Origin of the sequence: Mycobacterium sp. 236(2023), assembly GCF_029623955.1 — a bacterium.
Taxonomy (GTDB): domain Bacteria; phylum Actinomycetota; class Actinomycetes; order Mycobacteriales; family Mycobacteriaceae; genus Mycobacterium.
This window is the reverse complement of sequence record NZ_JARSBP010000002.1, coordinates 283,498-340,861: the sequence shown is the minus strand read 5'-3', so window position 1 is coordinate 340,861 and position 57,364 is coordinate 283,498. Positions and strand designations below refer to the sequence as shown.

At 66.5% G+C, this 57,364-nt stretch carries 57 protein-coding genes and 2 pseudogenes (2 of these 59 running past the window's edge); 38 read left to right on the top strand and 21 right to left on the bottom strand.

Translation table 11 applies throughout. The features are described from left to right. On the bottom strand, positions 1-205 hold the 5' portion of the coding sequence (locus P9A17_RS04170; protein WP_278037339.1) for a DUF87 domain-containing protein. 2,891 nt of this gene lie to the left of the window's left edge; 205 of the gene's 3,096 nt are visible here — the first part of the coding sequence; it begins with the start codon at positions 203-205; the stop codon falls past the left edge of the window. Next, positions 205-816, bottom strand: a complete 612-nt coding sequence (locus tag P9A17_RS04165) for a hypothetical protein (protein WP_278037338.1) — start codon at positions 814-816, stop codon at positions 205-207. Before P9A17_RS04165 ends, P9A17_RS04170 begins: the two co-directional genes overlap by 1 nt. 39 nt (positions 817-855) lie before the next feature. On the opposite strand from P9A17_RS04165, the gene P9A17_RS04160 reads away from it, so the two are divergent. The 13 genes from P9A17_RS04160 to P9A17_RS04100 all read left to right on the top strand — a co-directional run bounded on the left by P9A17_RS04160 (position 856) and on the right by P9A17_RS04100 (position 15,012). Beyond that, positions 856-1,548 carry a TVP38/TMEM64 family protein gene (locus tag P9A17_RS04160; RefSeq protein WP_278037337.1) on the top strand — a complete coding sequence of 231 codons (693 nt, stop codon included), beginning with the start codon at positions 856-858 and terminating at the stop codon, positions 1,546-1,548. Between the two features lie 68 nt (positions 1,549-1,616). Continuing rightward, positions 1,617-3,965 carry an AAA family ATPase gene (locus P9A17_RS04155; RefSeq protein WP_278037336.1) on the top strand — a complete coding sequence of 783 codons (2,349 nt, stop codon included), beginning with the start codon at positions 1,617-1,619 and terminating at the stop codon, positions 3,963-3,965. Between the two features lie 57 nt (positions 3,966-4,022). Further along, a complete protein-coding gene (locus P9A17_RS04150) occupies positions 4,023-5,051 on the top strand; it encodes a beta-eliminating lyase-related protein (RefSeq protein WP_278038598.1) in 1,029 nt (342 codons plus the stop codon). 160 nt (positions 5,052-5,211) lie between these two features. Next, positions 5,212-5,880 carry a cysteine hydrolase gene (locus P9A17_RS04145; protein WP_278037335.1) on the top strand — a complete coding sequence of 223 codons (669 nt, stop codon included), beginning with the start codon at positions 5,212-5,214 and terminating at the stop codon, positions 5,878-5,880. After that, the gene (locus tag P9A17_RS04140; protein WP_278037334.1) at positions 5,867-6,559 is read left to right on the top strand and encodes a GntR family transcriptional regulator; all 693 of its coding nucleotides are present in this window, start codon (positions 5,867-5,869) and stop codon (positions 6,557-6,559) included. Before P9A17_RS04145 ends, P9A17_RS04140 begins: the two co-directional genes overlap by 14 nt. Before the next feature lie 97 nt (positions 6,560-6,656). Beyond that, the gene (locus P9A17_RS04135) at positions 6,657-7,445 is read left to right on the top strand and encodes an ABC transporter ATP-binding protein (protein WP_278037333.1); all 789 of its coding nucleotides are present in this window, start codon (positions 6,657-6,659) and stop codon (positions 7,443-7,445) included. Positions 7,446-7,470: 25 nt separating this feature from the next. Further along, positions 7,471-8,283 (top strand): ABC transporter permease, encoded by an 813-nt coding sequence (locus P9A17_RS04130; RefSeq protein WP_278037332.1) that lies wholly within the window; start codon positions 7,471-7,473, stop codon positions 8,281-8,283. 29 nt (positions 8,284-8,312) lie between these two features. Then, entirely contained in the window at positions 8,313-9,302 is a 990-nt protein-coding gene (locus P9A17_RS04125) for an ABC transporter substrate-binding protein (protein WP_278037331.1), read from the top strand. Beyond that, positions 9,299-10,831 carry a gamma-glutamyltransferase family protein gene (locus P9A17_RS04120; RefSeq protein WP_278037330.1) on the top strand — a complete coding sequence of 511 codons (1,533 nt, stop codon included), beginning with the start codon at positions 9,299-9,301 and terminating at the stop codon, positions 10,829-10,831. Before P9A17_RS04125 ends, P9A17_RS04120 begins: the two co-directional genes overlap by 4 nt. Before the next feature lie 35 nt (positions 10,832-10,866). Continuing rightward, a complete protein-coding gene (locus P9A17_RS04115) occupies positions 10,867-11,874 on the top strand; it encodes an LLM class flavin-dependent oxidoreductase (protein WP_278037329.1) in 1,008 nt (335 codons plus the stop codon). Further along, entirely contained in the window at positions 11,874-12,995 is a 1,122-nt protein-coding gene (locus P9A17_RS04110; RefSeq protein WP_278037328.1) for a peptidase dimerization domain-containing protein, read from the top strand. The genes P9A17_RS04115 and P9A17_RS04110 overlap by 1 nt, the downstream gene beginning before the upstream one ends. Positions 12,996-12,998: 3 nt before the next feature. Next, a complete protein-coding gene (locus P9A17_RS04105; RefSeq protein WP_278037327.1) occupies positions 12,999-13,757 on the top strand; it encodes a sulfite exporter TauE/SafE family protein in 759 nt (252 codons plus the stop codon). Positions 13,758-13,887: 130 nt separating this feature from the next. Then, positions 13,888-15,012, top strand: coding sequence for a hypothetical protein (locus P9A17_RS04100; RefSeq protein ID WP_278037326.1), 1,125 nt, complete (start codon positions 13,888-13,890; stop codon positions 15,010-15,012). A 6-nt stretch (positions 15,013-15,018) separates the two neighbouring features. On the opposite strand, the gene P9A17_RS04095 is transcribed toward P9A17_RS04100, so the two are convergent. The 9 genes from P9A17_RS04095 to P9A17_RS04055 form a co-directional block, all read right to left on the bottom strand. Continuing rightward, entirely contained in the window at positions 15,019-15,999 is a 981-nt protein-coding gene (locus P9A17_RS04095) for an amidohydrolase family protein (RefSeq protein ID WP_278037325.1), read from the bottom strand. Then, entirely contained in the window at positions 15,987-16,985 is a 999-nt protein-coding gene (locus P9A17_RS04090; protein ID WP_278037324.1) for an amidohydrolase family protein, read from the bottom strand. The genes P9A17_RS04095 and P9A17_RS04090 overlap by 13 nt, the downstream gene beginning before the upstream one ends. Beyond that, a complete protein-coding gene (locus P9A17_RS04085; RefSeq protein WP_278037323.1) occupies positions 16,982-17,674 on the bottom strand; it encodes a Dabb family protein in 693 nt (230 codons plus the stop codon). Before P9A17_RS04085 ends, P9A17_RS04090 begins: the two co-directional genes overlap by 4 nt. Before the next feature lie 33 nt (positions 17,675-17,707). Continuing rightward, positions 17,708-18,466 carry an ABC transporter ATP-binding protein gene (locus tag P9A17_RS04080; RefSeq protein ID WP_278037322.1) on the bottom strand — a complete coding sequence of 253 codons (759 nt, stop codon included), beginning with the start codon at positions 18,464-18,466 and terminating at the stop codon, positions 17,708-17,710. 19 nt (positions 18,467-18,485) lie between these two features. Next, positions 18,486-19,277: an ABC transporter permease subunit gene (locus P9A17_RS04075; RefSeq protein WP_278037321.1), complete on the bottom strand. Its 792-nt coding sequence runs from the start codon at positions 19,275-19,277 to the stop codon at positions 18,486-18,488. After that, a complete protein-coding gene (locus tag P9A17_RS04070; protein ID WP_278037320.1) occupies positions 19,274-20,176 on the bottom strand; it encodes an ABC transporter permease in 903 nt (300 codons plus the stop codon). The genes P9A17_RS04075 and P9A17_RS04070 overlap by 4 nt, the downstream gene beginning before the upstream one ends. Then, the gene (locus P9A17_RS04065) at positions 20,173-21,204 is read right to left on the bottom strand and encodes an ABC transporter substrate-binding protein (protein WP_278037319.1); all 1,032 of its coding nucleotides are present in this window, start codon (positions 21,202-21,204) and stop codon (positions 20,173-20,175) included. The genes P9A17_RS04070 and P9A17_RS04065 overlap by 4 nt, the downstream gene beginning before the upstream one ends. A 322-nt stretch (positions 21,205-21,526) precedes the next feature. Continuing rightward, entirely contained in the window at positions 21,527-22,516 is a 990-nt protein-coding gene (locus P9A17_RS04060) for a Gfo/Idh/MocA family oxidoreductase (protein WP_278037318.1), read from the bottom strand. Between the two features lie 187 nt (positions 22,517-22,703). Beyond that, positions 22,704-23,438, bottom strand: coding sequence for a GntR family transcriptional regulator (locus P9A17_RS04055; RefSeq protein WP_278037317.1), 735 nt, complete (start codon positions 23,436-23,438; stop codon positions 22,704-22,706). On the opposite strand from P9A17_RS04055, the gene P9A17_RS04050 reads away from it, so the two are divergent. From P9A17_RS04050 to P9A17_RS04030, 5 genes are all read left to right on the top strand, one after another. Continuing rightward, positions 23,390-24,379 (top strand): DMT family transporter, encoded by a 990-nt coding sequence (locus P9A17_RS04050; RefSeq protein ID WP_278037316.1) that lies wholly within the window; start codon positions 23,390-23,392, stop codon positions 24,377-24,379. The genes P9A17_RS04055 and P9A17_RS04050 overlap by 49 nt on opposite strands. Before the next feature lie 102 nt (positions 24,380-24,481). Next, positions 24,482-25,846: a flavin monoamine oxidase family protein gene (locus tag P9A17_RS04045; protein WP_278037315.1), complete on the top strand. Its 1,365-nt coding sequence runs from the start codon at positions 24,482-24,484 to the stop codon at positions 25,844-25,846. A gap of 41 nt (positions 25,847-25,887) precedes the next feature. Then, entirely contained in the window at positions 25,888-26,052 is a 165-nt protein-coding gene (locus tag P9A17_RS04040; protein ID WP_278037314.1) for a hypothetical protein, read from the top strand. A 37-nt stretch (positions 26,053-26,089) separates the two neighbouring features. Continuing rightward, complete coding sequence (locus P9A17_RS04035; protein ID WP_347403826.1) at positions 26,090-27,268, top strand: FAD-dependent oxidoreductase; 1,179 nt, start codon at positions 26,090-26,092, stop codon at positions 27,266-27,268. A 22-nt stretch (positions 27,269-27,290) separates the two neighbouring features. Then, positions 27,291-28,160 (top strand): CHAD domain-containing protein, encoded by an 870-nt coding sequence (locus P9A17_RS04030; RefSeq protein WP_278037312.1) that lies wholly within the window; start codon positions 27,291-27,293, stop codon positions 28,158-28,160. Between the two features lie 839 nt (positions 28,161-28,999). Here the strand turns inward: P9A17_RS04030 and P9A17_RS04025 are convergent. Next, positions 29,000-29,881 (bottom strand): annotated as a pseudogene (locus P9A17_RS04025) (DUF4407 domain-containing protein); the annotation flags it as partial. A 281-nt stretch (positions 29,882-30,162) separates the two neighbouring features. Here P9A17_RS04025 and P9A17_RS04020 point away from each other — a divergent pair. Further along, positions 30,163-30,534 carry a DUF202 domain-containing protein gene (locus P9A17_RS04020; protein ID WP_278037311.1) on the top strand — a complete coding sequence of 124 codons (372 nt, stop codon included), beginning with the start codon at positions 30,163-30,165 and terminating at the stop codon, positions 30,532-30,534. 51 nt (positions 30,535-30,585) lie between these two features. Here P9A17_RS04020 and P9A17_RS04015 read toward each other — a convergent pair whose 3' ends face one another. Then, positions 30,586-31,332 (bottom strand): alpha/beta hydrolase, encoded by a 747-nt coding sequence (locus P9A17_RS04015; protein WP_278037310.1) that lies wholly within the window; start codon positions 31,330-31,332, stop codon positions 30,586-30,588. 33 nt (positions 31,333-31,365) lie between these two features. Between P9A17_RS04015 and P9A17_RS04010 the strand changes: the two genes are divergently transcribed. From P9A17_RS04010 to P9A17_RS03995, 4 genes are all read left to right on the top strand, one after another. Continuing rightward, complete coding sequence (locus P9A17_RS04010; protein ID WP_278037309.1) at positions 31,366-32,298, top strand: nitronate monooxygenase; 933 nt, start codon at positions 31,366-31,368, stop codon at positions 32,296-32,298. A gap of 192 nt (positions 32,299-32,490) precedes the next feature. After that, on the top strand, positions 32,491-33,945 hold the full coding sequence (locus tag P9A17_RS04005; protein ID WP_278037308.1) for a DUF3375 domain-containing protein: 1,455 nt from the start codon (positions 32,491-32,493) through the stop codon (positions 33,943-33,945). Next, on the top strand, positions 33,942-34,655 hold the full coding sequence (locus tag P9A17_RS04000) for a DUF4194 domain-containing protein (protein ID WP_278037307.1): 714 nt from the start codon (positions 33,942-33,944) through the stop codon (positions 34,653-34,655). The genes P9A17_RS04005 and P9A17_RS04000 overlap by 4 nt, the downstream gene beginning before the upstream one ends. Next, the gene (locus P9A17_RS03995; RefSeq protein ID WP_278037306.1) at positions 34,648-38,010 is read left to right on the top strand and encodes an SbcC/MukB-like Walker B domain-containing protein; all 3,363 of its coding nucleotides are present in this window, start codon (positions 34,648-34,650) and stop codon (positions 38,008-38,010) included. The genes P9A17_RS04000 and P9A17_RS03995 overlap by 8 nt, the downstream gene beginning before the upstream one ends. Here the strand turns inward: P9A17_RS03995 and P9A17_RS03990 are convergent. Together P9A17_RS03990 and P9A17_RS03985 are read right to left on the bottom strand one after the other, a co-directional pair. After that, positions 38,007-38,402, bottom strand: a complete 396-nt coding sequence (locus P9A17_RS03990; RefSeq protein WP_278037305.1) for a type II toxin-antitoxin system VapC family toxin — start codon at positions 38,400-38,402, stop codon at positions 38,007-38,009. The two genes, P9A17_RS03995 and P9A17_RS03990, sit on opposite strands and share 4 nt — an antisense overlap. Further along, positions 38,399-38,644: a type II toxin-antitoxin system VapB family antitoxin gene (locus tag P9A17_RS03985; RefSeq protein WP_278037304.1), complete on the bottom strand. Its 246-nt coding sequence runs from the start codon at positions 38,642-38,644 to the stop codon at positions 38,399-38,401. The genes P9A17_RS03990 and P9A17_RS03985 overlap by 4 nt, the downstream gene beginning before the upstream one ends. A 74-nt stretch (positions 38,645-38,718) precedes the next feature. Between P9A17_RS03985 and P9A17_RS03980 the strand changes: the two genes are divergently transcribed. Both P9A17_RS03980 and P9A17_RS03975 read left to right on the top strand, forming a co-directional pair. After that, positions 38,719-39,738, top strand: a complete 1,020-nt coding sequence (locus tag P9A17_RS03980) for a TIGR03617 family F420-dependent LLM class oxidoreductase (protein WP_278037303.1) — start codon at positions 38,719-38,721, stop codon at positions 39,736-39,738. Beyond that, entirely contained in the window at positions 39,735-41,315 is a 1,581-nt protein-coding gene (locus P9A17_RS03975; RefSeq protein WP_278037302.1) for an MFS transporter, read from the top strand. Before P9A17_RS03980 ends, P9A17_RS03975 begins: the two co-directional genes overlap by 4 nt. Here the strand turns inward: P9A17_RS03975 and P9A17_RS03970 are convergent. From P9A17_RS03970 to P9A17_RS03960, 3 genes are read right to left on the bottom strand one after another with little or no spacing between them, the layout of a single operon-like run. Beyond that, positions 41,312-41,995: an aspartate/glutamate racemase family protein gene (locus tag P9A17_RS03970; protein ID WP_278037301.1), complete on the bottom strand. Its 684-nt coding sequence runs from the start codon at positions 41,993-41,995 to the stop codon at positions 41,312-41,314. The genes P9A17_RS03975 and P9A17_RS03970 overlap by 4 nt on opposite strands. After that, positions 41,995-42,540: a YceI family protein gene (locus P9A17_RS03965; protein ID WP_278037300.1), complete on the bottom strand. Its 546-nt coding sequence runs from the start codon at positions 42,538-42,540 to the stop codon at positions 41,995-41,997. The genes P9A17_RS03970 and P9A17_RS03965 overlap by 1 nt, the downstream gene beginning before the upstream one ends. A 9-nt stretch (positions 42,541-42,549) precedes the next feature. After that, entirely contained in the window at positions 42,550-43,371 is an 822-nt protein-coding gene (locus P9A17_RS03960; protein WP_278037299.1) for an SDR family oxidoreductase, read from the bottom strand. Between the two features lie 96 nt (positions 43,372-43,467). On the opposite strand from P9A17_RS03960, the gene P9A17_RS03955 reads away from it, so the two are divergent. Together P9A17_RS03955 and P9A17_RS03950 are read left to right on the top strand one after the other, a co-directional pair. Next, complete coding sequence (locus P9A17_RS03955; protein ID WP_278037298.1) at positions 43,468-44,388, top strand: LysR substrate-binding domain-containing protein; 921 nt, start codon at positions 43,468-43,470, stop codon at positions 44,386-44,388. Positions 44,389-44,441: 53 nt separating this feature from the next. Continuing rightward, a complete protein-coding gene (locus P9A17_RS03950; protein WP_278037297.1) occupies positions 44,442-45,002 on the top strand; it encodes a TetR/AcrR family transcriptional regulator C-terminal ligand-binding domain-containing protein in 561 nt (186 codons plus the stop codon). Between the two features lie 17 nt (positions 45,003-45,019). On the opposite strand, the pseudogene P9A17_RS03945 reads toward P9A17_RS03950, so the two are convergent. After that, positions 45,020-45,124, bottom strand: a pseudogene (locus P9A17_RS03945) (NAD(P)/FAD-dependent oxidoreductase); the annotation flags it as partial. A gap of 23 nt (positions 45,125-45,147) precedes the next feature. Then, on the bottom strand, positions 45,148-45,294 hold the full coding sequence (locus tag P9A17_RS03940) for a hypothetical protein (protein ID WP_278038700.1): 147 nt from the start codon (positions 45,292-45,294) through the stop codon (positions 45,148-45,150). A 139-nt stretch (positions 45,295-45,433) separates the two neighbouring features. On the opposite strand from P9A17_RS03940, the gene P9A17_RS03935 reads away from it, so the two are divergent. From P9A17_RS03935 to P9A17_RS03915, 5 genes are all read left to right on the top strand, one after another. Next, positions 45,434-45,646 carry a sigma factor gene (locus P9A17_RS03935; RefSeq protein WP_278037296.1) on the top strand — a complete coding sequence of 71 codons (213 nt, stop codon included), beginning with the start codon at positions 45,434-45,436 and terminating at the stop codon, positions 45,644-45,646. Continuing rightward, positions 45,647-45,973, top strand: coding sequence for a sigma-70 family RNA polymerase sigma factor (locus tag P9A17_RS03930; RefSeq protein WP_347403833.1), 327 nt, complete (start codon positions 45,647-45,649; stop codon positions 45,971-45,973). It abuts the gene before it with no gap. Then, positions 45,970-46,407 carry a hypothetical protein gene (locus tag P9A17_RS03925; protein WP_278037295.1) on the top strand — a complete coding sequence of 146 codons (438 nt, stop codon included), beginning with the start codon at positions 45,970-45,972 and terminating at the stop codon, positions 46,405-46,407. The genes P9A17_RS03930 and P9A17_RS03925 overlap by 4 nt, the downstream gene beginning before the upstream one ends. 106 nt (positions 46,408-46,513) lie before the next feature. Further along, positions 46,514-46,684 (top strand): CsbD family protein, encoded by a 171-nt coding sequence (locus P9A17_RS03920; protein ID WP_278037294.1) that lies wholly within the window; start codon positions 46,514-46,516, stop codon positions 46,682-46,684. A 91-nt stretch (positions 46,685-46,775) separates the two neighbouring features. Further along, entirely contained in the window at positions 46,776-47,030 is a 255-nt protein-coding gene (locus P9A17_RS03915) for a lipopolysaccharide assembly protein LapA domain-containing protein (protein ID WP_278037293.1), read from the top strand. Here P9A17_RS03915 and P9A17_RS03910 read toward each other — a convergent pair. Continuing rightward, on the bottom strand, positions 47,027-47,854 hold the full coding sequence (locus P9A17_RS03910) for a helix-turn-helix transcriptional regulator (RefSeq protein ID WP_278037292.1): 828 nt from the start codon (positions 47,852-47,854) through the stop codon (positions 47,027-47,029). The genes P9A17_RS03915 and P9A17_RS03910 overlap by 4 nt on opposite strands. A gap of 78 nt (positions 47,855-47,932) precedes the next feature. On the opposite strand from P9A17_RS03910, the gene ilvD reads away from it, so the two are divergent. The 6 genes from ilvD to P9A17_RS03880 form a co-directional block, all read left to right on the top strand. Further along, positions 47,933-49,777, top strand: a complete 1,845-nt coding sequence (gene ilvD, locus P9A17_RS03905; protein ID WP_278037291.1) for a dihydroxy-acid dehydratase — start codon at positions 47,933-47,935, stop codon at positions 49,775-49,777. A gap of 25 nt (positions 49,778-49,802) precedes the next feature. Then, positions 49,803-50,504, top strand: a complete 702-nt coding sequence (locus P9A17_RS03900) for a haloacid dehalogenase type II (RefSeq protein WP_278037290.1) — start codon at positions 49,803-49,805, stop codon at positions 50,502-50,504. Positions 50,505-50,720: 216 nt separating this feature from the next. Continuing rightward, positions 50,721-51,326 (top strand): TetR/AcrR family transcriptional regulator, encoded by a 606-nt coding sequence (locus P9A17_RS03895; RefSeq protein WP_278037289.1) that lies wholly within the window; start codon positions 50,721-50,723, stop codon positions 51,324-51,326. 56 nt (positions 51,327-51,382) lie between these two features. Next, on the top strand, positions 51,383-51,979 hold the full coding sequence (locus P9A17_RS03890) for a TetR family transcriptional regulator (RefSeq protein ID WP_278038595.1): 597 nt from the start codon (positions 51,383-51,385) through the stop codon (positions 51,977-51,979). Positions 51,980-52,062: 83 nt separating this feature from the next. After that, on the top strand, positions 52,063-52,191 hold the full coding sequence (locus P9A17_RS03885) for a hypothetical protein (protein WP_278037288.1): 129 nt from the start codon (positions 52,063-52,065) through the stop codon (positions 52,189-52,191). Positions 52,192-52,337: 146 nt separating this feature from the next. Continuing rightward, positions 52,338-57,364 carry the 5' portion of a glutamate synthase-related protein gene (locus P9A17_RS03880; protein ID WP_278037287.1) on the top strand. It continues 448 nt past the right edge of the window, so only the first 5,027 of its 5,475 coding nucleotides appear in the window; the start codon lies at positions 52,338-52,340; the stop codon falls past the right edge of the window.

Below are 57,364 nucleotides of genomic sequence, written 5' to 3'. Positions count from 1 at the left end.
ATCCGGCCGGCCCGCGGATCACGACGCCGAGCGGGCTGGACGCCTCGTCGCGCAGCGCGTCACCGAATGCGGCCATCACGTCGTCGACGGCGTGCTCGTTGAGGCCGGTGACGTGGGTCGCGTCCTGGGGACGCCACAGGTCGTCGGATGTCGGCGCCCACGTCAGTCGCAGTGATGCGAGCGCATCCCGTTGCAGTGCGTCCATCACGCCTCCATCGCGATCAGATGTTTGGGCTTGTCGCCGATGACCACCGCCGAGGCCCGGTCCGCGTCGGTCAGCACCTTCTGGTCCTCCTGCGGGATGACGCTGACGCCGGGGGTGCGGTGCAGTTGCGCCAGGGCCGCGTCGACGTCGGCGCGGGGATCGGTGAGCTCGGCGCGCAGCTTGGTGAGCGACACCCAGCCGCCCGGCCGCGCCGTCAGGCGCCCGTAGGCGGCCCGGATCCGGTCCTCGGTGGTGGCGGGTGTCGTACCGAACACGTCGGCCAGGCTGAGGTCGGCGTGGTCCAGATAGCGGGCCACTCCACCGAGCACGGTGTAGAGCGTCTTTGCCGGTCCGGCGGACCTGGGCGGCGGTCCAGCATCGATGAGGTCTCGGCACAGTCGCCAGCCGCGATCGGTGAGCTCGTGCACGAATCTGTTTCCCACACGCTGGGATTCGATCAAGCCGAGCCTGTTGAGTTTGTCGCGGCCGGGTTTGTCCAGCGCAGGGCCCAGGGCGGCCAGCTGCATATTGGGCACGGGTCTCGACTCGACCATCAGCACCAGCAGCACCGCCCGCTCGGTCCCGGTCAGGTCCGTCGCCGTCACACTCACGGGTGCCAACTTAACGGTGTACGGCAGGATTGCGGTGGCATGGTTGACCCCGAAGACACTCCACCGACGTCCAGGCGGCCGCATATCGCGCGCCTGGTTTTGTTTGTGGCGTTGCTGTCGGTGTTGTTCTATCTGACCGCGATCGAGCGGGTCATCGACCTCCAGGCGGTGCGTGGCCTGATCGAGTCGACGGGCGCGCTCGCGCCGCTCGTGTATGTCGTCGTGTCGGCGGTTCTCGGGGCGTTGCTGGTGCCGGGACCGCTGTTAGCCGGCGGCAGCGGATTTCTTTTCGGGCCCGTGGTGGGAACTTTCGTCACGTTGGGGGCGACGATCGGTTCTGCCGTCATCACCGCGGCGGTGGGTAAGCGCGCGGGCCGCGCCAGCGCCCGCGGGGTGCTCGGCGACCAGCGCGCGGAGCGGATCGACTCGCTGATCCAGCGTGGCGGGCTCTGGGCGGTGGTCGGGCAGCGGTTCGTGCCGGGGATCAACGATGCTTTGGCGTCGTACGCGTTCGGCGCGTTCGGGGTGCCGCTCTGGCAGATGGCTGTCGGTGCATTCATCGGGTCGGCGCCGAAAGCATTCGCGTATACGGCACTGGGTTCGACGGTCGGCGAGTTCTCGGCGCCGCTGCTGGCTGCGGCGATCGCGGTGTGGTGCGTGACGGCGGTGGCCGGCGCGTTCGCGGCCCGCCGCGGCTGGCGCAGGTGGCGCTCGCCACCTCGCCGAGAGTGAGCTCAGGGTCGTGAATCCGGCCGGTCAACGACCGTGGGTGCACGTTCGGCGCAGTAATCTGGGCATCCATGGCGGGCATCGTCCTCACCGAGGAGTTCCGGGAGGCCTTGACCCTGCTCGCGGGCGGCAGGCATGTCTTTCTCACCGGTAAGGCGGGCACCGGCAAGTCGACGCTGATCCGCCGCTTCATGGCCGAGACGGATCGCAATGTGGTCGTGGTGGCGCCGACGGGGATCGCCGCGCTCAACGTCGACGGCTACACGATTCACCGGATGTTCGGTTTCCGGTCGACGACGACGCTCGACGACATCCGGGGCGGCGGCGAGTACCGGCCCGGCCGCTTCACGAAGACCCTGTCCTCGCTGCAGACGCTGATCATCGACGAGGCCTCGATGGTGCGGGCCGACGTCTTCGACATGATCGCGGCCGCGCTGGAACGTTTCGGGCCTGCGCCGGGCACGCCGTTCGGCGGTGTGCAGATCGTGCTCGTCGGGGATCTGTACCAGTTGCCGCCAGTGGTGCGCGAGGACGAGGCCGGCTTTTTCTCGACGACGTATGAGACGCCATACTTCTTCTCCGCCAGATCCTTTGACCGCGAAGACTTTCCGACGGTGTCGTTGACGACGGTGTTCCGCCAGCTCGGTGACGACCGGATGACGGCCATTCTCAATGAGATTCGCGAGGGTGTGTTACTCGGCCATGCCCAGGAGCAGCTGAATGCGCGTGCCGACAAGGAGTTCGTCCCGCCCGACGGCGAGTTCTGGCTGACGTTGGCGCCGACGAACCGCCTTGTGACGGCGCGTAATCGGCAACAGCTGGAGCGGCTGCCCGGCGACGAGATGGTGCATCACGCGAAGACCTCGGGCGACTTGTCGATGTTCGAGGCGCCGGTCGAGGAAACGCTGCGCTTCAAGGTTGGCGCGCAGGTGATGATGCTAAACAACGACCAGGGCAACCGCTGGGTCAACGGCACCGTCGCCCGCATCGCCGGCGTGGGGTACGACCGCTACGGGGCTGTTGTCGAGGTCGAGTTCCCTGACGGCACGTGCGCCGACGTCTCCCCGTTCACGTGGGAGGTGACGCGGCCGGTGATGTCGGGATCGTCACTGGGCCGCGAGGTCGTCGGCGCCTACACGCAGCTGCCGTTCAAATTGGCGTGGGCTATCACGATCCACAAGAGCCAAGGCCAGACGCTCGAGCGTGTCGTCGTCGACCTGACAGGCGGCATGTTCTCGACGGGCCAGCTGTATGTGGCGCTGAGCCGTTGCACGTCACTCGCGGGTCTGGTGCTGAAAAGGCCTGTGCTGCCGAAAGATTTGAAGACCGACCGGCGCATCGCGCGCTATCTACGGACGACGTCGGGCGACGCGGGTTCGCGCAGGTATTGCGCGATCGGCATGCTGACGGTCGGCGACGAGGGCCGGATGTCGCGGCCGCGGCCTGTCGAGTTGGCGGTCGCGTTCGACGACGGGACGGCCGTCACGACGCTGATCAATCCGCAGCGGGATCTGGCCGATGCGCGCGCGGCGTTCGGCATCACCGTCTCCGACGTGTTGATGGCGCCGACGTTGCGCGAGGCGTGGGCGGTGATCGCCCCGATGCTGGCGGGGCGCACACCGGTCGGCGTCGGTGTCGACGAGCAGCTGGGCCTGCTGGACTTCGAGCTCAAGCGGCTCGGCTTTGTGACGGCGATGCCGCTCGGTATCGAGTTGCGCGGGACGCGGATCCGTGGGGATACGGCGCTGGAGCGGGCACGCGCGGCACTCGACGCCCACCGCGACAGCGACGCGGAGAGTGGTTCGTCGGCGTTCGACGATCCGGACTCGGCGGAGACGTCGGGTCTGTTGGTCAGCCGGGACGCGGAGGTCCCGACGCCGGCGGCGGATCATCTGCCCGGGCTGTCGGCGCTGTTGCGGATCAGCCGCGACGTGGGGACGGTGCTGCTGGGCGGTCAGGCGCCGTCCGCAGGCGCGAGCACGGGATGGGAGGCGGGTGCGCGGCAGACGGTAGCTGATCAGCTGCGGGCCGCCGCCTCGCGGGTGCAGTTGACCGACGAGGTGCTGGGCCGGTTGCGCGCGGCCGAGGACATGCTGGGCGTCGAAATCCTCTCCGGCGCCGAACTCGTCGTGCAGCATGACGTCTCTGACATTCTGGTCCCCGGGACGCGGATCTGCTTCACGGGCACGGCGCAGGACTCGACGGGGCGGGTCGTCGAGCGCGACGAGATGGAACGCCTGGCGCTTGCGGCGGGCCTGGCTCCGGTGAAGACGGTGACGAAGACACGCTGCGACGTGCTGGTCACGGCCGAGGCGGGCACGCAGTCGGGCAAGGCACGCAAAGCGCTCGAGTACGGGAAGCCCGTGCTCAACGCGGACGACTTCTTCACCTGGCTCGCCACCCGCTCCCCCGCGGAATAGCATTCCTGGCAGCGATTCACACCCCGTCCACAGCCCTGGCTTCTCGCTCGGCGCATGATGGAGAGCGTGCCGTCTACCGCTTTCGCCTCGGACAACGCCGCTCCGGCGCACCCGTTGGTCCTGGAGGCCCTGCGCCGTGCCAATGAGGGCTCAGCCCCCGCCTACGGCAACGACGACATCACCGCGCATGCCGCCGACGGACTCAGGCAGGCGTTCGGCTCCCCCGACGCCGATGTGCTGTTCGCGTTCACCGGCACGGCGGCGAACATCATCTCGCTGGCGTCGGCAGCGCGGCCCTGGAGTGAGATCTTCTGCAGCGACGTCGCGCATGTCCTGGTCGACGAGGCCGGCGGGCCGGTGCGGCTGTCGGGGGCCCAGCTGACGCGGCTGCCGAGCGTCGACGGCCTGATCGCGCCAGACGAACTGGAACGCAAAGTACTGGGCCGCACGGCTGTGCACCATTCGCAGCCCCGCATCGTGTCGATCACGCAGTCGACGGAGAGCGGGCGCGTGTGGACAGCCGAAGCGCTCAAGGAGTTCGTCGACCGCGCCCACGCGCTTGGCCTGCTCGTACACATCGACGGCGCCCGTATCGCCAATGCCATTGCCGCACTCGCTGTCTCCCCTGCCGAAGCGATCGGCGACGCCGACATCATCAGCGTCGGCGGCACCAAGAACGGCACGATGTTCGGCGACGCAATCCTCGTTCGGCGACCTGAGCACTTCGACGGTATTCACTTCGTGCAGAAGCAGATCGGCCATTTGGCAAGCAAGCACCGGTTCATCGCGGCGCAGTTCGCGGCGCTCTTCGACGGTGGGCTGTGGCTCCACAACGCCGCGCACGCCAACGCGATGGCCCGCAGGCTCAGCGCCGGACTGGAGGCGCTGGGGTTGCAGCTGGCGTGCCCGGTAGAAGCCAACGAGGTGTTCGTCAAGCTCGACGCCGACGTTCACCGGGCACTGTCCGAGCACTACCTGGTCCATCAGCCCGACGCCGGCGAACCGGTGGTCCGCTTCGTGTGCTCGTGGGCCACCACCGAGGCAGAGGTCGACGACGTCCTGGACGTCCTCGCCTCCACCCTCTGAGACTTGCCACCCGCGCAAGTCCTGCCGCTCGGCCTCTGCCATCCAATACGATTGCCGCCCAGCCACTCTCGAACCAGGGACCCGGTCCCGGCCAGATCTCGCCCTGCAGATTCGGAACAGCCCTGCTACGGTCGTGTATACAGTACACGCGGGAGGAACAGTGGTTCGACTCTCCGAAAGCGACCGGCACCAGCCGGAGCATGCCGCGCTGGTCGTGGTCGACGTCCAGAACGACTTCTGCAGTCCGACCGGTTCGTTACCTGTCGGATATGGGTTCGACCTGCAGTTCGTCAACGCGATGGTGCCGACGCTGCAACGCCTGATCTCCGCCGCACGGCGCGCGGGCATGCCCGTGATCTTCGTGCGCACCGTGCACGACCCGTCCAACGACAGCCCTGCGTGGCTTGGCCGTCTCGGTGACGGGGACGGCAGCGAGCGCACCGGCGTCACCTGCCGCACGGGCACCTGGGGTGCCGAATTCTTCGGCGTCGCACCAGAGCCCGGCGATCATGTGGTGACCAAGCATCGATTCTCGGCGTTCGTGGGCACCAATCTCGCCATCGTCTTGCGGTCACTGGGTGCCCGGTCGGCGTTGTTTACCGGCGTCGCCACCGAGGTGTGCGTGGAGTCGAGCCTGCGCGACGGCCTGTTCAACGATTTCTATGTCACGCTGGTCCAAGACTGCGCCGCATCGTATTCTCGACAAGCCCACGACGCGTCGGTCCACGTCATCGGCAAGCACTTCGGGCTGGTCACGACGGCGGACGAGCTCATCACCCGGTGGACGTCGGTCAGCCGGATCGAGGAGGTCGGCCTTGGGAGCCAATGAGCCTGCATCGCAGTTGATTCCCACCATCCAGCAGGAACCAGTCCTGCGCGACCGGGTCTACTCCACGCTCGAAGATCTGATCGTGCGTCGGGTCCTGCAGCCCGGCGAGCGCCTGCTGGAAAACGAGTTGGCGGCGCAACTGGGTGTCAGCCGAAACCCTGTCCGCGAAGCGCTGACGATGCTCGCCCGGGCCGGCTGGGTCGATATCCACGCGCGCACCGGCGCCTACGTCCATGCACCTACGCGCGACGAAATCGACGATTTCTTCGATATGCGAACGCTACTGGAGTCCTACGCCGCTGAACGCGCCGCCACCAGGGTCAGCAGCGAACAGTTGGAGATCCTCGAAGAGATTTGGCGCGAAGGCGTTGCCGCGGTCGAGGCGGGCGACGTGCAGGGCATCGTGTCGGCCAATTCGACCTTTCACGACCGCATCAGCGAATGGTCGGGCAACGGCATGCTGCACTCGACCCTGTCGATGATGAAAAAGCGTGTCCGATGGTACTTCTCGTCGGTCGCCGACGTCCGTGGCATGACATCGTGGGATGAGCACCGGCGCATCATCGACGCACTTCGGGCCCGGGACGGCGCCCACGCCTCTACGCTGATGCGCGCTCACACGATCGCCACCGCCGACATGTACCGCAGTCTGGCCGCCTCCGACCCGGCAAGCGCGTGACCCGGCCAGATCGACGCATGCAGTAAACCAACAGGAAATAATCAGGAAACATGTTGATGGTCCACTCGGTGTATACAACATACCGAGAGGAGCCGGCATGGCAGCCGCCGCCGTGGAGTCGTCAGTCGCGACAGACGCCATCTCGATCGCGGGTCTCACCAAGGTCTACGAGCGGATCAGTGGTCGGGAGATCGTTCGCACCTTTGCGCTGAGCGGCGTCGACCTCACCGTGCGCCCAGAGGAATTCGTCTCTCTCGTCGGTCCCTCCGGGTGCGGAAAAACCACGGTACTCAAGGTGATCGCCGGCCTGCTGCCGCCAACCGCCGGTCGCGTCGACGTCAACGGCAACGCCGTCACCGGTACCGGTATCGACCGCGGGGTGGTGTTCCAACAGCCGTCGCTGCTTCCGTGGCGCACGGTGCAGCAGAACATCATCGAGTCACTGCAGTTCGCCGGAATCCCGCGCGCCGAGCGCAAGCCACGTGCCGTGAAGTACCTCGAATTGGTCGGCCTTTCAGGCTTTTTCGACCACTACCCCGGTGAGCTGTCGGGTGGTATGCAGCAACGGGTCGGTATCGCCCGCGCGTTGGCCCTCGAGCCACAGGTGCTTCTGATGGACGAGCCCTTCGGCGCGCTCGACGCGATCACCCGCCAGCACATGCAGACCGAGCTCATGCGGATCTGGAGCCAGGAGAAGCGCTCGGTCCTGTTCGTGACGCACTCGATCGAGGAAGCGATGCTGCTGTCGGACCGCATCGTCGTGATGGCCGACGGGAAGGTCCGCGCTGACATCGCCGTGCCGATCGACAGGCCACGTTCACGCGCGGAGTTGATCAACGACCCAGCAGCTCGTGAGCTGCGCACCCGTCTCGAAGCACTCCTGTAGACCACCGGAACGGAAACCCACTCTCATGCCTGCTGTCATCGAGCGCGAAACAATCAGCACCGCAAAACTGGTGCAGCGCAAGCTGTTCAACTGGGAGCGCCTGGTCCAGGTGTTACTCGTCGTGGTGGTTCTCACGATATGGGAGGTCTCGGGTCGGATCGTCGGCGATTTCTTCCTCGCTCCTCCGTCGCAGCTGCCTTCGGCCTTCTGGGAGATGTGGGAGACCGGCGAACTGTGGCGCGCCGTGCTGGACAGCCTCAGCTCACTGCTCGTCGGATTCTGTCTCGCGATCGTGGTAGGCATCACCGTCGGGTTCTTCATGGGGTGGTACGGCCCGGCAGGCCGCACGCTCAATCCGTTCGTCTCGGCGCTGTATGTCGTTCCCACGGCGGCACTGGTGCCGATGTTCATCATCTGGTTCGGGCTCGGCTTCACCGCCCGCACCGTCACCGTGTTCCTGTTCTGCGTGTTCGAGATCCTGATCAGTACCTACACCGGTGTACGCAACGTCGATCGCAACCTCGTCGATGCGGCGCGGGCATTCGGCGCCAGCCGCTGGCAACTGTTCAGCCGGGTCGTGTCCTACGCCTCCCTGCCCTACATCTTCGCGGGCCTGCGAATGGGCATCTCCCGCGCCGTCAAAGGCATGGTCGTCGCCGAATTGCTCTTCGCCGTCACCGGTCTCGGCGGGCTCATCAGCACAGCGGCCAACTATTACCGAACCGACAAGGTGTTCGTCGGTGTCATCGTCCTCGCGCTGCTCGGCGTCACCCTTGCAGCCGCCGTACAGCTTCTCGAACGCCGCCTCATGCCCTGGCATCGCGGCATCCACGCCTAAACCGAAGTCAATCGACCAGAAGGAAAATCATGAATTTCACACGTCTTGGCGCGGTGGTGGCCGCCGCCGCGCTCGCCCTGGCGGGCTGCTCGTCGAACAGCGCCGCCCCCGAGGGTGGTCCGGCTGCGCCGCTGAAGGTGGCGTTCGCCTCCGACCTCGATCCCGCGGACATCGCCGACTACCTGGGCGCGGAGAAGGCCGGCGCCGAGATCACCGCCCTCAACGAGGACAGCGCCGTGGTCGCAGGTCTGCAGAACGGCAACTTCGACATCGGCAACATGGACGGTGCGTCGGCGATCAAGGCCGCACAGAGCGGGATCGACGTCAAGATCGTCTATGTCAGCCAGGTGATCCCGGAGTTCGTTCTCGTCGCCCAGCCGCAGTACAAGAGCGTCTCCGATCTGGCGGGAGCGCGCGTGGCCTATCACGGCCCGGGATCGCCCACCGAGACGCTGCCGCGCGAGCTGGCCCGCCAGAGCGGACCCGACCTGGAGAACCAGATCAACTGGAGCGTGCTGCCGGAGTCGCCCAATCGCGCCGCTGCGATGCTCGGCCAGCAGATCGACGCCACCGCATTGGAATTCGGTGACGTCCTGACTCTGCAGGATGAGGGCGAGTTCACGGTTCTCGGCGACTGGAGCGACCTCAAGGGCGACAGCGCCAGTGCGTTCAACACCGTCTGGGTGACATCCGGAAAGTTTCTGGAGGCCAACCGTGACCGCGTCGTCGACTTCCTGACCAATGTCCAGAGCGCCTACGACGAGTTCTATCTCGACGAGGCGGCATGGGCGGCTTCGGTGAAGGAGCAGTTGCCCGACGTCCGGGAGGACTTCCTGCCCCAGATCTACCAGTACTACAACGATGCCAAGTTCTACCCCCAGACAGGAAACGCTCCGCTGACTGCGGAAAGCTGGGGCAACATGGACGCCTTCTTCCAGTCGCTCGGCGAATACAACCAGCCCGCCGATCCTTCGATGGTCGACTTCGACGTGATCAACGAAGTCTCCGGCGCGAAATGACCCAAGCGGGCATGGTCGCCGCCAGTCACCCGGCGGCTGTCGAGGCAGCGGTCACGATCCTCGAGGAGGGCGGCACCGCCGCCGACGCCGCGGTTGCGGCGTCGGCGATGCTCACCGTCGTCGATCCGAGGTCCACCGGGGTGGGCGGCGACATGTTCGCGCTCTACTGGGATGTCGACGCGACAGAGCCGGTCGGGCTTGCCGCCGTGGGCGGTGCCCCGGCGGGGATGACGGTGCAGGCCCTGCGCGAGCAGGGATTTGACTCCATGCCTGCCGACGGACCGTGGACAGTGACCGTGCCGGGTGCCACGTGGGGGTGGACGGATCTTCTGGAACGCTACGGCCGCGTCGGAGCCGAGCGGATCCTGCGGCCGGCGATCGAGGCCGCGCGCAGCGGGTTCGCGGTACCGCCGATCATCGCCGAGGAATGGAAGCTGGGCGAGGACAAGCTGCGCCGCAACCCGGCCGCCGCAGCGGTATTCCTCCCCGGCGACCACGTTCCGAACGCGGGCGACACGTTCGTCAACGCCGGCCTCGCCGACGCCTTGGAAAGCTATGTCGCCGAGGGGCACGCCCCGTTCTACACCGGTGACATCGCCGCCGGATTCGCCGACGCGGTGGAAGCACTCGGGGGTCCGCTACGTCGATCCGATCTCGCTGGTTGGGCTGGGCCAGAATGGAGCGCGCCGATTCGAGGCAGCTTCCGTGGCATGGACATCTACGAAATGCCACCTCCAGGACAGGGTTTGGTGGTTCTGGAGGCGGCACGTCTGTACGAGGAGTTGCCGCTGACATCGCCGGGTGAAGCCGACCACCACCTCATCGAATGCATGAAGATCGCGTTCGCCGATGCCGCCGACCACGTCGCCGACCCTCGGTTTCATCCGGTGCGGGTCGCCGATCTGCTCGACGAAGAGCGTCTGAACAAGGTGCGGAGTCAGATCGCATCGGAGGCCTCATTCGCGAATGGCCCGGGGGTGCCGTCGGACACGGTGTACGTGTGTGTGGTGGATCGCTCCGGCGCCGCGTGTTCGCTGATCCAGAGCCTCTACGAGAGCTTCGGTTCCGGGGTGATGGCCCCCGGCAGTGGAGTCCTGTTGCACAACCGGGGGAACGGGTTCACGTTGCGTGACGGGCACCCGAACCGACCCGAAGGCGGAAAACGTCCGTATCACACGATCATTCCTGCGATGCTCGGCGACGCGACCGGTTTCCGGGGCTGCCTCGGGATCGTCGGTGGGTTCATGCAGCCGCAGGGGCAGTTGCAGATTCTGCGCAACGTGTTCGACCGTGGGATGTCGGCCCAGCAGGCGCTCGACGCACCGAGGCTGCGGGTTATGCGCGGCCGCGCCGTCGGGTTGGAGGCGGGCTACGACAACGCCACCGCCACCGAGCTGGCTCGCAGGGGCCATGAGATCACCGAGTTGCCCCGCTTCGAATGCGGTGGCGCACAGATGATCCTGCGCACCGAGACCGGCTTGCAGGGTGGATCCGACCGACGCAAGGACGGTCACGTCGGCGTCTGCTGACCTTGACAGAGCTGTTGATCAACTGAGGGAGCACCATGCAGGGAATAGGTCTGAGCCTGCCCAATCGCGGAATCCTGTTCGGCGCCATCAGCGTCGCGGAGATGCTGGAACTGGCCGAGTTCGCCGACAGGGGTGATTTCTTCGACTCGGTCTGGGTCGGAGATGGATTGATCGCGAAACCGCGGGTGGAGGCGATCGCCAGCCTGGCGGCGATCAGCGCTCGTACCGAGCGCGTCAAGCTCGGAGTGTGTTGTTTGGCCACGTTCCCACTGCGCCAGCCCGTCGTGTTCGCCGCGCAGTGGGCGAGCCTCGATGTGCTCTCGGGTGGTCGGGCGCTGCTGGCGGTGTGTCTGGGTGCGACGACCGAACGCAGCGGCGGCAACGTCGTGGCCGAGCTGGCCGCGGCGGGGATCACCGGCCGTGAGCGCGTGCCCCGCCTGGAAGAAGGCATCCGCCTGGTGCGTGCGCTGTGGAGCGGCCCGACGTCATGGGACGGCCCGTTCTGGTCGTTTCCCGAGGTTTCGTTGGAGCCCAAGCCGATTCAGGACCCGTGCCCGATCTGGATCGCGAGCAATCCTGATCCGGCCCGGATGCCCGAACGGCGGTACAAGGCGGCCATCGAACGGGTTGCGACGCTGGCCGACGGCTGGCAGACGGCCGTGACCACACCCGAGGAGTTCGGCCGCAAGTGGGACGATATTCGGACCGCCGCCGATGCGGCGGGGCGCGACCCATCGACGCTGACCTCGTCGGCGCATCTGATGATCAACCTGGGCGCCGACCGCGACGATGCACGAGCCGACGGCAAGCGGTTCCTCGATACGTACTACTCGATGGACAGCAGTGACGAGATCCTGGACCGTTGGGGCGCATTCGGCACACCGGACGACGTCCTGGCGCGTATCGATCAGTATCTGGAACGGGGCCTGGACATCCCGATCCTGCGCTTCGCGTCGTTCAATCAGTCGCAGCAGATGGAACTCGCCGAGCAGACCCTGTTGCCGGAGCTACAGCGCCGCCGCCGGGCCGTCCCTGCCTGTTGATGGTCGACTATCTGGAGACCACACTGCTGCACCTGGTCCGAACCGACACCGCTGTTCCGGCGGGCAGCACCGAGATTTCACCCGGAGATCCACGGCTGCGGGCCACCGTCGGTGCCGAGATCCTGCCCGTGGTCGAGGCCCTCGGTCCCGATGAGATCCGTCGGCATCCCTGTGGTGACATCGCCGCCCGTTTCGGGCCCGACACCGCCGACGGAGTGCTGTTGCAGACATACATCGTCTCGCAGCACGGCAATTTGATGGCCGACCCTCATGACGCGCGCATCGTCGACGGTGCGCCCATGGGCCTCGAAGGTCCGGCAGTGGTGGGCCAGGGCGCCAACCAGAACAAGGGCCCGATGGCGGCGGCGCTGGCCGCAGTGCGCGGACTCTCCTCGCTGCGGCGCCCGGTCTGGTTGACGGTGAACTGCGAAGGCAGCAGCAGCCATGACGGATCCCGTCGGATCTACCACGACCTCGGCGTGACGGCGGCCCACTCGATCCTGGCTTTCGGGACGAATCTCCGTGTTTCACTGGGCAATCGTGGCCGCATCGATGTCCACGTGGCGGTCTCGGGTGCGTCGTCGCATTCGAGTCAGCCCGAGTTGGGCCGCAACCCGATCCCTCCGGCAGCAGCGGTGGTGGGCAAGCTGGCGACGACACCGTTGCCCTCTCCGCATCCGGATCTCGGTCCGGCGACCGCAACCCCTTACCAGTTCCAGTGTGATCCGATCGCGCCCCACACATTGCCGTCGACGGTGCGAGTGGTCGTGGACCGTCGACTCCTGCCGGGCGAGGATCCTGCCGACGCGGTTGCCGCACTGCGCGATCACCTGGACGGGACGTGGCCGGACCTCGACATCACTGTCGGCGCGTCGATGTTCCCTGCGCAGGTCGACATCTCCGCACCGGTGGTCACTGCTCTGGCGGGGTTTCCGACCATGTACAGCCGCAACGCCTTCGATGCCGGATACGGTTGTTCGCTCGGCGTGCCCACCGTCATGTTCGGGCCCGGGCGCCGTGACTTCGGTGCGGGAGTCGTTGCCACCGAGGCGGTATCGATGACGGATTGCCGCACCGCGGCTGCGGCTTTCGCCGAGGCCGCGCGGACCCTGTGCGGCTGATCGATGCTGGAGATCGCGGTCGTCATTCTGGCGGGGCTGGCGGCAGGCGGGATCAACGCGGTGGTGGGCTCGGGCACGCTGGTGACGTTCCCCGCGCTCATCGCGTTGGGTTATCCGCCCGTCGTGGCGACGATGAGCAACGCTATCGGTCTGGTGGCCGGTGGCGTCAGCGGGGCGTGGGGCTATCGGCGGGAGATCGCCGCCCAGAAGCGCACCGTGCTGATGCTACTGCCGGCATCGGCGCTCGGCGCGTTGACCGGCTCGTTCCTGCTGCTCGCCCTGCCCGACGACACCTTCGAGATCGTGGTGCCGGTCTTACTCGTCGCGGCGCTCGGCTTGGTCGTTGTACAGCCGCGACTGCAGAAGTGGGTCGCCACGCGTCGGTCCGATGCCGCCGTGGCAGTGAGCCCGAGCCTGGTGCTGGCGGTGTATCTGGTCGGGGTATATGGCGGATATTTCGCTGCGGCGCAGGGGGTTCTGCTGATGGGCGTATTGGGGGTGATGCTCGCGCAGGACCTGCAGATGTCCAACGGGCTGAAGAACCTGCTCGTCGGTGTGGTGAATCTGCTGGCGGCGATCACCTACACCGTCGTGGCGTTCGACCGCATTGCGTGGACGGTGGCCGCCTGCATCGCCGCAGGTGCGCTGGTGGGTGGGTGGCTGGGCGCGAAGTACGGGCGGCTGCTGAGCCCGCGCGTACTGCGCACCGTCATCGTGCTTCTGGGGCTCACTGCGCTCGCCCGGATTGTCCTGACCGGCTGAAGTCTGTGTTTCGCTGACAGCGAACTCTGGTTCTACACAACATGTTTGGCATCAGCTATTCCATCGACTCATCGCATTCTCATAAAGCGCTCCTACGGTGGGACCCACACCGGACACAAAGGAGTGAGTGGTGACGCGATATCAACTTCCCGACACGGACGACCTGCGACGGCTCGGAGATCCGCACGAATTGGCGGTCACCGTCTACGTCGAAACCCTTCCCGGACCAGATCAGCGCAACAACAATCTGCTGACCGCCAAGAGCGCCGTCGATCGGCTACTGCGTGAGGTCCGCGAGCGCGGCGCCCGCGACGCCATTGCCGAGCGTCTGCGTGAGCGCTGGGAGGAGATCGCGGAATCCGATGTCTGGCTCCGGCTTTCACGATCACTTGCCATTTTCATCGCCGACGATTTCCACGAGGTGTACGTCCTGCCCAACGCGCTGCTCAATCAGTCGCAGGTTGGGGCATACTTCGACATCAGCCAGCTGGTGCGCGCCGTCACGACCCCGCAGGACGCCTTCGCGCTGACGCTGTCGGCCAACGGCTGGAATCTGTGGCGGGCGACGGCCACGTCCCGCGCCGAAGAGATGACCTTGCTCGGCGATTATCCCGAAGATGTCGCCGACGCGACCCATCGTGCGACGGTTCGAGACCGTGACCATGTCGGCAGGCTCGTCGGCGACGAGGGCAAGAAGGTGCTTCTGGAGACCTACGCGAAGCGGGTGGCCGAGGCCGTCGAGGCGGAGCTGGGTCATGTCGATCCAGCCTGCCGAATCCCGTTGTTCCTCTTCGCCTCCGACCCGCTGCTCAACCTCTACCGAAGGACGGACAGCAAGCGCGAGATCGTCGCGGTGCACGGCGCACCCGAGACACTGCGGGCAGATCAGATCGACGACACCATCCGCGAATCGCTGGCGCAGCTCAACATGCGGCGCACCGACGCGCTGGTGGACGAGATCGGCGACGGGGTCGCCCGCGGCCTGGTCGCCTCGGACCTCGCCGACATCGGTCGCGCCGCCGTCGCCGGCGCGATCTCCACGCTGGTGTACGACTTCACGAAAGACGTGATCGGCCGGTTCAACGACGCGAACGGTCGGATCACGTACGGAAGCGGCGGCTATGACCTGCTGTCACGCATCGTGATCAGCGTGCTCGACAAGGGCGGTGAGGTTGTGGCGGTCCGGCCAGGTGAGGTGACCGCGGATATCTGGAACGGAACGGCCGTCGCCGCGTTGCGATACCCACTGTCCTGAACCGCGCTATTGGAGCCCCAACATGCGGGCCGGGTTGGTCGACAGGATCGCCGTGCGCTCCTCCTCGGTGATGCCTGGCATGCTCTCCAGCCAGTCGACCGGATCCTCCTGGACCATCGGCGCGGGATAGTCGGTGCCAAGGACCACCCGGTCGATGCCGACGGCGTCGATGAGGAACCGTAATGTCGACTCGGTGTAGGTACAGGAGTCATAGTAGAACCGACTGAGGTACTCGCTCGGTGGGCGCGTCAGCGTCGACTTCGCATCAGAGAACTCCGGTACTTCCATGTCCGCCGCGCGCCAGGTCTTGTCCATCCGGGCCGCACCGAACGCCGAGTAGCCGCCCGCATGTCCGAGGCAGATCTTCAGATCCGGGTAGCGGTCCATGACGCCGCCGAACACGAGCGTGCCGAAGGTGACGGCACGGTCGACGAGGTTGCCGATGCTATTGGGCAACGCGTACCTCGACGTCCGCGCTTTGACGAGCGTCGGCCCGCACTGGTGGAAGAACACGACGGCCCCAAGGGATTCCGCGGCCTCCCAAAAGGGATAGAACTCCGGTTCGTCGAACGTCAGCCCGTTGACATGATCGTTGATCGTGACGCCGCGGTAGTCGAGCTTGGACATCGCGAACTCCATCTCGGTGACGGCCATGTCGACGTCCTGCATCGGTACCGTAGCCAGTCCGGTGAACCGGTCGGGGTGGTCGCGCATCATCGCGCCGATCTCCTCGTTGCAGGCTCGCGCGATGTCGAGCGTCAGCGCAGGGTCCAGGTCGTACCGGTAGAAGTCGTTGTTGACGGTCAGCACATGCATGTCGACGCGTGCGGCGTCCATCTTCGCGATGCGGTCGGCCGGTGCGATCGAGAACTCCGGTATCTCGAGTTCGCCGATCTCACTGGTCAGCGTGTGCCAGGTTCCTCCATCCAGCACCGTCTCCCGGAAGCTGGGTGGCGTGACGTGGGAGTGAACATCTATGACGGACAACTGTTTTCGACCTCTCTACTCGTCACGTCGCCGAGCAGCGACGCGGCGGTCCCCCGCAGGATCGATTCGATCTCACCTTCTGTCAGGACCCCGATGCGGCTCAGCCGCGTGACAGGATCCAGCACCCGCATCGGCGCGGGCCAGTCTGTACCGAGAACCACCCGGTCGGCGCCGACGACGTCGACGAGGTAGCGCAGCGTCCTCGGCTCGTAGGTCACCGCGTCGTAGATGAACCTGCGCGCATAGGTGCTCGGCGGGCCCGTCGTGGCGCCCCGCATGTCCGGGAACGCACGCCAGCCCTGGTCCATCCGGTCGAGAGCGAACGCCGTGTAGCCGCCGCCATGCCCGAGGCACACTTTCAGATCCGGATAGCGGTCCATGACCCCGCCGTAGACGAGCGCCCCGAAGGTGATGGTGCGGTCCACGAGGTTGCCGATCGAGTTGAAGAAGAAGTACTTCTCGATCCGCGACTCCACGGACGTCGGCGCGTACTGGTGCACCAGGATCAGCGCGCCGAGCTCCTCGGCGGCCTCCCAGAACGCGTCAAACCGCGGTGCGTCATAGGTTTCGCCATTGACATGGTCATCGATCATCACCCCGCGGAGGCCGAGGTCTACGACGGCCCTCGTCAGTTCGGCGACGGCCAAATCGGTGTCCTGCATCGGCACAGTGGCCAGCCCGGCGATGCGACGCGGACGGGCCCGCACCATCTCGGCGACCTCGTCGTTGACGTCGCGGGCGATGACCGCAGCGTCACCCGGATGCCGGTGGTACTGGTAGAACACGTCGGTCGGCGACGTCAGTTGCACATCGATGCCGTCGGCGTCCATCGCTTCGACGCGCTGCTCCAGCGACCAGCGGTTCATCGGGTTGTGTAGCTCCCCGTCCACCGACGTCATGCCGTGCCAGTCGCTTCCGGACAGGACCGCGTCACTGAAACAGCGCGGCGTGACGTGTGCGTGGACGTCGACGATGGCGTGGCTCATAGGCCGTGCATGGTGTGGGACAGGCGGGCGGTCCATTCGTACTGCGTGGCCTCGCCGACCTGCTTCATCACGCGGGCATATTCCTCGCCCGCGATGAGCTCCGCTGCGGCCTCCTTTGTGGCGCAGCGGATGTCGACGATGAAGTCGAAATCGGTTGTCAGGTCCCCGACATTTTTTCCGATGAGAACCTGCTCGACCTGCGGCGTGTCCTGCAAGCCGCGCAACGCATCCAGCGACAGTTCTTTGGTGGCGTCGTCGGTCTCGTCGGACCATAGGAACATCGCCGAGTGCTTGACCTGATCTCTCACGATCGGTGGCTCATCGTCATACCACCAGTCGACGCGCGCCGTGATCTCGCCCTGGCAGATTGAGGCGTTGTAGACGGCGACCTCATGGTGCACATCGTCGACGTTGTAGGCCTCCAGCCCCTCCAGGTCGTCGAAGTCCAGGTGCAACGCGACGTCGTAACTCATTGCGGGGCCGAGTTTCTGGCTGCGCCACTTGGGCGCCCGCTTCCACGGCTTGACTTCGCGCAGCAGCGCCGATCCACCGAACAGGTCGGTGCCGAAGTCCAGTGCCCGCACCATCGGGCAGGCGAATCTCATATAGGCCAGGCCCTTCAGCATCTGCATTTGCTGCTCGGGGGTTGATTCTTCGCGGAGCATAAAAAACGCACTATGACGCAACATCAGAATTGGTTTCCCTTCGAAGGTGAATAGTGTTCAGGCGCTCAGCGGTTCGAGGCGCATCTGCTCGAACAACGCCAGCACGTCGGCTTGCTGGGTGACCACGGCCCGGTCGGTCTGCAACCGCGGCCGCGGAAGCGTGATCGGGATGTCGGCGTAGAGGATGCCGCCGGTGTTCATCATCAGGATCCGGTCGGACAGTTGCACCGCCTCGTTGACGTCGTGGGTGACGAAAAGGACGGTGGCCCCCGACGCCTGCCACAGCTGTTGCAGATCGGTCCGCAGTCCACGGGCCGTGATGGCGTCGAGGTGGCTGAACGGCTCATCCATCAGTAGCAGATCAGGTTCGATGGACAGTGCCCTGGCGATGCCGATGCGCTGCCGCATTCCGCCCGACAGTTGCGCAGGATACATCGACGCAGTGTGCGCTAGACCGACCATATCCAGGTAGTGCAAGCACTTTCGTTCTCTGCTCTTACGGTCGCCTGTGTCGTGGACGTACATCATGTTGTCGAGCACGGTCCGCCAGGGCAGCAGCCGGGGGTCCTGGAAGACGTACCCGATCTTGGCTCGCGCCGATTCCCCGGTGACCGAAATAACACCAGCCGTGGGCTTTTCGACTCCGGATACCAGGTTGAGGAACGTGCTCTTGCCGCAGCCTGACGGACCGACGAGGCAGACGAATGTGTGGCCGGACACCTCGAAGGTGAAATCGTTGATCGCGAGGACACCGTTCTGATCGCTTGCCCGGGCCTCGTAGGCCTTGCTGACATGGTCGGCTACGAGTCTTGCCATGATGTCTCCTGTCGCGGATCTACCATCGTTCCGTTCCTTCCTGCCACCGCCGCGACCAGCGGGCGAGGCGTTCGAGTATCAGTCTGTCCACGGCGAGGATGACCGCGATCTCGATCAGTCCCCATCCCATCAATCCGTTGAAATTGCCTGCGTCGTACCAATATGCGGCGCGGTAACCGGCCCCCCAGTTGCTGGCGAAGAATTCGACCAGGGACAGCGCACCCCAGCCGGCGAGCACCGCGTACCGGAAGCCGGCGATGATGTAGGGCGCCATCGCGGGCAGGACCAGCGTGGCGAACGTGCGTCGCTGGGACACCCGGTAAGCGGCCGACATCTCCAGCAGCGGTTTCGGAAGAGACTTGGCCCCTTCGAAGGTGGATGCGATGAGCATCGGTGTGGCCGCCAGCACCGGCACCACGAACGGACCAACTTCCGAGAAGCCCCACCAGATCGCCGCCAGCAGAGCCCAGATGAAGGCGGGCAGCGCGAGCAGGACGGTATTGATGTCCCGGCAGAATGCGCCGACGCGCCACCACCGGCCCATCGCCCAGCCGATCAGTACACCGAGCACGAGCACCGCCGAGAGCGCAAGCGCGGCCCGGCGCAGCGTCCACGTCAGATGCACCCAGAGTTCGCCGCGCAGCGTCTCGTCGACGATGAACTGTACGGTGCCGATCGGTGTCGGGATGTTGTCCGACAACAACCCGATGAGCTGCCAGCCGACCAACACGAGCAGACGCGCGGTGTAGCGGGCCGCCCTGTCGGACAGCAGCCGGGGCCGGGTGTCAGACGACGCGGAGATGACGGTCATGCGCCCACCCCGCGCCGGGCCGCGTCGCCGGTCAGTAACTCCACATTCATCTCGGCGTTCCCCGCCGGAGCAGGTTCCGGCGAGGTCCCCCGTCTCCGGCCGAACCGGGGTTGCCGCGGAGGCGCCTCGTTGCGCCAACGGAACAGCCGATGCTCGACGTTGACCAGCACCAGCCGCTCGACCAGCACGACGAAGATGACGAAGAAGCCCATCCACGCCAGCAGATCTCGGACCGAGAACAGATGGTAGGACCTGGCGATCTGATAGCCGACCCCGCTGTCGCCACCGAATGTCTCGACCAGTGCCGCCAGCTTCCACGAGTCGGCGAATGACACGCGGCCGCCTGCGAACGCGAACGGGGTGACGGTCGGCACCAGCACGTGCCGGAACAGCTGGAAGCGATTCCTGTTGAACGCCTTGCTCATACCGACCAGGTCCTGGTCCACCGACATCATGCCGGCCGCGACGTTCAGCGCGATCGACGGCAGCACGAACAGGATTACCACCGAGGTCGGGCCCATCCCGCTGATACCGAAGACGACGATCGCGACGATGGCGTACACGATCAGCGGAACGTTGGCGGCCAGGTAGATCAGGTCGTGAAAGAACGCCCGGGCGTACCGGTAGCGCCCCATCAGGAACCCGATCACGGATCCCGCGACCACGGCCACCATCCACCCCAGCACAGCGCGCCAGAAGCTCATCAGAAAGTTGTGCAGCACATCTCCGGTGGCGATCAGCTCCCACATCCGAGCCGCGACCGCCCACGGCGCAGGCAGCACGTAGGGCTCCATTCGGGAGGCCGCGTAGGCCCAGATGCCGATGAAGGCGGCGACGCCAGCCAGCGAATAGGCTTGTGCCGCAAGCGCTCGCCGTGTTCTCGGGGACGGGGCTTTCACGACTGCGGGGAGACGACGGCCATCTCCGGATCGGCGGTGTCGGCATTGACGACGCCTGCGTCCTTGAGCAGCCCGTAGATGCCCTTCTCCTGATCGATCCACTGCTGGTCGAGGTAAGGCGAGTCGACGAACCAGTCGAAGGTGTTGCCGAAGTAGGCCTTCATCCACACGGCCTCCTCCGGCGACGCGACGGCGAAGTGCTCGGGATAGGCGTCGATGATCTCCTCGCGGTGTTCGGCCCATTCGTCGAGTGCCCGCTGCCACACACTGAGGAAGAACGCCGCTTCGTCCTTATGCGTGTCGTACCAGTCTTTTCGGGCGACGAATAGGTTGCTCATCACGCCCTTGTGCCCGGGTGAGATGGATTCGCCGTACAACTCCGATGCGGACTTACCGTCGTACATGATGTTGAGCTTGCCGGAGGCGAACTCGGGGATGGACTGCGTCGGATCGGCGAACGCTGCGCACACTTCGCCTTCCTGGACCAGGCTTGGGATGATCTGGTAGTCAGCGGTGACGAGGTTGAGATCCTCGCCGTTCTCGGCGAGTTCGCGGTTGTCGATCTTGTCGACGAGTGCTTGCCAGATCAGCGCGTTGCCGACGACGGACTCGGCGGCGATCTTGCAGTCCTTGGGAAGGTCTGCCGCCGTCTCCCACTCGGGGTTGGCGGTGATCATTACGTCCTTGGCGTAGTTGAACTTTCCGAACGTCACCGTCTTGATGCCGGTTTCCTGCTCGAGGTTCTGCAGTTCGTAACTGCCGATGGAGATGACGTCGGCATGCCCCCCGACGAACTGACCGAACTCGTCCCAGGTGATGGTCTGCAGGATCCGGTAGCCCGAATCCTGTTCCATCTCCTCGAGGATTCCCTGGTCTTGCATCCAGTCCCAGGCGGGGTCTGGCGAGAACGTGAACCGGATGACGTTCTCTGTGCTCTCGGCGGCGGCGTTCGTCGTCTCGGCGGGTCCCGAGCATCCGGCGACGAGCAGGGCTGACGCGCTCAGCGCGCAGAACAACGATTTCTTCATGGGTGACCTCCTACGTCCGGTGGTGAACCACCGTCCACGCTGACGGGTCGCTGAGCGTCAGACGCGCAGCGGCGGCTAAGCCACTCGGTACCGCTGCGTCAAAGCGCATCTAAAACCCGTCGGAGGCCGAAATACCTACTGAGTGACAGGAACACCACGATAGGGGCCGGCAAGACATCGTAGGTTTCGCATACGTAAAGACCTTGGTTCAGCAACGAAACCTGTTCGGGGAAAGTCACTTCCGGCCTCGGGTTTCGGACACCAACGAAGTGGCCCTGGCCGGGGTCCCGGTGGGCTCGGTCGATCGGCGCGAGTTGTCCCGTCAGCCCTCGACAGTGACGACGCGCTTGTCGGTCGCAGAGCGGTAGAGCGCCTCGGCGACGCAGACGGCGTGCAAGCCGTCTGCGCCGTCCCCGCTGAGCTCCGTGGCGCCGCGGACCGCATCGGTGAAAGCGGCGACTTCACTGACGTAGGCCGACTCCGGCGAGGACGCCAACCTGGTGGTTCCGGCGCCGTCGTGAAGATCCAGCGTGTCCCCGGGGGCCGGGGTGGTTCCGCCGCGCGCATCGAGCCAACCCGCCTCACCGAACACCGTCCAGTCCGGCCGGGTTCCCGGGCGCTTGCTGTGGGAGACCATGTTGACCAATGCGCCACCGGCGAGCCGGCAGGTCCCGACGAAGACGTCCTCCTCGACGGAAAGGTCGGTCATGCAGGTCACTTCGACGATGGGCTCGCCGCAGAGGAACGCCGCCAGGTCCACCGCGTGGACGCCCTGGTGCAGCAACGATCCGCCACCGGCGAGAGAGGGCTCGGACCGCCAGGTGTCGTACGGGTAGAGAGCCTTGCCCGCCGCGATCGCCATCTCGGCGTAGAACACTTCGCCGAGTCGGCCTTCTGAGATCGCCTGCCGACCGGCTCGCGCGGTTTCTTTGTGCCGCAGGTGGAACCCGACGCCGAGCATCACGGCATTGCGCGCCGCGGCGTCCACCATCCGGCGAGCGTCGGCGCGGTCGAGCGCCATCGGCTTCTCGACCAGGACGTGCTTGCCCGCCTCGACGGCGGCCACGGTGTGCTCGGTGTGCAGGGCGTTCGGCGAGGCGATGTAGACGATCTGCACCTGTGGATCGGCGAGCATCTCGGCGTAGTCGGCATAGGCGGCCGCTGCGCCGTGTTTGGCGGCGAACGCGTGAGCACGTTTGTCGCTGCGGCTGCAGGCCGCTGCCAGATGGCTGTCAGGGTAACCGCTGACCGCGGGCGCGATCGACAGATCGGCAATGGCTCCGATGCCGATCAGACCCCAACCGGTACTCACTGTGGCCACGCTCCTTCGCCGCGATGGACTCCACGTCAGGAACGAACATATATGTTATGTAATTCCAGCGGGTTTCCAGTTTGTAAACGCTGCCGGAAGCGCTACATCAGGCTGCTGCACCGGTTTTCCCAGCTCACCAGCACACACCGCTGCATTTCATGCGTTATATATGTTATGTAATCGACTATCAAATGGTGCTGGAGGCGCTCGGCAGTGACCCCAGCGAGAGGGCGGTATGCGGAATCTGGATCGCGAGCGCGGCGTCCGCATCCCGCTGCCGGTAAGCCCGCAGCAGGTCGATGTGGTCGTCGTTGGCGCGACGCCGGATCGACGGTTCGATGCGCTGCGACTGCGCGGTACACAATGCCGCGGCATCCTCAAGCCGGTTGAAGATCGCCGTCAGGTGCCTCGATCGCATCGCGTCATGCAACAGACAGTGGAAGCGCCGATTGAGTTCGACCCACGCCCCCAGGTCCGATTCACCGACCATCAGTTCGGCGAGTTGGTCGGCGCGGTCGAGTTCGTTATCGGTGACATTGCGCACGCTGAGATCGACCGCCATGGGCTCGAGCTTCTCGCGGATGCGCAGGATCTCTTCGAGGTCTTCGCGGCTGGTACCGCGGACGATCCCGCCCCGGTGGCTGTCGAGCACGATGAGACCCTCCGTAGCCAGGTCCCGCATCGCCTCTCGCACCGGAGTCACGCTGACGCTCAGCTGCGAGGCGACCTCGGCCTGGATCAGGTGCTCGCCTGCGGCCAGCTCTCCCCGAAAAATAGCGCGCCGCAGGGCTTCCCGCACGAACTCGTGTGCAGTCTGCCGTTCCTTGCCGGAGCGGTTGAGTTCTATGGGCATCAGCTCTCCCGGACTGCGACATGACAGATTCGATTCTGCATCGTATATGTCGCGATCGGCACCGGCCACGGACTCGGGACGTCGAGCGGCCTCAGCCGCGGCTGCTGCGCGGCACGAGCCTCTACCTCACGATCGCAGTGGTGGGCCTCGTGCATGGATTGAACTGGCCTGTGATGGCGCACGGCGTGACGTTGATGCCGCCAGAATGGCTGGCCGCGTTCCGCCTCGGCGTCGGGGGCATCGTCGCGGCGGTTGCGATGGCAGGAATCGGCAAGCTCCACCGTCCGGTCAGGGAAGACCTCCCCGTGGTGATCTCGGTCGGCGTGCTCCAGCTTGCGGTGGTGTACGCACTGATGTTCGTCGCGCTGACACAAGCGCCCGCAGGTCGCTCTGCGGTGCTGCTCCACACGTCGGCGTTGTGGGCCGTCCCGATTGCCGCGCTGTTCCTGCGGGAGCGCTACAGCATGCTGACCGTCGCCGGCCTCGTGGCAGGCATCTGCGGCGTAGTGCTGTTGCTTGCACCGTGGGAAGACGGATTCTTCAGCAGCACTCGGCCTTTCGGTTACGGACTGCTCCTGGCGGGCGCCGCGATCAACGCCGCGGTGACGGTCCACATCCGATCGCACCGTTGGACCGGGTCCCCACTAGAGCTCCTGCCGTGGCAACTCGGAATCGGTTGTCTCGCAGCGGCAACCTACGCCTGGGCGTCCGCCGGGCCGCCACTGTTCGGCCTAAATTGGCAGGTACTACTTGTCGTTCTCTATCAGGGAGTGTTCGCCTCGGCGATCGGCGTCTGGGGCGTCCTCGCCATCAGCCGCAGCCTCGGGGCAGTGTCGAGCAATCTCAGCCTCATGGTGGTCCCGGTTCTGGGGTTGCTGTCGTCGGCCGTCTTCCTCGCCGAGGGATTGCCGTTCTACGTATTATTGGGCCTCGCAACGATCCTCGTCGGCGCAGCCATGGGAATCACTGCGACGAGGGCCTCCCCTACCCCCGCGGACCCGTTGGGATGACGGTTGCAATACTGACCGAGTCAAATAGAAGGCAGCCTTAATATTGACTCTCCCGCTAATTGCGCGCAGCCTGGATAGCTCACAGCTTGCGGGGAGCAGGTCATGGTTGACGTCGACTATTGCGTGGTGGGTGCGGGTTTCGCCGGGCTGACAGCAGCGCTGCGCCTCAAACAGGCTGGGCACTCGGTGATGTTGCTCGAGGCCCGCGACCGGGTCGGCGGTCGCACCTTCACAGTCGACCGCGACGACGGGTCCTGGATCGACCGTGGCGGCGCGTGGATCGGTCCGGGTCAGGACCGCATCTACGCGCTGATGAAGGAGTTCGGGATCCCCGAGTACAAGCAATACGTCGAGGGCGACGCGATGATGTTCATCGACGGCAAGAAGTACACGTACCAGGGCACGATCCCGCTGTCGTTGAGCCCGTTCGCCGTGGCCAACCTCGGTGTCGTCTTCTTCGAGCTCACACAGATGTGCAAGACGATCCCGCCCGAGGCGCCGTGGACGGCGCCGAAGGCGCACAAGTGGGATCAGGTGACGTGGGCAAAGTGGTTGGAGGGCAACACGTTGTCCAAACCGGCACGGACTCTGCTGGAGTCGTCGGTCGCGGGAATCTACACGTCGGCGGCCTCGGAGCTGTCGCTGTTGTTCTGTCTGTACCAGATGGCCGCCGCGGGCGGGCCGAGCTTCGTCCTCGGTGTGAAGGACGCCGCCGAGGACGCGAGGCCGGTCGGCGGAATGGGCGCGATCCACAAAGCCATGACCGCTGAACTCGGCGACATCGTGAAGCTCGGGCAGCCGGTACGCAGCATCGCTCAGGACGACGATGGGGTCACGGTACGGTCGGAGGACATGGTGGTGCGGGCGCGCCGAGCCATCGTTGCCGTGCCGATTTGCATTGCCTCGCAGATCATTTACGAACCGCAGCTGCCGGTGGACCGCGCGTTTCTGCATCAGCGGATGCCCAGCGGGGCGGTGTTCAAGATCGCGTTGATCTACAACGAGCCGTTCTGGCGTGCCGACGGGCTGTCCGGGCAGTCGTTCGCGCCGGGATCGGCGGCCAACCTGACGATCGACTCGTGTACCGACACCGGAACGCCCGGCATTCTGACGGTCATCACCGAAGGCCCCGAAGCGCGTGACCTGTGCAAGCTTTCGGAGGCGGACCGCCGCCGGGCGGTGTTGTCCGCGGTGGCAGAGCGGTTCGGCGACAAGGCACTCGACCCCGTCGACTATCTCGAGCAGAACTGGACCGTCGAGCGTTACTCCGGCGGCGGGATGATCTCTCACACCCCACCCGGGGTGCTGACCGAGTTCGGACCGGCGCTGCGCGACCCGTGCGGCCGGATCCATTGGGCGGGAACCGAATCGTCAGCGTTGATGTACGGCTTCATCGACGGCGCGGTGCGCTCGGGCGAACGCGCCGCGATCGAGGTCGTCGAGCACGAGGCCTTCGCGCAGGCCTGACGCCAGGGTTCGTCAGGGCGCGGCCGGGGTACGCCTGCACCATGAAGACCGAATCCCTGCCGCAGCACCGCGGCAGCGCGCCTACCGAACCGCCCGAGCGACTCACCCCCACCGAGGTCCCCGAGCGCCTAGTCCCCGACGATGTTCCCGAGACACCGCCCGGGCCCGCGACGACACCCGACCCGGGGCCACCGCAGAAGGGCTAGGCACGTCTGCTGACCTGCAGGACCTCGCCTTCACCGGGTGCGGTGTACCCCTGTTGCCAGTGGGTATTCGTCCGAGGTGAGCAACTCAGGATTATTGGTAATCGGCAGCGGTCCGGCCGGGGTCGCAGCGGCCGAGGCGTATCGCGCCCGAAGGGCTGACAGTCCCGTGCGAGTGCTGACGGCCGACACCGCGCCGCCGTATCAGCGACCCCCTCTGAGCAAAGACTTCCTTCGCGGTGAGACCGACGAAGTTGACATGGCCATCAGTCGTCCCTTCGAGACGACGCTGGAAGCCAAGGTCACAGCGATCGACGTCGCCGCCCGCATCGTGACTGCGGCCGACGTCCGCTACGAGTACGACGAACTCGTTATCGCCTGCGGCGCAAGCCCGCAACCGCTGCCGGTCCCCGGTGGCGAGCAGGCTCTGCTGCTTCGCTCCTTCGACGACGCGAAGCGCTTGCGCGACGTTGCAACCTCCGCGAGGACGGCCGTGGTGATCGGCGCGGGATTCATCGGATGCGAGGCTGCAGCATCGCTGGCCATCAGAGGCCTTTCCGTCACCCTCATCGCGCCCGACGAACTGCCGCAGCAGAAGCGGCTGGGTGACGACGCGGGCGCGCGGCTGCGTCAACTGGTGGAGGCGACGGGCGTCCGTTTCGCGGGCAAGGCCAGGGTGGCATCGATTGGTGACGGACATGTCCACCTGGAGGACGGCTCCACGGTGCAGGCGGACCTGATTCTGGCCGCGACGGGCGTCAAACCCAATGCGGCTCTGGCCGAGATGGCGGGGATCACGTTGCAAAACGGGAGGATCCCCGTGGGGCCGGACATGCGGACTGCGGTCGACGGCGTGTGGGCCGCCGGCGATGTCGCGTTCGCCGTCAACACCGACGCGGGCCGGGCACTGGCTGTCGAGCACTGGGGCGACGCCATGGATCAAGGCGAGGTGGCGGGCTCCGCTGCTGCCGGCGAGGACGTGCAATGGAGCGGCGTGCCTGGCTTCTGGACGACCATCGGTGACACCGACGTCAAGTACCACGCGTGGGGCGACGGCTACCAACACAGCCGGCTGATCGACCGGGACGGCGGATTCACGGTCTGGTACGAGTCGGACGGCACCGTGGTCGGGGTACTCACATGCAATGCCGACGACGACTACGAGTCCGGGGAAGAACTGATCACCGCGGGCAAGCCGCCCCCGGTGGACGTGACCTGAGGCCCACGAGAGGAGTTCGACGATGACCACTGTCTCGACGCCGACTGACCGCGTTAAAACGCTTGCGCAACAACATGAATCACCGCTGATCGGATACCTGACCGAGCAGATTGGGCTCGTTCTCGACGGGTTGACCGGCCTGAGGGAAGGCACTGATCCCATTCACGACACGAGGGTGGCCATTCGGCGCACGCGCAGCACGCTACGGATCTTCAAGAAACAGCTGGACCCGGTGGCCGGCCCGGCTTTCGAGGAAGAACTCAAGTGGTTCGCCGGGGTTCTCGGCGACGTGCGCGATGTGCAGGTTCAGCTGCGCCGGTTACGCGACGCCCTCGACGAGATTCCCGAACTGTTGGTGCTCGGCCCGGTGGGCTCGAGAATCAATCTCGACCTCCGCGGCATCGAACTGCCTGCGCGCGACCGGGTGTCCGAAGCGATGGAGTCGCCGCGCTATCTGGACCTCGTCACCGAACTGCAGCGGTGGAGCGCTGCTCCTCCAATCCTGCCGGGCGGAACCACGAAGAAGTTGCGTGCGACAGCGCGAAAGGCAGGCGTCAAGGCCGACCGTCGGCTCAAGGTTGCTCTGAAAAGCGACGAAGACGATCTGCTCCACCGTGCCCGCAAGGCCGCCAAGCGGGCCCGCTACGCGCACGAACTGCTCCAGTGGAACGGCGCGTCGAAGAAGACGAAGCCAACGGTCAAGCACTACAAGCAGATTCAGAGTGTTCTCGGCGACATGCAGGATACCGTCGTGGCTCGGACGATGATCCGCCAGCTGGGTGCGGCAGCGGGAACCACCGCAGGCGAGAACGGCTTCACGTTCGGCCTGTTGTACGCCCGCCAGGAGCAACTGGCCCAGCGGTGCCGTGAGGACGTTGCGAAGCTGTCGTGACGCTGCATCGCTGCGGCAACTACGTCCCGGGGGGTATCTGTCGCGGCCCCGACGGTTCGACGAGTTCGCCTCGACCCTGCGAGGCGTCCATCGCGGCGCGGTTCGCGGAAGCAGACACGCTGCGTCGGTGATCGGCGGACGGCCGTGTCGACGCCACCCACTGCTGATCGTTCGCCGGTCCCTCTGCGGCAGACTCCGGGCCCCATTCGGTCTCCATGGCTTCGACGCTGACCTTGCGAGTCCGCTTTCCGCTTGAGCCAGAACTGGATTTCTTCGGTCTCCTCGAAAGCCTGGCGTACTCCCCGTAGCGGTCTGGTGGTGGTGTCGATGGCGCTGGCGACGATCGGCGGCACGAACGGACGGATCCATCTCGTCGCCGTCTTGGTCACCTCTGGAATCACCGACATCAGCGGATTGCCCGATTCCCTGACAGGTTTCTCCACCGGCACGGGAAGATTCTCCGGCTCGTCGACCAACCGATCCATTTGCGCGTCAGGCACTACTGCGGGCGTGAGGCTTGCCGCCTCGGCTTCTGCGGCGATCGGCAGGAACACGTCGTCGACGATGCGTTCCGAACGGGCTTGCAGCGCAGACCCGCGTGCCTCGATCACGCGGCGTCGCTGCTGCTCGCGTTCGATCTCCAGCTGGGCCTCCGCCGCGAGCCTGGCGCTGGCCAATTGCTGTTCGGCCCAGAGGTTCTCGACAGCGGCGCGCACCTCGGCGCGCTTCACCTCGATCGAGGTGTCGGCCAGCAGCTCCGCCCGCTCGCGCTCCACATGCGCGGCCACACCACGGTCCTGCGTCGTCTCCCCGCGCCACAACCGCAGGATCAACGGCAGCAGGCTCAGCAGAATGGCGGCTCCGACGACCAAGAACCGGAGAAGCAACGCTGCCGGATTGCCCAGGGCCTCGTCGTTCATCGCGATCCACCGCGCCCCGAGTCCAGCATCGGCGTCCGACATCGCTGCGGTGCGCGCCCGCGTCAGCTCTTGTTCGCCAGTGGCGACCTGCGCATCCAGCCTGGGCGTCTGCACATTGCGTCGAGCGAGGGCGGCGTCGAGTTGCGTCTGTGCGTCGGCGAGGAATTCGTTGGCCGTGCGCGCTTCCGGTCCGACACCGGGGTCGCCAGTGATGCGGATCTGGGGGCAGTCCGGGCTCGGGTTGTACTCGCAGCGCGCGACGACGAGTGCGTCCTCGCGGCGCTGCAGGGCCTGCTCGACCGCATTGCCGAGCTCTGCCCGGGCCGCCCTGGACTGCTGAAGGTCCTCCTCGGCTTGCACGACCGCGGGCGTGGAGGAGGCCTGCTGGGCGGCACGCTCGTCGAGCTGCCGATCGATCGCCCCGGAGAGCGCACCGATTGCGGCCAGCTCCCCGACGACGGCACCGACAGCGATGGCGATCGCTCCCCGCCCAAGGACGCTGGGCAAACCTCGGAGGGGCCCGCTCGCGACTGCCCGGATGACCGCGCCCACAAGTACGGCGGCCACACCCGTCACCGCGATGACCGCCGCGGTCGGCCACGATGTCGCCTCGGTGAAGGCCAGCGCGGCCACCAGCCATGAGAGTGCGACAAGCACCAGTACGACGACACCCGCGGTGACGTGCGAGGACCGCTCGTCGTCGCGGGTGAACCCGTGCGGCTCCGCACCTCCCACCCAGGTCAACGCCCGGGTGATGGGCGGTCGCTCCACCACGGTTTCAGCATTTCTATGAGCGCACATGCGTTCTCCCCTACGGCTTGCCGCGTGACGCAACACTCGATGGGCCACGCATCACGCGCCGGTGCGATTGCCGAAATTTTCTCACATCCGGCGAGCATCGCATCCGTAAGTGCGGTTACACCCCGCATCCGACAAGGCCCCCGGTGCGCTCGGCAAACTCGTCAAGCTCGAAACAGCCCGGGTGGCTTGAGCTTTGACATCCCAGAGTCCAGGGAGAACATCACGTGCCTGACGTGACATCGATATCCTGACACTCACCAACGCAGGCGAAGGGCGTCGTCATGACAGAACTGGACACCTCGACTCGACTCGCGATCGAGCGGACGCGCCTGGCCAGCGAGCGCACGTTGATGGCGTGGATTCGCACCAGCACGTCACTCATCGCGTTCGGCTTCACCATCTTCAAGTTCTTCCAGTACCTCGCCGACTCCGAGAACCTCGACCGGCCGATCGTCAGCCCGTGGGTGATGGGGATGGTGCTGATCGTCAGCGGTCTGATCGCGTTGGTGCTGGCGTGGTTTCAGCACCGCAAAGAGATCGCGGTGCTGAAGACGCAAGTCGGCGCAGTGCCGTTTTCGATTGCCGGCCTGATGTCAGCTCTGATCGCGACACTCGGCGTCCTCGCTCTCGTCGTGGTCATCTGGCGCCTCTGACTCACAACCCGAGGCGAACAGGTTGGCGACGATCACCGGTCCGAGCAGGCCTTAGTCCAGGGTCTCCCAGAATGACGTCAGCACCGCCGCTCCGCGTTTGGGGTCTTCCAGCATCCACCAATGCCCCAGTCCTTCAAGCACTTCGGTGCGCGCACCGGCACGATCGGCGGCCCGCCCTGGGTGCTCGCTCACCCTGGCGTACGGGTCGTCCGTCGCGCGCAACGACAACCCCGGCCGGGCCGCCGCGGCCTCCAGGGCGCGGCCAGCTTCCGCCATGGCGGGCTGCGCCGCCGAGCGGTACAGCGCCAGAATCGCGGTGCGCATGTCGTCGTTGACATGTTCGGCGACGGCGGCGGCGATATCCGGCGGAAAACCAAGGGAGCCCAGCAGTTCCGTCCGTCCGGGCACCCCGCCTGCCATCATCGCGTCCAGGGCTTCCTCACCGGCATCCGGTGTCTGCCACACCTGGGCCATGTCGTGCCAGACGTAGTCGGCGTCGAACAGTCCGACGACGTCGCAGACCCAGCTGCGCACCAGTTCGGGCCGGTGCATGACGACGTTCATGACGTGACCGCCGCCCCAGTCGTGGCCGACGAGATCGATCGGGCCGTCGATCTTCTCCAGCTCGGCTTCGAGCCAGTCCCGGTATTCGAGGAACGTCGCGCCGAATCCGTCGGGCAGCGGTGCACCGAACCCGGGCGGCGACAGCAGCACCACATCGTCACGACCGAGCACCGCGGTCAGCGGGCCCCAGATCGCCGAGGTCTCGGGGTTGCCGTGGACGAAGACGAGCGTCATACGCTCATCCTGGCATGACGGTGTGGAGGTGGGATGGAAAAGACAGCGACGCGGTGGTCGGCGGCCATGAACCTGGCCGCACCGATCGTCAATGCACCGATGGGCGGCGCGGCCGGCGGCCTGCTGGCCGCCGCAGTCAGCCGCGCCGGTGGGCTCGGCATGATCGGCAGTGGCAGCTCAGGGTCGGCGCAACAGCTCCAGGGACAACTGCACCTGCTCGGAGACACCAAGCAGCCCTTCGGCATTGGGCTCATCGACTGGGTCGTCAGGCGGGATGCACGCCTGCTCGCCACCGCACTCGACGCCCGTCCTGCGCTGCTGGCAGTCAGCTTCGGTGAAGACTGGGACTGGGTGTCTCGCGCCCGCGACGCCGGATCTGTCACAGCAACACAGGTGCCTGACGTGGAGTCGGCGCAGCGCGCCGCCGACGCGGGTGTCGAGGTGCTCGTCGCCCGTGGATCCGAGGCCGGCGGGCACGGCACACCGACGCTCTCGACGCTGCCGCTGCTCGCCGCAATCCTGGACCGGGTCGACGTGCCGGTGCTCGCCGCCGGCGGCATCGCCTCCAGTCGCGCTCTCGCCGCGGTCCTGGCCGCCGGCGCCTCCGGCGCATGGATCGGCACGGCGTTCGCGGCGTGCCGGGAGTCGCTGCTTCCCGAGGAGGCCCGGCAGGTGCTGGTCGACGCGCGCGCCGAGGACACGCTGACCACTCGCGTGTTCGACGTCGCTCTGGGCTACCCGTGGCCCGAGACGCTGCCCGAGCGGGTCGTCCGTAACGTCTTCACCGACGCGTGGGACGGGCGCATCCCCGACGACGACGCACGTGCGCGACTCCTCCAGGCGATCGCCGACGACGACTTCCGCGTCGCGCCGGTGAACGCCGGACAGGGCGTCGGCGATATCGCCGCCGTCGAGACCGCGGCCGCGATCATCGAACGCCTCACGAAACCGCCACCCCGGTCGTGATTCCTGCCATCTCACGACCGTGGTGACGCTCTCGCGAAAGCCCCAGAACACACTGCAATCCCGCTGGTCACACGCGTCACACAGCCCATCGGGAATCCCCGCGACACTCGCTCCCGGAGACCGGCGATGTCCCCGCGGTGGCCTATGTTGGGGCCTCCGGAACGACACAATTCATAGAGATTCAGGAGCCAGGTGGACGACAACGCAACCCTGTCGGCCGTCGACCTGCTCGAACTCAACCGCGACCTGCAGGGCTCCCGCGCCATCCGGCTGCTGGCCACCACCAACCTGAGCCTCTACGCGACGTTGATGGAGCGCCACCTGGCCGACGGCGTGGCCCCGGAGAGCACGCTCGTGGTGCGCCTGGAACGCGACCTGGCCGACCTGCACGACGAGCAGTCCGGCCTCGCGCTGATCAAGTCGTGGGCGAGCCAAGGCTGGCTGCACCGCATCGTCGATCCCCGCAGCGACCAGAACGTCTGCTACCTGACGCAGGACGCCCGCCGCGCACTGGACTTCTTGCGCGGCATGCGCCGCCAGGACACGATCGCCACGGGCGGCTCCATCAACGGCATCGCGTCGCGTCTCAAGCACGTGGCCCTCAAGGTCGGCAACGACCCGGCCCGCATCCGCAAGAGCATCGAGGCGGAGATCGCCGAGCTTCATCAGGAACTCGACGAGCTCGACCGGGGCGAGCGCCCTGAGGTCGACGTGAGCGACGCGTACGACGAGGCCCGCGCCATCGCCATGCAGATGGAACGGCTGATCACCGACATCGGCCAGTACGGGTCGATGATCGAGCAGGCCACCGCCGCTCTCGACGAGCCGATCGACACCAACACCGAGTACCGCGACCGGCAGCGCCAGATGTATGCCGACTATCAGGCGGCGTGGGATTCGCAGGGGCGCGACAGTCACCGCGCCTTCCTGCGGATGATCAACGATCCCGACCAGCGGGCGGAGTTCGAAGCCGACGTGGCCGCGGTCGCCGACGCGCTTCCCGCGCTGGACCCGGCGCTGCGCAAGGTGATGGCCGGGTTCTTCGAGCTCGTCGGCCATCAGATCGACGAGGTCGAACGCATCCAGCAGCGCTGCGCGCAGCGCGTCAAGCGGTTCACCGCGTTCGGCACTCTGGAGCAGAGCCGCGGCGTGGCCCGTCAGCTCAACGAGGCGATCGGTGCGGCCCGAAATCTGTTGAAGTCCAGCCTGATCGACTCACGCCTGGACCTCGACATCCCCCTCGCCCGGCACGCGATCAGCTCGGTCGGCGCCCTCAGCTTCAAGATCGGCGACCTGTCCAGCCCGAAGCCGGCGATCGCCGCCGAGGGCGACGTCGATCTCACCAGCTTCGCAGCGCTGACGACGCAGGTCGACGCGCCCGCGATGTCGGACATGATCAACGCCGCGGTGACCAAGGGTCCCGTCTCGTTGTCGGACGCCGTCGACATGCTCGACGCAGCAGGACAGCGGGCCTATCTCGGCCACGTCATCGTGCTGTGGTCGTGGGCGCTCAAGCAACCGAACGACGCCGCGGCCGAATCGACGACGGTGCGGTTCCGTTCGCTGGACGGGCAGGATCGCGAGATCGCCGTTCCCCGTTTGATGTTCACCGAACCGCTGACCACCCTCGCCGGAGCTGCCGAGTGACTTCCCCTTCTGCTGAACCTGACATCGACTTCTCGTCACTGCCGCAGGTCGACCAGACCGCCCGGCCTCCGCACCAGCGCAGACCCCGCTTCGACGGCGACGTCTCCGAGCTTCCCGACCGCGCGTGCTGGGCGTTGCAGCACCTGCTGACCCGCCGCTACATCAGCGCCGAGTCCGACGCCGACATCTACGCCTGGGTGCTCGAATACCGCAACCAGCTCTCGACGAGGCTCTCCGAACTCGACCTGATCCTGCGGGTAACGGGGGTGGGACTTGAAACAGACGGAGTGGCGTTCATCGAGCAGGCCCGCTACGAATCCGCCAAGGGCATCAAGCTTCTCCGGCGCGAACCGCTCGGCACCTACGACTCGATCCTGGCCCTGCACCTGGCCCAGATGATGCGCGCCGCCGCGGGACAGAACGTGCTGATCTCGCGGGAGGAGATGCACGGCCTGTTCGCCGGTGTCCTCAACGACACCGACCGCGACGCCGTCACGTTCGGCGGCCGCATCGACGCCGCCATCGCCCGGCTGACGGGGTTGGAGATCCTGCGCAAGAGCCGCGACGACGAAAACAGCTACACGATCAGCCCGGTGATCACCGCCGTCATGACGGCCAACGTCATCACCGAGCTGCAGCAGCAGTTCGAACTGCTGCTCACCGGCGGGCCGGCCGTGGACGACCAGGAAGTAGAGGTCAGCCTTGACTGAGCAGTTCCACCTGTCGCGTCTGCAGATCATCAACTGGGGCGTCTTCGACGGCTACCACGACATCCCGTTCAGCGAGGGCGGCGCGCTGATCGCGGGCGCTTCCGGTAGCGGTAAATCCTCTCTGCTGGACGCGATTTCACTGGGCTTCCTGCCATTCAACCGCCGCAATTTCAACGCCTCCGGCGACAACACCGCGGCGGGTTCCAGCGCGGGGCGACGTACCGTCGACAAGTACGTCCGCGGCGCGTGGGGGCAGCGCAGCGATGGTGGCACCAGCCGCGTGATGTACCTGCGCGGCGACGGCACGGCGTGGTCCGCGGTGGCGGTCACCTACGCCAGCGATTCGGGACGCACCGTCACGGGCCTGGTGCTGAAGTGGCTGACGGGCGAGTCGCGCAACGACTCGTCGAGCCGGTTCGTGCTCGGCGACGGCGACCTCGACATCGAGGACGTCTGCAACCATTGGGCCGCAGGAAGATTCGACACGGGCGTGTTCAAGGACCACGGCTGGCGGTTCACCACGAAAGTGGAGTCGCAGTATCTTGCCCAGCTGTACGCCACCATCGGCATCCGCGCCTCGGATGCGGCCCAGCAGCTGCTCGGTAAGGCGAAGTCGCTGAAAAGCGTTGGCGGGCTGGAACAGTTCGTCCGCGAGTTCATGCTCGACGAGCCCGAGAGCCTCAGCCGGCTGCCCGAAGCCCTCAAGCAGATCGACCCGCTGGTCGAGGCACGCGAACTGCTCGCCGTCGCCCAGAAGAAGCGCAAGATCCTCGGTGACATCGAGAAGATCCAGCACCGCTACGCCTCGGAGTCCACAGACCTGGGCATCATCGACCTGGTGGATCTGCCGATGGTGCGGGCCTACACCGATCACGTCCGGCTCGCACAGTGCCCCACCCAGATCGAGCAACTCGACTCGACGATCGACCAGCTCGACAACGAGTACGAGGACGTCACGCGGTCGCTGAATCTGGCCAAGGCCGAAGCTGATTCGCTCAACGCCCAGATCAGCGGCTCCAGCGCGAGCATCGGCCCGCTGCAGTCGCAGGTGACCGCCGCCGAGACCGAGGCCGAGCAGGTGTCACGCCGGCGGGGCGCCTACGAAGACATGCTGACCGCGCAGAAGATCGACATCCCCGGCACCGCCGAGCAGTTCTGGAACCTGCGGGAAGAACTACTCGCCGAGGCCACCGAGCTGCTGGCGAAGGTCGAACGCCACCGCGAGGCCTCCACCGATGCGGAGTACGCGCAGAAGGCCGCCCGCATGGCCCGCGACGAGGCGGCCAAGGAGCTCAAGCGCGTCGAGCACGTCGGCTCGGCACTGCCCGAGTTCGCGCTGATGATGCGCGAACAGATCTGCGCCGCCGTCGATGTCGACGCTGCGGAGCTGCCCTACATCGCCGAGCTGATGGATCTGCGTGCCGACCAGACCCGGTGGCGCACTGCCGTGGAGAAGGTGCTGCGGGGTGTGGGCCTGCGCCTGATGGTCCCCGACCAGCACTGGACGAAGGTGTTGCAGTTCGTCAACGAGACGAACATGCGCGGCCGGCTGCAGCTGCATCATGTGCGGGCGAAGTTCCTCGGTGCCGAACCCGTGGATCCGGAGCCGAACACATTGGCGGGCAAGCTGTTCGCCGTCGACCCGAAGCATCCGTGCGCGGCCGAGGCCGTCGACGTCGTCACCGCCGCCGGTGACCACATCTGCGTCGACACCCCAGACGTGTTCGCGCGGTTCCGGCGCGCGGTGACCGACACCGGTCTCTACAAGGACTCGGAACGTCTCGCGATCAAGGACGACCGGCGGCCGCTGAAGCAGTCCGACTACCTGTATCAGGGTGACGTGTCGGCCAAGATCAACGCGCTGACCGTGGACCTGGCTGCAGCCGAGGAAACCTACCAGAAGGCGCGCCGCACAGCCGATGACATCGCCGCCCAGCGTCAGCAGTGGCGGGACCGTGCGGCGGCGTGCAAAGCGATCTGCGAGCAGTTCCCGCAGTGGAGCCAGATCGACATCGAGACCGCCGACGGGCATGCCGACCGGCTGCGCGAGCAGTACGAGCTGCTGCTGGCCGACCATCCCGACATCGAGGCGCTCAACGCCCGTGCGGACGAATGCTGGTCGCAGATCCAGAAATTGATGACCCGCCGCGGCGCGATCCAGACCCGACGCGACGACCTCGACGAGCGCCGCACCCGCTTGCTGGAGTTGTCGGAGCGGCTGCAGCCGGCGTTCGTGTCCGAGCCGCTGACGGAGCTGCTGAGCCGATACGCCGGCCACATCCCGGTCAGCCTCGAGCTCCTGGAGCCGGAGCCACACCGCGACGCGTTGTTCAGCGCGATCAAGAAGGAGCGCGAGCAGCTGCGCGAGAGCAGGCGGCGTTCCTACGACGAGCTCGCGCGCATCCTGAACACGTTCGACACGTCGTTCCCCGACGCCGTGCCGAACGATTCGGAAAACTTCGATGAGCGGGTACACGACTACGTGGCGCTATGCCGGCACATCGACGAGCGCGAGCTGCCCGAGGCGTACGAGCGGATGATGCGGCTGGTCACCGAGCAGGCGCCCGACGCCATCCTGACGTTGCACCGCGTCGCCGAGCAGGAGGCCCGCCGGATCAGCGACCAGATCGACCGCGTCAACACGGGTTTGGGCGCTGTGGAGTTCAACCGCGGCACCCGGCTGACGCTGCGGGCGACGCCGCGCAGCCTGACGGCGGTGTCGGAGCTGACCGAGATCGTGCGGGCCATTTCGCGGCGTATCGCCGAGGTCGGCCTGGGCGACAAGCAGGCGATCCTCGATCAGTACGCCGACATTCTGCGGTTGCGCAACCGGCTGGCGTCGACGGCGCCGGAGGACAAGGCGTGGACGCGGGATGCCCTCGATGTCCGCAACCGGTTCACGTTCGACTGCGCCGAGTGGGATGTGGCGAGTGAAGAACTGATCCGCACGCACAGCAACGCCGGCGACAACTCCGGTGGCGAGCAGGAGAAGCTGATGGCTTTCTGCCTCGCGGGGGCGCTGAGCTTCAACCTGGCGAGCCCTGAAAGTTCGGACAACAGGCCGGTTTTCGCGCAGCTGATGCTGGACGAGGCGTTCAGCAAGTCGGATCCGCAGTTCGCGCAGCAGGCGCTGCAGGCGTTCCGGAAGTTCGGCTTCCAGCTGGTGATCGTCGCGACGGTGCAGAACGCCACGACGATCCAGCCCTACATCGACAGCGTGGTGATGGTCAGCAAGACGGAGGCGACGGGCCGCAACGCGCGGCCGGTGGCCACCGTGGCGACGCGCACGATCTCGGAGTTCGGGGCGTTGCGCCGCGAGATGCGGGCGAACGCGAAGGTGCCCGCCGGGGTTTAGGCGAGGGCAGAGGCGATGCCCGTATGCCCGAAATCGTTGCCCTTCCACAGCAGTGGCTCCCGCAGATCGAGCGCCAATGCGTAGGACAGGCAATCACCGAAGTTCAACGCTGCCGCGTGTCCGCTTCCCTTCCCGAAGTCTGCGTAGGCCTGACGCGCCAGCCCGGCCTGGCGTTCGGTCACGGGCTCGATGACGAAGCCGGCCTCGTCGAGGAACGCATCGAGCGCCCTGCTGACGATTGGATCGCGGTAGGAATCCAGCACGATGCCGCATTCGAGATACCCGGCCGCAGACAGTCGGCACACATCGGCCCGCGCGATCGCGTCGGTGTAGCTCGAGGCGTCCGGCTCGTCCACCAGTACGGCGAGGATCGCCGACGTGTCGGCGATCATCCTGGGAGACCCCGGTCGTCATAGAGCAATTCGCCGTGGTCCCGTGTTCGGCTCTCGGGCGCGATCCTGCGCGCCGTCTCGCGGCCGATGACACGCAACCGTTCCGAAAGGTCGTCCTGCTCCACACGGGCCAGGCGCTCGCGCACAGCGGTGGCGACGGCCTGCGCCTGCGACTCGCCGGTCAACGTCGCAAGTTGCCTGACGGCCTCGTGGACCGCCTCGTCTTTGATGTTCAGTGCCATGTCGGTACCTTTCTACCTGACACATGGTACCCCGCTATTTCGCCTGGTCTGATACACGGCGTAGGGTGCCAATCGTGCACGTCGACGTCATGACGACCCCGCAACCACTGCAGTCGATCGGCGACCTTGCCCGGCGAAGTCAGGCGGCGGGCTTCGCCGGCCTGCTGTTCACCGAGACGGGCCGAACCGCCTACCTCAACGCCGCGGTGGCGGCGCAGGCGGCGCCCGGGCTCCAGTTGTCGACCGGTGTCGCGGTCGCGTTCCCGCGGAGCCCCTTCGTGACCGCGGCGACGGCGTGGGAGCTGCAGGAGGCCACCGGCGGAAAGTTCCGGCTCGGGCTGGGCACCCAGGTGCGGACGCACGTGGTGCGGCGCTACGGTGCCGAGTTCGAGCATCCCGGGCCCCGGCTGCGCGATTACGTGCTCGCGGTGAAGGCGTGCTTCGCGGCCTTTCGCACCGGCACGCTCGACCACCACGGCGACTTCTACGACCTCGACTTCATCACCCCACAGTGGAGCGCCGGCCCGATCGATGCGCCGGATCCGATGGTCGATGTCGCCGCGGTCAACCCGTGGATGCTGCGTATGGCCGGCGAGGTGGCCGACGGGGTGCACGTGCATCCGCTCGGCGAGCCCGGCTACATCTCGCGCCACGTGATACCGAATCTCGCGAAAGGTGTTGCGAAGTCTGGGCGCTCGATCGACGACATCGCGGTCATCGTCCCGGTCATGACGATCGTCGGTGACACCGACGAAGAGCGGCACCGGGAGCGGGAGCTGGTGCGGACGAGCATGAGCTTCTACGGCAGCACCCCGAATTACGCATTCATCTGGGACGAGGCCGGATTCGAGGGGACAACGGCACGCATCCGCGAGAAGCAGAAGGCGGGCGACCTCGCGGGCATGGCGGCCCAGATCACCGATGAGCACATCGCCACATTCGCGACGGAGTCGACGTGGGACGGCCTGCCCGACGCGCTCCAACAGAGGTACGGCAGCACTGCGACCCGCCTCGTGCTGTACAACGCGTTCGCGGATCCCGAGCGTCTGGACCGCTACGGCACTGTCGCCCAACGTCTGTCAGCATCCGAGTGACGTCGTCGGTCCCTATCTCCACGTGGGCGCCGCTGCGGTCGCCGGTCTACCGCATGCTGTGGATCGCGCAGTTCGTGTCGAACCTCGGTACGTGGATGCAGACCGTCGGGGCGCAATGGATGCTCGTCGGCGACCCGCGCGCCGCCGTCCTCGTACCGCTGGTGCAGACGGCGACGACGCTGCCGGTGATGCTGCTGGCTCTGCCCGCCGGTGTCCTCGCCGATCTGATCGACCGCCGCCGGCTGCTGATCGCCACGCAGGCCGCCATGGCCGCCGGGGTCGGTCTGCTGGCATCGCTGACGGGCGCCGGGCTCACCACCCCGACAGTGCTGCTGACGCTGCTGTTCATGATCGGCTGCGGGCAGGCGCTGGTCATGCCGGCCTGGCAGGCCATCCAGCCTGAACTCGTTCCTGTTCAACAGATTCCGTCCGCCGCCGCGCTCGGCAGCATGAGCATCAACCTGGCCCGCGTGGTCGGTCCCGCGATTGCCGGAGCCCTGGTGTCGCTGACGGGTCCGACGCTGGTGTTCGCCCTCAACGCGGTGTCGTTCGGCGCGATCGTGATCGTGCTGTTCGTGTGGCGGCGCCCGCCCGCGGTGAATCCTCCGACCGAACGCGCGCTGTCGGCGCTGAGCGCGGGCGGCCGGTTCATCCGCAGCTCGCCGATCATCCGGCGGATCATGCTGCGCGCGGCGCTGTTCGTCGTACCGGCCAGCGCGGTGTGGGGTCTGCTGCCCGTCATCGCGAAGGACCAGCTGCACCTGTCGTCGTCGGGTTACGGGTTCCTGCTCGGCGCGCTGGGCGCCGGTGCCGTGCTCGGTGCGTTCGGACTGTCGCGGATGCGAAAGTGGTTCGGCCAGAACATGCTGCTGACATTGTCGGCGGTCGGCTTCGCCATCGCCGCGGCGGCGGTGGCGCTGGTCCACGTCTACGCCCTCGTGCTCGTCGCCCTGGTGATCGGTGGCATGGGCTGGCTGCTGTCGCTGTCGACGCTCAACGCGTCCATGCAGTTGAGCCTTCCCGGGTGGGTGCGGGCCCGCGGATTGTCGGTGTACCAGCTGGTCTTCATGGGCGGGCAGGCGCTGGGATCGCTGGTGTGGGGTGTGCTCGCAGAATCCACCACCACAGTCACCAGCCTGCTCGTGAGCGCGGGTCTGCTGCTCGTCTGCTCGCTGTCCGTCGTGTGGTGGCCGCTGCACGCGAACACCGGCAACCTCGACATGACGCCGTCGGCGCACTGGCCCGAGCCCGCGTTGATCTTCGACCCCGAACCGCTGGACGGGCCGGTCCTCATCGTGTGCTCGTACCGCGTCAGCCCGGACAACGAGGAGCTGTTCCTGGCGGCGATGACGGTTCTCGGACGTTCCCGGCAGCGCACCGGCGCTGCGCAGTGGCGGGTCTTCCGCAGCGTGGAGCAGGAGTCGACGTTCGTGGAGACGTTCATCGTCCGCTCATGGGGCGAGCACATGCAGCAGCACCGCACTCGTCTGACCGAACAGGACCTGCTCATCGAGCGGACGGTCGAAAACTACACCGATGAGCCGCCCGTCACGCACCACTATCTCGCGGTGCGTTAAGACTCCAGTGCGAAGTCGACGGCCGCCTGCACGTGCAGCGTCGTGGTCGGGAAGACCGGGATGTCGACGTCGTCGGCACCGATGAGGAGTTCCACCTCGGTGCAGCCGAGGATGACCCCCTCGGTGTCCATCCGGCGGATGACGTCACGGTAGAAGTCACGCGAATCGTCCCGAATGATGTTGTGGCACAGTTCGTCATAGATGATACGGCTGACGCGTGTGCGATCCTCGGCGGCGGGGACGACGACCTCGACGCCGTGGGAGGCGAACCGCTCGATATAAAACGCCTCCTCCATGGTGAAGGCGGTGGCCAGAAGTCCGACGCGGGTCAATCCTGCGGCTGCGACGGCGCGGGCGGTGGTGTTGGCGATGTGCAGGAACGGAACGGTGATCGACCGCTCGATGGCTTCCGCCACGTAGTGCATGGTGTTGGTGCACAGCACGATGGCGTCGGCTCCCGCCGATTCCAAGCGCGCCGCCGCGGCCGAGAGCCGGGTGGCGACGGCGTCCCAGTCACCGGCGAGTTTGAGTTCTTCGATCTCGGCGAAATCAACGGATGCGAGCAGGATTTCGGCGGAATGCAGACCACCGAGCCGCTCGGCGGCCGCCTCGTTGAGCAGGCGGTAGTACTCGGCGGTGCTGACCCAGCTCATGCCGCCGACCAAGCCCAGAGTCCGCATCAGGACGACTCCTTGGCATACCCCGCCGTCCACGACACAGCGACCTCGTCGGCGACCTTCATCGCGCCCATCATCATCGAATACGGCTTCAGGCCGAAGTCCGAATGCAGCACCGAGGCCTCGCACGACATGCGCCACGCGGCGCCGTCATCTTCCACACGGACGTCCACCGAAACGTCGCGGGAGCGGCCGTGGATCTCCAACGTCCCGCCGAGGCGATACCCGTCGGCGATCTCCTGCACGTTCTCCGAGCGAAAGCGAATCGATGGAAACTTCTTGGCATCAAAGACTTTCAGCGTATTGGAGCGCGCCAACGCTTTCTCCGGCCCCGTCAGCCCCGTCACGCCGCCGTCGCCGCGCAGCACCTGAAGGGACCCGACTTCGACCGTCAGATCGACGGACACGGGCTCACCGGATGCCCAGTCCACCGAGGCCTGCCACGTGAACCCGATCGTCAGCCGGTGGCCCATTTTCGCGGCAGGCCCCGCCACGCCCGTCGTCACCGTCAGTTGCCCGTCCGAAGACTCCAGACTCCAGCCCGCCACGCAGCGATCCTACTGACTCGGGTAATCCGCGCTCGCGGCGTTGTCGCGCTGCGCTGTTGCGTCGGCCAACCGAGCGGACAGGGCCTCGGTCACCAATGTCCAGGCGTCCGAGCCCAACAGCAGACGCCGTGGAGGATCTTCGGTGTCGGCCGCGCGCAGGATCGCGGCCACCGCCAACTGCGGACTGACGGGCATGTCCGCTTCCGCGGGCGACGTTCTGTCGGCGGGGCCTCCGCGGTAGGGCGCACTCGGCGGGACATGGGTGGCTGCGTCGAAGAACCCGGTGCGCACCACGCCCGGTTCGATCAGCGTGGTCCGCACCCCGAAAGGCGCGACCTCGTCCGCGATCGCATCGAAGAAGCCCTCGATGCCCCACTTCGTGACGTGGTACAGCGAAAACCCGGGGAACGTCATGTGTCCGCCCATGCTCGACATCTGCATGAGCAGTCCTTCGCCCTGTGCGCGCAGGTGCGGCAACGCCGCGCGCGCGAGCTGGATCGACCCGGTCAGATTGGCCGCGATCATGTCGTCGATCTGTTCGTCGGTCAGATCTTCGGCGGCCGCGAACACGCCGTATCCCGCGTTCGACACGACGACATCGATCGTGCCGAGATCCTGGAAGGCCTCGGCGACGACGGTGCGTACCGCCACGGTGTCGGTCACATCCAGGGCTCTGCGCCACAACCGATCCGCGAAACGCTCGGCCAGATCGTCGAGCTGTTCGGGCCTGCGCAGCGTGGCCGCGACGGTGTCGCCGCGCTCGAGCGCCTGCTCGACAAGTTCGCGTCCCATGCCGCGGGAGGCGCCGGTGATGAACCATGTCTTCGTCATGCTTCAAGTCAACAGCCGTGAAGTGCTGCGCAGTCCATACGCAACATGCAGGTATCGACTCCTGTCCATACGATTTGCGTATGGCTACAGTGAGTCGTGGCCGATTTCACGCTCGAGGGTCTGACCGTGTGTCGCGAAGTCGCGCTGCGTGGTTCGTTCTCGGCAGCCGCACGCGCGCTTGGGTATTCGCAGCCAGCGGTGTCCCGGCAGATCGCAGCGATCGAATCGGCGGCGGGCCATCAACTTTTCCTTCGCGAATTGCGGGGAGTGACTCTGACGCCCGCGGGTGTCAGAGTCGTCGAGCACGCGGCACGCATTCTCAACGAGGTCGCAGCGCTGGAACACGACCTCGAACGGGTTGACGACGCACTGGCGGGCCGCGTCGCGGTCGGCGCGTTTCCGGCGGCGATGGCGGCCTTGGTTCCGCGCGCGGTGGCACTCCTGGCCGACGCGCACCCGGGCATGGCAGTCACGCTGACCGAAGCCGCCACCCCGACCCTGCTGCGTGATCTTCGCAGCGGCCGAGTCGATGTCGCGGTGATCGGCGTCGGCAGCGGGCTACCTGACTACGACCTCGACGGTCTGCATCAGTACCGGGTTTACGCCGGCGACCTCTGCGTTGCCGTCCCGGCCGGCCACCGGCTCGGTGAAGCCACCAGCGTGCCGGTGCGCGAGCTCGTCGACGAAACCTGGATCGCCGGAACAGGTTCCGCCGGGGATCCACAGTTCGCGGCGTGGCCGACACTCTCCGAACCGGTGATCGGGCATCGCGTGCGCAGTTGGCCGGCCCGGCTCGGATTGGTGGCGGCGGGGCTGGGTGTGTGCCTGCTTCCCGCACTGGCCTCCACAGCGGTGCCCGCCGGCGTGTGGTGCATCGACGTCGACGACCCGGCCTGGGAGGGCAGACGCACGCTCGCGATCACCGCCCCGACGGCGGGAGAACCGACGCTCGCCGTGGTGGAAGCACTGCGGTCCGCGGCCGACGGCATCGCGCGGCCGGAAAAATCTCTGCACTGAGCAGCCATCCGCGTGTGGCATCGTTGATTCCTGAACTATGCAGAGGCGGACGAATGACGGTTGACAACTCCCTTACCGACGACGGCGACGAACGGATCGTTGCGGCGGTGCACGACGAGTTGGCGCGTTGGGGTATCGACAGGTTCGACCTCGCCACGATGGCCGATCGGCACGGGCTCGACATCGAGGCGATCCGCCGGCGCTGGCCCGATCCGGAGACCCTCGTGCTCGACGCACTGGCGCACCGTCCGGGCGACGCGCCACCTCCCGACACGGGGTCCCTACGCACGGACCTGTTCCAGCTCGCGCTGCGGATGGCCGAGATGGTGACGTCCGACGACGGTCGCAAACTTCATGGCGGCCACCTCATCGGGGACACCCACATCGCCAGCACGGACCTACGCCAATCCGCGTGGCTTGCCCGAGCCGCCACTCTCGACGTGGTGTTCGACAGCGCCCGCAGCCGCGGCGAGCTGTCCGACGGCATCGACCATCTCACGGTGCTGGAGCTCCTTTTCGCTCCCATCAACATGCGCGCCCTGTACACCGGCATGCCGGTCGACGAGGAGTACTGCCGGACGATCGCCGATCTGATCTACCGCGCGGTGTCCTGACGGATGCCGATGACAGGCTATTGCGGCGGGTAGGGCAGCCCGAAGTCGTCGGCCAGCAGACTCTGCACGACGATCATCGCCGCCTGCGATCCGGACGCGATGGCCCCGGCTATGTGCGGCTGAGCCGCGAACGGGCGGACCCGGTCTAGGTGTTGAAGTCGGGCAGACCCTCGACCGGCGCGGATTGCTCGTTCACCTGCTCCGGGTCGGTATCGGCTTTCGCCTGCTCCTGGACCTCGGCGGCGTGCCGCAGATTGTCGCCGGTGTTCTCCGCGTGGTCGGGTTGGCTCACGGACATCTCCTTTGTCGGTTGGGCCGCGTATACCCACGCGACGTCCCGATCACGTCACCACTTCTGCCCTCGCCGCGGGGTAACCCGTACGCGGCGCCCGGAGTACTCGGCCGCATGACGGTTCAGGAGGACGCCGGGCATGACCGATGACCGTGTGCTGGCCGCTGCGGCGCGGGCCGGCGACGAGGCCGCGTTCGAAAGCCTGGTCCGAAGACATGGCCCGGCGCTGTACCGCTACACCCGACGCATGACGGCCGACGCGGACGCCGTCAACGACATCGTCCAGGACACGTTCGTGTCGGCGTGGCGGCAGATCGGCACCTTTCGCGGTGACTCAGCCGTGCGGACGTGACTGTTCGCGATCTGCGCCAGAAAGATCGTCGACTCGCACCGCGTCAAGAGGGCCATCCCCATCGACGACCGGTTGATCGAGCCCGCCGCCGCGGGCCATGACTACGACCCGTTCGCGTCGGCATCCAACAGCGCTTTCCTGGAGGCGATGGAGCTCGCGCTGGGCGAGCTGCCGCCGCGGCAGCGCGCGGTGTGGATGTTGCGGGAAGTCGAGGGCATGACCTTCCCGCAGATCGGCACCGTCCTGAGCCTGAGTCCGGACGGAGCGCGCGGTCACCACCACCGCGCCAGGGCGACCCTTCAACAGAGGCTGGCGCAGTGGCGATGACCGAAAACGAAGACGACGTCACCATCCGCGCGGCGCGGAAGCTGCAGGGCCAGCCGGAGCCCGGGTGGCACCAGATCCGGGACGCGGTGATCACGTCGGTCCGGTCGACGCCGCGCGGCGGTTGGCCGCTGCTCGTCGAAGATCCGCACCCGGGTACGGCCGCCGGCATCATGCGAGTCAGCGGACTCGTGCTGGGCGCTCTGCTGAGCCGAGCGTTGGCCGACGATCCGGACTACGCGATTACCGGCATCGACATGACGGTCGAAGATACCCTCCTGCAGGGTATCTCGCTGGAGCTCAGCGCTCGGTACCCGGCGGAGCTGCCTCCTGTGATCAGCCGGGTGCGGGCGCGGTGCCACGCGGTGGTCGCCGAGGTGATCGGCGCAGCGGCGGGAGTTCCGATCCATGTGACCGTCAGCGATGTGCACCGATGAACACGCACGTAGCGCAGATCACAGCAAAGACGCGTTCGGTTCCGCTCGACGGCTCCGTCTACACAATCGACGACCAAACAGGTCGTGGACGAGAAAGGAAATGACCGTGGGAATCGCAGATAAGGCCAAGAACGCTGCCGAAGACGCCGTGGGCAAGGTCAAGGAAACCGTCGGCGACCTGACCGGCAATGACGACCTGAAGGCCGAGGGCCAGAAGGACCAGGGCGTTTCCGGCGTCAAGAAGGTCGGCGAGAACATCAAGGACAAGCTGAGCTGACCGCACGGGGGCCGCGCCACCTCCCACGGTGGCGCGGCCCGCCCTCGGCGCCACAACCGTTCATTGACAACACTTTCAAGGAGAGGCCCTCATGACCACCAGCAATGCAGTAAACAAACCGGCAGTCGGCGGCTTCGCCACCAAGGTCGCCCTGGGCGTGGCGTTCGTCTTGGTCGTCGCGTTGCTCATCTTCGTGCTGCAGAACACCATCCACACACAGATCAATTTCATTGGCTGGAATTTCGATGTCACGCAGGGCGTTTCGCTTCTGGGTGCGGCTGTCGTCGGTGCAGTCATCGCGTTGACCGTCAGCGCCGCTGTGCGCCTGCGTCGCGCGGTCCGCTAGGAAGCGACGAGGCTCCGAAGTCGCTCGGCCGCAGGGGAATTCGGCACCGGCAGGTAGGCCACGATCTGGATATTCGGCACGTCGACGGGCGCCACCTGGTGGTGCTCGAGGCGCAACTCGCCGGCCACCGGATGCCGGAACAATCGCTCGCGGGACGTGAACCGCTCGATGCTGGTGGCCTGCCACGCCTTCGCGAAATGCGCACTGGACTCCGAGAGCCGTGACACCAGTGCGGTGTAGGACGGCTCGCCCACCCGGGGTCCGGCGTCGGCACGGAACTCGGCGAGGAAACGCCGGCTGTCGGTGTCCCAGTCGGGCAGCAGCTCGCGGATCGCCGGGTCCATGAACACCAGCCACAGCAGGTTGCGGTCGGCGACGTCTACGCGCGAGATGTTCGGGTACAGCGCCGCATACGCGGAGTTCCAGGCGGCGATGCTCCAGTCCGGCGAGATCGCGAACGCCGGAAATCCCGCCAGCGCATCGAGAAAGCGCTGGATCTGTGGCGGTAGCGGGCCGCCCGAGACCGCCGGGTCGACGACGTAGCCGCCGAGTGCGAGCACGTATTCGTGCTCGGCGGGTGACAACCGCAGCGCGCGGGCGACCGCGTCCAGGACCTGCCTCGACGGGTTGATGTCGCGGCCCTGCTCGAGCCATGTGTACCAGGTAACGCTGACCCCGGCCTGCACGGACACTTCCTCACGGCGCAGCCCGCTGGTGCGGGACCGGGGAACATCGGGCAGTCCGACTTCGGCGCGGACGACGGCTTCGCGGCGCGCCCGCAGAAACTCGCCCAGGGCGAGCCTCTGCTGTGCGCGTTTGTCCACCCCACCGAGGGTAGTAGCAGCAGTACTAGTACCAGGGCCGTCTTCCCGGCGACCGCGCAAGGGACGAGCGTAGGCGTCATGCCGGATTTGAGGTCGCGTACGGTCACGCACGGTCGGAACATGGCGGGGGCACGCGCGCTGCTGCGCGCGGCGGGCGTCGACAGCGCCGACATCGGCAAGCCGATCATCGCCGTCGCCAACAGCTTCACCGAGTTCGTGCCCGGCCATACACATCTGCAGCCGGTCGGCCGGATCGTGTCGGAGGCCATCGCGAAGGCCGGCGGGGTGCCGCGCGAGTTCAACACCATCGCCGTCGACGACGGCATCGCGATGGGCCACGGCGGCATGCTCTACTCGCTGCCCAGCCGCGAGCTGATCGCCGACTCCGTCGAGTACATGGTCAACGCGCACTGCGCGGACGCGATGGTGTGTATCTCCAACTGCGACAAGATCACGCCAGGCATGCTGATGGCCGCGCTGCGCCTCGACATCCCGACGGTGTTCGTCTCGGGTGGGCCGATGGAGGGCGGCACTGCCGTTCTGGTTGACGGCACGGTGCGGACGCGGCTGAATCTGATCACCGCGATCGCTGACGCCGTCAACACCGAGGTGTCGGATCCGGACCTGGCCCGCATCGAGGAGTCGGCGTGCCCGACGTGCGGGTCGTGTTCGGGCATGTTCACGGCCAATTCGATGAACTGTCTGACCGAGGCGCTCGGACTGGCGCTGCCGGGCAACGGGTCGGTGCTGGCGACACACACCGCGCGCCGCGCGCTCTACGAGGACGCCGGGGCGACGGTGATGGACCTGTGCCGCCGCTACTACGACGAGGACGACGCAAGCGTGCTGCCGCGCGCGATCGCCAACCGCGACGCGTTCGACAACGCGATGGCGATGGACATCGCGATGGGCGGGTCGACGAACACGATCCTGCATCTGCTGGCGGCGGCCCGCGAGGCGGAGCTCGACTACACGCTGGAGGACATCGAGAAGCGCAGCCGGGTGATCCCGTGCCTGTGCAAGGTGGCGCCCAACGGGCACTACCTGATGGAGGACGTGCACAGGGCCGGCGGTATCCCCGCGATCCTCGGCGAGCTGTGGCGCGGCGGGCATCTGCACGAGACCGTGCACTCGGTGCATGTCGGCTCGCTACCGGAGTGGTTGCGGCGCTGGGACATTCGCGGCGGATCCCCGAGCCCGGAGGCCGTCGAGATGTTCCACGCCGCGCCGGGTTGTGTCCGGTCGGCGCAGGCGTTCAGCCAGTCCGAGCGCTGGGACACCCTCGACACCGATGCCGAAGGCGGCTGCATTCGCGATGTGCGCCATGCCTATTCGGAGGATGGCGGGCTGGCGGTACTGCGGGGGAACCTGTCGGTTGATGGCTGCATCGTCAAGACCGCGGGTGTCGACGAGTCGATCCTGAAGTTCTCCGGCCCGGCGGTGGTCGTCGAATCGCAGGAGGACGCGGTCGATGCCATCCTGGGCGGGCGGGTGAAGCCGGGCGACGTCGTCGTCGTGCGCTACGAGGGCCCCAAGGGCGGCCCGGGTATGCAGGAGATGCTGTATCCGACTTCGTTCCTGAAGGGCCGCGGGCTCGGGGCGGTATGCGCTCTGGTCACCGACGGCCGGTTCTCCGGCGGATCATCGGGTCTGTCGATCGGCCACGTCTCCCCCGAAGCCGCCGCAGGCGGCACGATCGCCCTCGTCGAGGACGGCGATCTCATCACGATCGACATCCCGCACCGGAGCATCCAGGTGGACGTCACCGACGCCGAGCTCGAGCGCCGCCGCACCGCGTTGGTGGCGGCGGGCGGGTACCGGCCACGCAACCGTCAGCGGGTGGTGTCGGCGGCATTGCGCGCCTATGCGGCGCTGGCGCTGTCGGCGGACAAGGGCGCGGTGCGCGACGTCGACTCGGTGTAGCCGGGTGGGTGGAAGACTGGGGGCTGTGACCGGCCGGGTGATCGTTTTCGATGTCAATGAAACGCTGCTCGACATCGAGTCCCTGACCCCGGTGTTCGACGACATCTACGGCGATCCGGCGGCGATGCGCGAATGGTTCGCCCAACTGGTGCTGTACTCGATGACACTGACGCTCTCGCAGACCTACGTCGACTTCTTCACGCTCGGTCGCGCCGTCGCGCAGATGCTCGCCGACACCCGCGGCGTGACGGTCTCCGACACCCAGCTCACCGATCTTGCGAGCGCCATGTCGGAGATGCCTGCGCATCCCGACGTCGAGGCCGGGCTCACTTCGTTGCGCGAGGCCGGCCACCGTTTGGTGACGCTGACGAATTCGCCGACGAACGCGGACAGGCCGAGCCCGCTCGACAACGCGGGCCTCGCCGGGTACTTCGAGCGACAATTCAGCGTCGACCCCTGTCGCGCGTTCAAACCGGACCCGGCCGTCTACCGCCAGGTCTGCGCTGATCTGGACGTGCCGCCCGCGGATTGCACGATGGTCGCCGCCCACGTGTGGGACACGATCGGTGCTCAGGCGTTCGGCATGCAGGGGGCTCTGATCACCCGCCCCGGCAATGCGACGCTGCGGGCCGCGGGCATTGCGCAACCGGACTTCATCGCCACAGATCTGCCGGACTTCGCGCGCCAGCTCGGCACGAATGTTGAGGCACGCCGTCGGCCGCGGTGATCCGTCCTCCCCCGACCGGGGTCACCAGCGGCCGACGCGTCCCCCAGGCCGCCCAACCCCTCAGTGCGCGTCCCCGACGTAACCGCGCTTATCGTACATAAACACCAACGTTCCTGATGAACGATTGAGTTTCCGAATGTGTCCAGAGTGTGACGCAAATTTCGAGGTGAGGCCGCCCTATACTGCGTGGCAGTAAATTTGCAGAGGAGCCACCGCATGGCCCAGCAGCTCGCGTCGGGACGCCACCGGCTCAGCCGTGACGAAGTCGCAGCAAACCAGAAGCAGCGACTGTTCGAGGCGCTTGGTGTAGTCATGGGCACCAAGGGCTACAGCAACACCACCGTCGACGATCTGATCAAGCACGCAGGCGTCTCACGCGCCACCTTCTATCAGCATTTCGAATCGAAGCAGGACATCTTCATGGCCGGCTATGCAGCGATGCAGGGCCGCGCGATCGGTTCCATCTTCAAGGTGCCCGCTGCCGGAACTCCCATGCAGCGCTTCGGTTTCATGCTCCACCGGTATCTCGGCTTCATGGCTCTGGACCCGCCCAGGGCACGGCTGTATCTCCTTGAGGTGTATGCCGCCGGGCCTGATGCGATGCGCAAGCGGATGGAGCTGCAGCAGGAATTCGTTGCCGGGGTTGCGAAAGTCTTCAAGGCACGCAGCAAAGCCGATCGATTCGCATGCCAAGCGCTTGTCGCCGCCGTCTCGATGCTTGTCACCACCGCTCTCGTCGACGCAGATTCCGAAGCGATCCTCGCGCTGGAAACGCCTGTGCTGCAGTTCGCCGAGCGGGCGCTCGATTCTGGTCACGCCTGACCCCAAGTCGCACAGTGTCGTTGCGCGGGCACGCTTATTTTGGCGAACTCCGCTCGATGAGACACACTTACAGTGTGACTGAACCAAATCACTCGCAGAGCCTGCGCGAGCGCAAGAAGGTTCAGACGCGTCTGGCCATCCGCCGGGAGGCTTTTCGGCTCTTCGAAAAGTACGGCTACAACAACACGACGATCGACCAAATCGCCCACGCCGCTGACGTTTCGCCGCGCACCTTCTATCGGTACTTCGGAGTTAAGGAAGCCTTGCTTCTCTCCGATGACCAGATCTCGGACATCGTCGCCGCTTTCGTCGACGCTTCGACGGAACTGAAGATTATCGACGCGTACCGGCATGCCCTCACGACGGTATTTTCGAAGTTGTCGTTGGATCAACGCGAGGACGCGATCGCCGGGCAGCGGATGATGTACGAGATCCCCGAAGCACGCGGGATGCTCTACTCCGAATACATCCGGCTGATCAACCTCATCACCGAGGCCCTCACATCGCGGCCCGACGCCCCCGCCGAGGAGTCGAAGCGCCGGGTCCTCGCCGGAGCCATCGTCGGCGTGCTGATGGGCGCTTCGCACCAGAACCCGATGCCCGAGGCGGCCCTGCAGACCGCGCTGGCAACCCTCGACGATCTGCTGGCCTGAGCACGGAAGCCTCGCACCGCGAGCGCGCGCGTTTACACGCCGCCGCGCCGTCCTTTCTGGCACTGTATGCGCGCTCGTCGAAGTTGAGATCGGTAGCGCAGACCGTTCTCGGCTCCCTGTTCGGTTTCTTCGGCCTGGCCACGGTCGCCTCGCTGCCGTTCCCCACGCAGGGCGGACCGTGGGATGCCGGTAGCGGTGGCGGCGGGGGCTGACGGCCGAAGGTGACGTTTTCCACACCTCTCCGACCAGCCACTGCGGCCCTAGTTAGGTTAGGCTAATTTCTTTGCGCGCGCCCGGACCTCAACGTCGAGACACCCCAGCGGTGACGTGCCACGTGCAGCGTTGAGGAGATCGCCGCTTGTCGGGACTTTTTGATCCGGATCAGGAGAAGAGCAGCTGCGGCGTCGGGTTCCTGACCCGCAAGGACGGCCGCCAGACCCACGAGGTGATCCGCAAGCTGCACGAGGCGCTGTGCGCGGTACCGCACCGCGGCGGCATGTCGTCGGAGGGCGTCGGAGACGGCGCGGGCGTCAACCTCGATCTGTCCGAGCGGTTCTTCCGCGAGCTCACCGGGCGCGCGGACCTCACGCTCGGCCAGTTCGGCGTCGGCAACTTCTTCCTGCCCAACGATCCCGAATTCCACGCCGTGGCCGAGAGCGTCATCGAGAACGCGCTCACCGCGCAAGGTTTCGACATTCTTGTCAAACGCGATGTGCCGGTGGACAACACGGCGATCCGGCCCGCGGCGGTCAAGTACCAGTTGCCGATCCGGCAGTGGGTCTTCACGTCGGCATCCGATCGCAAGATCCATGACGCGCTGATCGCCATCGAAGCCGTCGCCTACACCAATCCCCAACTGCTGGGCCTCTATCCACTCTCCGTCAGCGCGCGGACTCAGGTCCTGAAGGGCCGGCTCAACTCGAACGAGGTGGTGCCGTACTTCACCGACCTGTCGGATCCCCGGATGGAAGTGCACTCGATGTTCTTCCACACCCGCTTCTCGACCAACACCGTGCCCAACGCGACGATGGCCCAGCCCTTCCGCCTGATGGCGCACAACGGCGAGCTCAACACCGATAAGAAGAACCGACTGTCCGACAACGCGATCGCGCGCGCCCGTAACCGCGCGATTGTGCGGCCGGTGGGGCAGTCCGACAGCTGCCGGCTGGATCAGACGCTGCAGAACCGGGTGCTCGAAGACGACCTGGACCTCATCACCGCCGTCGTCGCGATGATGCCGCCCGCCTGGGAGAACGATCCGACGCTGTCGCCGCAGGTGCGCGCGATGCTCGAGTACTTCAGCCTGTACGAGGAGAAGAACGACGGCCCCGCCGCGCTGATCTTCGGCGACGGCACCTACATCGGCGCACGACTCGACCGGCTCGGGCTGCGCCCCCTGCGCACCGTGGAGACGGCCGACTACCTCGGTGTCATGTCGGAGGCCGGCCAGGTCTACTTCCCGCCCGAGGAGATCATCCGGCGCGGGCGCATCGAAGCCGGTGGCATGCTCTACTTCGACCACCGCGAGCGCCGCTCGTACGGCACCGTCGAAGCACTCGAAAAGCTTGCCGCCAAACATGATTACCCCTCGATGCTCGACGCGGCCCGGGTGAATCTCGCCGACCTGCCCGCGGTCCCACCCGAAGACCAGCTCTCCCCCGCCCGTTACAACGGCGACCTGTCCCGCCATCAGCGTTACGTCGCGTACTCGATGAACCAGGAGACGTTCAAGTTCCTGATGGACCCGATGCTGGCCACCGGACAGGAGAAGATCTCCGCGATGGGTTACGGCGCGGCGATCAACGCGCTGTCCAATCACGAAGGCGGCATCGCCCGGTACTTCTCCCAGCGTTTCGCGCAGGTCACCAACCCTCCGCTGGACAGCATCCGGGAGGCCGACGGGATGACGCTGCGGGTGGCGCTCGGCGCCAAGCCCAACAGCGGCGCGGAGCCGGCACCGCAGATCGTCGTGCCGTCACCGATCCTCACCCATCTCGACATGCTCAAGATCCGCGACCAGAAGCACACACCGGTGCAGCGGTTCGGGTTGCGCTACCGCATCGACGTCAGTGATCCGGCGGCCAACGCCGCGGCACTGGTGGCGGCGATCGACGCACTGTGCGATGACGTCGAGGCATTCGCGCGGGCCACCGGAGGCATCGCCGTCGTCTCCGACCGGCACATCGAAAGTGGTTTGGCCGCAATACCGCTGACCATCGCGACATCCGCGATCAACCAGCGGTTGATCGAAGAGGGTCTGCGGCTGCGGGTGTCGGTGATCGCCGAGAGCGGTCAGCTCGTGTCGTCGCATCACATCGCCGCTGTGCTCGGCTTCGGCGCGTCGGCGGTGTATCCGCTGGGTGTCCAGATGCGTGCCGAGGAGAAGTTCGGGCCTGACGAAGAAGGAATTGCCGCGGCGTTCCGCCATTTCGCGAAGGCCGCCGAGAAGTCGTTGATGAAGACGATGGGGCGCGTCGGGCTGTGCACCGTCGAGAGTTACATCGGCGGCGAGTTCTTCGAGCCCAACTACCTCGACACCGCGGAACCGGTACTGCGCAAGTATTTTCCGAACGTGGTGACACCGGTCGGCGGCGTCGGATTCCAGACACTCGCCGACACCGTCGCCGAATGGCACGCTCGCGCGCTGGCGGTCAACGGCGAGAAGGACGTGCCGCTACTCGGCTTGTTCAAGGAACGCGCCGAGGGCGCGGGCCACTCCTACGGGACGACGGCCGTACGCGGATTCGTCGACATGACCGAGGAATCCATCTCGTTCGGCGACGAGGCGCGACCGGAGAACCCGGACATGGCCGACCCGGCGTTCCTGCGGGTACTGCCGCTGCATCGGCTCGAGGGTGCGTTCGGCCTCGACGACGAGGCCTACCGCAACAACAGCTTCGACGAGATGACCCCCCGGGCGATCAACAGCTTCGACATCACCCCCGGCTACCGCAACTTCGTGTTCGCGATGAATACCGAGCGCACCCGGCGCCCCGCCGCGCTGCGCGACGTCCTCGCGCTGCCGGCCGACGTCAACTTCCTGCACACCGCCGACGAATTCGTCTCCGAGATGGGGCAGTTCGCGCACTTCGGGAACAACAGCTTCCTCGTCCGGGGGTTGACGGTCGTGCAGGTCGGTGACGAGTTCACGTTGCGGCTGCACCACAGCGCGCAACGGCTGGAGGCTCTCGCGGAATCACTGAAACGCCGCTTCGGCGCCGACATCGCCGATGTCGACGTCGTCGGGGACCGGCTGTGGCTGCGGGCGCAGGGCGCCGCGCTGCAGTATCTGGCGATGGTGCGGACGGCACCGGATTCACTGCCGCTGTCCTCGGTGCAGGCGGCCGACGAGATCGCGGCCACGCTGACCTCCGGCGCGATGAGCCACGGGGCGTTGGTGGCGTCGGCCCACGAGGCGGTCGCGCACGGCACCAACATGGTGGGCGGACTGTCGAATTGCGGCGAGGGTGGTGAGCACATCACCCGCTACGGCACCATTCGCGGCTCCCGGATCAAGCAGTTCGCGTCGGGCCGCTTCGGTGTGTGGGCTGGCTACCTGGCCGATCCGATGCTCCGCGAACTGGAGATCAAGATCGGCCAGGGCGCGAAACCCGGTGAGGGTGGCCAGCTCCCGGCTCCGAAGGTGACGGTGCAGATCGCCGCTGCCCGCGGCGGAACCCCCGGTGTGGAGCTGGTCTCTCCGCCGCCGCACCACGACACGTATTCGATCGAGGACCTGGCGCAGCTCATCCACGACTGCAAGGCCGCCCGCGTCCGGGTCATCGTCAAGCTGGTGTCCTCGGAGGGCATCGGCATCATCGCGGCAGGAGTGGCCAAGGCAGGTGCCGATGTCATCAATGTCGCGGGCAATACCGGAGGCACCGGCGCCGCGGCGGTCACCTCGCTGAAGTACGCGGGCCGCTCCGCCGAGATCGGTGTCGCCGAGGTCCATCAAGCATTGGTGGCCAACGGCATTCGGCAGAAGGTGGTGCTGCGATGTTCGGGCGCACACCAGACGGCCAGCGACGTCGTCAAGTCCGCCCTGCTCGGCGCGGACAGCTTCGAGTTCGGCACCACCGCGCTGATGATGCTCAAGTGCGTGATGGCCAAGAACTGCAACATCAAATGTCCCGCCGGCCTGACGACGAATTCCGAGGCATTCGAGGGTGATCCGCGTGCACTGGCGCAGTACCTGCTGAACATCTCGCACGAGGTGCGTGAGATCCTCGCGACGCTGGGGCTGCCGTCGCTGCGGGTCGCCCGCGGACGCAGCGATCTGCTGCATCTGCTGGACCACCCGTCGAGCATCGGTCGGTTGGATCTGCGCGCGATGCTGGCCCCGGCCGAAGGTTTCGTCCCGGAGAACCCGATCTACATGGAGAAGGACTACGCGGTCGACGACGCGTTCCTGACTCAGCTGACGCTCGCCGGAGCGACGATGGCTCCGGTAGCGCTGACCAACCAGAACAAGAGTCTGGGTGGCCAGCTCGCGATCGACATCGAGCGCATGCTCAACCACCCCTCCTCCTCCAGCGATTTGGGCGTAGTTGGACAACCTCAGCGTGACGAACTACGCCGAAATCACGCAGTGGCCACCGACGACCGGGGCCGGCGCTACCTCACACCGGACAGCGTCGTCATCACCACCACCGGGTCGGCGGGACAGAGCTACGGACTGTTCTGCAATGACGGAATGACGTTGACGCACACCGGAACTTGCAACGACGGCGTGGGCAAGAGCCAGTGCGGCGGCACCATCGCCGTGCGCTCCCCCGGCGGCGGCTCCGAACAGGCCGGCGGAAACGTCCTCATCGGCAACTTCGCGCTCTTCGGTGCGTCCGGTGGCCGCCTGTTCGTCGAGGGCGAGGCCGGTGACCGTTTCGCCGTCCGCAACTCCGGGGCCACCGCCGTCGTCGAGGGCGTCGGCGAATTCCTGTGTGAGTACATGACCAACGGCGCGGTCTTCAACATCGGCGGATTCGGTAAAGGCGTCGCCAACGGCATGAGCGGTGGTTTCCTCTACCAGTACGATCCGGACGGCCAGCTCGCCTCGAAGGTCAGCGCGGATTCGGTGCTGGTGGCTCCGCTCGCCGAGGCTCCGTTCCACGAGGTCGCGGCCCGCACGCTGCTGGAATGGCACGCCGAGGCCACCGGCTCCGCGAAAGCCCGGGCACTACTGCAGGATTGGGATGTCACGCGCCGGCATGTCCTGTACGTGATGCCTCGGGCGCTGCTGCAGTACCAGGACGCCGATGCGATCCTGGCGGCCAAGACCCGCAAGGAACTGCTCGACGAGCTCGCCTCGGCGCTGGCCGGATTCCAGGTCCACAAGTTCAAGCGGTCCTACCGTGACAACACGACCGTCCTCGGCGGCGCGGTGCCCGG

Bases quoted from the DNA above. Each gene is read 5' to 3' on its own strand.
- P9A17_RS04115 (WP_278037329.1), top strand. From the start codon at position 10,867: ATGCAGGGAATAGGTCTGAGCCTGCCCAATCGCGGAATCCTGTTCGGC.
- P9A17_RS03950 (WP_278037297.1), top strand. From the start codon at position 44,442: ATGACGGTTGACAACTCCCTTACCGACGACGGCGACGAACGGATCGTT.
- ilvD (WP_278037291.1), top strand. From the start codon at position 47,933: ATGCCGGATTTGAGGTCGCGTACGGTCACGCACGGTCGGAACATGGCG.
- P9A17_RS04085 (WP_278037323.1), bottom strand. From the start codon at position 17,674: ATGTTGCGTCATAGTGCGTTTTTTATGCTCCGCGAAGAATCAACCCCC.
- P9A17_RS03970 (WP_278037301.1), bottom strand. From the start codon at position 41,995: ATGCGGACTCTGGGCTTGGTCGGCGGCATGAGCTGGGTCAGCACCGCC.
- P9A17_RS04040 (WP_278037314.1), top strand. From the start codon at position 25,888: ATGAAGACCGAATCCCTGCCGCAGCACCGCGGCAGCGCGCCTACCGAA.
- P9A17_RS04135 (WP_278037333.1), top strand. From the start codon at position 6,657: ATGGCAGCCGCCGCCGTGGAGTCGTCAGTCGCGACAGACGCCATCTCG.
- P9A17_RS03915 (WP_278037293.1), top strand. From the start codon at position 46,776: ATGACCACCAGCAATGCAGTAAACAAACCGGCAGTCGGCGGCTTCGCC.
- P9A17_RS03990 (WP_278037305.1), bottom strand. From the start codon at position 38,402: ATGATCGCCGACACGTCGGCGATCCTCGCCGTACTGGTGGACGAGCCG.
- P9A17_RS04075 (WP_278037321.1), bottom strand. From the start codon at position 19,277: ATGACCGTCATCTCCGCGTCGTCTGACACCCGGCCCCGGCTGCTGTCC.
- P9A17_RS04130 (WP_278037332.1), top strand. From the start codon at position 7,471: ATGCCTGCTGTCATCGAGCGCGAAACAATCAGCACCGCAAAACTGGTG.
- P9A17_RS04065 (WP_278037319.1), bottom strand. From the start codon at position 21,204: ATGAAGAAATCGTTGTTCTGCGCGCTGAGCGCGTCAGCCCTGCTCGTC.
- P9A17_RS04150 (WP_278038598.1), top strand. From the start codon at position 4,023: ATGGAGAGCGTGCCGTCTACCGCTTTCGCCTCGGACAACGCCGCTCCG.
- P9A17_RS03960 (WP_278037299.1), bottom strand. From the start codon at position 43,371: ATGACGAAGACATGGTTCATCACCGGCGCCTCCCGCGGCATGGGACGC.
- P9A17_RS03985 (WP_278037304.1), bottom strand. From the start codon at position 38,644: ATGGCACTGAACATCAAAGACGAGGCGGTCCACGAGGCCGTCAGGCAA.
- P9A17_RS04155 (WP_278037336.1), top strand. From the start codon at position 1,617: ATGGCGGGCATCGTCCTCACCGAGGAGTTCCGGGAGGCCTTGACCCTG.
- P9A17_RS04125 (WP_278037331.1), top strand. From the start codon at position 8,313: ATGAATTTCACACGTCTTGGCGCGGTGGTGGCCGCCGCCGCGCTCGCC.
- P9A17_RS03895 (WP_278037289.1), top strand. From the start codon at position 50,721: ATGGCCCAGCAGCTCGCGTCGGGACGCCACCGGCTCAGCCGTGACGAA.
- P9A17_RS04050 (WP_278037316.1), top strand. From the start codon at position 23,390: ATGACAGATTCGATTCTGCATCGTATATGTCGCGATCGGCACCGGCCA.
- P9A17_RS04080 (WP_278037322.1), bottom strand. From the start codon at position 18,466: ATGGCAAGACTCGTAGCCGACCATGTCAGCAAGGCCTACGAGGCCCGG.
- P9A17_RS04160 (WP_278037337.1), top strand. From the start codon at position 856: ATGGTTGACCCCGAAGACACTCCACCGACGTCCAGGCGGCCGCATATC.
- P9A17_RS04110 (WP_278037328.1), top strand. From the start codon at position 11,874: ATGGTCGACTATCTGGAGACCACACTGCTGCACCTGGTCCGAACCGAC.
- P9A17_RS04010 (WP_278037309.1), top strand. From the start codon at position 31,366: ATGGAAAAGACAGCGACGCGGTGGTCGGCGGCCATGAACCTGGCCGCA.
- P9A17_RS04120 (WP_278037330.1), top strand. From the start codon at position 9,299: ATGACCCAAGCGGGCATGGTCGCCGCCAGTCACCCGGCGGCTGTCGAG.
- P9A17_RS03890 (WP_278038595.1), top strand. From the start codon at position 51,383: ATGAGACACACTTACAGTGTGACTGAACCAAATCACTCGCAGAGCCTG.
- P9A17_RS03935 (WP_278037296.1), top strand. From the start codon at position 45,434: ATGACCGATGACCGTGTGCTGGCCGCTGCGGCGCGGGCCGGCGACGAG.
- P9A17_RS04020 (WP_278037311.1), top strand. From the start codon at position 30,163: ATGACAGAACTGGACACCTCGACTCGACTCGCGATCGAGCGGACGCGC.
- P9A17_RS04045 (WP_278037315.1), top strand. From the start codon at position 24,482: ATGGTTGACGTCGACTATTGCGTGGTGGGTGCGGGTTTCGCCGGGCTG.
- P9A17_RS04015 (WP_278037310.1), bottom strand. From the start codon at position 31,332: ATGACGCTCGTCTTCGTCCACGGCAACCCCGAGACCTCGGCGATCTGG.
- P9A17_RS03925 (WP_278037295.1), top strand. From the start codon at position 45,970: ATGACCGAAAACGAAGACGACGTCACCATCCGCGCGGCGCGGAAGCTG.
- P9A17_RS04030 (WP_278037312.1), top strand. From the start codon at position 27,291: ATGACCACTGTCTCGACGCCGACTGACCGCGTTAAAACGCTTGCGCAA.
- P9A17_RS04105 (WP_278037327.1), top strand. From the start codon at position 12,999: ATGCTGGAGATCGCGGTCGTCATTCTGGCGGGGCTGGCGGCAGGCGGG.
- P9A17_RS04090 (WP_278037324.1), bottom strand. From the start codon at position 16,985: ATGAGCCACGCCATCGTCGACGTCCACGCACACGTCACGCCGCGCTGT.